Origin of the sequence: Citrobacter sp. wls615 (assembly GCF_005281355.1) — a bacterium.
Lineage (GTDB): Bacteria > Pseudomonadota > Gammaproteobacteria > Enterobacterales > Enterobacteriaceae > Citrobacter > Citrobacter werkmanii.
Genome location: NZ_SZXM01000084.1, coordinates 170,490 through 216,451 on the forward strand (window position 1 = coordinate 170,490; position 45,962 = coordinate 216,451).

A 45,962-nucleotide genomic window follows, 5' to 3' on the forward strand; every position below is an offset into this window, starting at 1 on the left:
TGTATTGGTGTCTGGACCAATAAAGGCGGAAAAAGCGTCTGCGCAAGCCGGGTAAAGTAGCCCGAACCCATCAGGCTGGCTACACATTTAACCTCGGGATAGCGGGCCATAATGCCCAGGGCCGTCATTCCCCCCATTGACGCCCCGCCTACGGCAAGCCGTTCATCTGACAACCAATTTTCTGCTACCAGCGCCGCACGTAACGTCGAAAACTCCTGCATGTTTTGCTGCAATATGTGCCAAAAGCGGTATATCCGCCCCTGTGCGTCACCCTTGAAGCGGGCACCATGGTCTGGCGCATCTGGCATCACTACCCGGAATCCGGTCTGAGCCAGAGCAACGGCAAAATAGCTGTAGACCAGGCTGGAAGATGTAAATCCGTGATAAAAAATAATACAGGGGAGTGAACAGTCGCGTTTGCCAGCCGGAACGGCGTGCAGAACAGGGATACCCGCCAACTGTCGTGTTTCAATTTCGATCATTTGTCGCCTCTTTCTTTCTGGTATGCCATGCAGCAATACTTAACGCAAGCGAATGTGTTCGACAATGATTCATAATGTTGAGAACTGGGTTACGCTTTCGCAACATTTTCATTCGAAAATCGCGTGAGAGATAACAATTCGGGAACATTCCCCTAAAGCGAAATTAATAAGGCACTACACTATGGCTATCAGGAAACGAGATAGAGTTATGCGTCGGTTTGCCTCTTTGTTGTTGGTTTTATTTTTAAGCGCCTGTAGCGTGCTACAGGGAACGCCGCAACCCGCACCGCCCGTTGCCGACCACCCGCAGGAGATCCGCCGTAACCAGAGTAATGGGTTACAGCGAATAGGGACGGTCAGCGCACTGGTAAGAGGCTCACCGGATGATGCGCTGGCTGAAATCCGCGACAAAGCCGTCGCGGCAAAAGCTGATTATTATGTGGTCTTATTAGTCGATGAGACCATTGTGACAGGCCAATGGTATTCACAAGCGATTTTGTATCGTAAATAACATTGGCTTGAAATTTAGTCAGCTTTACATTGCTTTGCGCCCCTATGCGTTTACCTGTGCACAATAAACCAACAGCAGGAAGCTTGAGGTTTATTATCGCGATGGAATGCCCTGCCGTGTGTAGGGGTACGAATAATGGAGCTGACGATGAAACAATCACTAGCCTTATCCTCACTGCTGCTTTCTACCGGACTGGTAGGTACTACGGCGCAGTCTGCCGAGTTCGCCAGTGCTGACTGTGTTACCGGCCTGAACGAAATAGGGCTGATATCCGTCAGTAACATTGCAGGAAATCCGCAGGATGTAGAACGTGTCGTGGCGTTAAAAGCGGATGAACAAGGCGCCTCATGGTATCGGATCATTCAAATGTATGAAGATCAGCACCCCGATAACTGGCGCGTCCAGGCCATACTCTATGCGTAACAGAATGCCGGATGGCGTAAACTTATCCGGCCTACGTTAACGTAGGCATCATGATAAGACGCGCCAGCGTCGCCATCAGGCATATTATTACCCTACTCCTCCCGTTGCCCGTAGCAACAGATCGTTCTGTACCTGTTCAGACACTCGTCGTCCACCACGCGTATCCAACATCATCTGACACCAGGCCTGCGCCACTGGCGGAGAGGCATAACGCAACATTTGCGCCCCGCAACCGAGCAGGAAAAGCTGCTGCGTAATCTCCCGGCCCAATTCTTCACTGGGTTTACGCAGGTGTTGCTGCAACTGACGAACCATCCGATCGTAATGACGATCCTGTCCTTTGACCTCGGCAAAGGCTTCGCTGAGCATATCGTAAATACCGGGTTGTTTTGTCAGCACCCGCAATACATCAAGGCACATAATGTTGCCGGAGCCTTCCCAGATACTGTTTACCGGCATCTCACGGTACAGACGCGGCAACTCACTCTCCTCGCAATAGCCAGCTCCACCCAATACTTCCATCGCCTCAGCGACAAACGGCATCCCGCTTTTGCAGACAGAATATTTCGCCGCTGGCGTAAACAACCGAGCCCACAGCGCTTCTTTGGCATCAGCGCGGCGGTCCCAGGCCCGTGCCAGCCGAAACAGTAACGCGGTCTGGCCTTCCAACTGGAGCGCCATTCGGCTTAAGACCTGGCGCATCATCGGCTGTTCAATCAATGGCTTGCCAAATACCTGTCGTTGGTGCGCATGATAAATCGCCACGGAAAAGGCACGTCGCATCATGCTATGGCTGCCGAGCGCGCAGTCAAAACGCGTCATACCGCCCATTTTCAGGATATGGCGTATACCTTCACCTTCTTCGCCCAGCAACCAGCCAATGGCATCCTGGAACTCAACCTCACAGCTGGCATTGGAGCGATTGCCTAACTTATCTTTCAGGCGTTCCAGACGGATGGCATTACGCCGTCCATCGGGTAAAAATCGCGGTACAAAAAAGCAGGATAATCCTCCTTTTGCCTGTGCCAGCACCAAATGAGCATCACTTTGCGGCACGGAGAAAAACCACTTATGTCCCACCAACCGATACGAGCCGTCTGCGAGGCGTTCCGCCTGGGTGGTATTGCTCAGCACATCTGAACCCCCCTGTTTCTCGGTCATTCCCATGCCAATCAGCAGCCCACGCTTTTGCCCACCCGGCAGTAAATGCGAGTCATAACGGTCGCTTAGCAACGGCGTAAACCAGTCGTGAAATTGTGAAGGTAGCATCTGCAGTAACAACGGCGTGGCGGCAAAGGTCATGGTCACCGGACACAAAGTGCCTGCCTCCACCTGCGCATGCAGCATGAAACGCGCCGCACGGGCAACAAATGTTCCCTGCCGCGCTTCGTCTTCCCAAGCAAGGTTATGCACGCGGTTGGCGCACAGTCCCTGCATCAGCAAATGCCAGGCAGGATGGAAACGCACATCGTCCAGTCGCTGCCCCTGCGGGTCGTAACGCAAAAGTTCAGGTGGAAAAGCATTCGCCAGGCGACCCAGTTCAAGCGATTCCGCGGTGCCTAACTGCTGGCCAATACTCGCCAACAGATCGCTATCCCAGCCCGCCCCTTCGCGGATAACCGCTTCACACAGGGCGCCATCAGACAGGTATAAGTTACTGTTATTGAGCGGTACAGGTTGGTTAAAAACGGTATGCGTTTGCCAGTACATTGTGTCTCCCTCCTTCAACGGCTGCGCCATTAAGTATGGCCAGCCAGACAAGAGAGTGCCTGGGATTCAGGTCACAAAAAAGCCATCCCGAGGGATGGCTTAAGAGACATAGAGAATGAATTAGCCGCGCTGGCGAACGGCCTCAAACAGGCAGATGCCGGTCGCGACTGAAACGTTTAGCGACGAAACGCTTCCAGCCATCGGGATACTGATCAGTTCGTCACAATGCTCACGAGTCAGACGACGCATACCTTCGCCTTCAGCCCCCATGACCAGCGCCATACGTCCGGTCATTTTGCTCTGATAGAGAGTATGGTCGGCTTCACCAGCGGTGCCCACAATCCAGATATTCTCTTCCTGCAGCATACGCATCGTGCGCGCCAGGTTAGTTACGCGGATAAGCGGTACGCTTTCAGCCGCGCCACAGGCCACTTTTTTCGCCGTCGCATTCAACTGTGCGGAGCGATCTTTCGGTACGATAACCGCATGTACACCAGCAGCATCCGCGCTACGCAGGCATGCGCCCAGGTTATGCGGATCGGTGACACCATCAAGGATCAAAAAGAACGGCTGATCGAGCGCGGCAATCAGATCCGGCAGATCGTTCTCCTGATACTGACGACCCGGCTTCACGCGCGCAATAATCCCCTGATGTACCGCACCCTCGCTTTTCTCATCCAGGAACTGGCGGTTAGCCAGCTGAATGACAACGCCCTGCGCTTCCAGGGCATGGATCAACGGCAGCAGGCGTTTATCTTCACGACCTTTGAGAATAAAGACGTCCTGGAAGCGCTCAGGCGCACGTTCCAGCAGAGCCTGCACCGCGTGGATGCCGTAAATCATTTCACTCATGAATGTACTCGTTAATAGTTTATGCGTAACGCCGGGCAACATGACAGTTGCCCGGCTTACAGTTTATGGCTGTTATTGTGCGACGTTCTTTTTCGCCGCGCGTTTAGCTTTGGTGGCGGCAGCGATTTTAAGCGTTTTTGCCGATGGCTTTTTCGCTTTTTTATCGCCTTTCTTCTCAGACGTTTTTTTATCCGCCTGAGGTTTGGCTCTGCCTTTCTTCTCGCCGCGGAAAGCGCTATCCGGCTCGAAATTCACCTTTTTCCCCATTTGACGACGTTTACCGGTATTTTTACCTGCATCGCCTTTTTTGGCTTTTTCACGTGCGGTTTTGCCCTCATTGCGCGGCGCACGTTCGCTGGAGATCAAACTGAAATCGATTTTACGCTCGTCCATGTTGACCGCTTCCACGCGAACTTCCACGCGATCGCCCAGGCGATACATCTGACCGCTTGATTCACCCGTCAGACGCTGCCCAACCTGGTCAAAGCGGTAGTAGTCGTTATCCAGGGAGGAGACATGCACCAGACCGTCGATAAACAGTTCGTCAAGACGGACAAAGAAGCCAAACCCGGTCACGCTGGCGATCACGCCTTTAAAGACGTTACCTACCTGATCCAACATGAAGTCACACTTCAGCCAGTCAGAGACGTCGCGCGTAGCTTCGTCAGCACGGCGTTCGGCCATCGAACAGTGCTGGCCCAGTTGCAGCATCTCTTCCATCGAATAATGATAACCACCGGTTTCCGTGGTGTTGCCTTTATGGCCCTGCTCCTGCGCCAACAAATATTTAATTGCACGATGCAAAGACAGATCCGGGTAACGACGGATCGGCGAGGTAAAGTGCGCATAAGATTGCAGCGCCAGGCCGAAGTGACCACGGTTTTCCGGATCGTAAATCGCCTGCTTCATCGAGCGCAGCAGCATAGTTTGCAGCATTTCCGCATCAGGACGGTCAGCAATCGACTCCAGCAGTTCAGCGTAATCGCGCGGCTCAGGTTTGTTGCCGCCAGGCAGCTCCAGCCCCAGCTCTGCCAGTACGGAACGGAAGGAGGTAATCGCTTCGGTCGTCGGCTTATCGTGAATACGGAACAACGCTGGCTCTTTGGCTTTCTCAACGAATCGCGCCGCTGAGATGTTCGCCATGATCATGCACTCTTCAATCAGCTTGTGCGCGTCGTTACGTTGCGTCTGCTCAATACGTTCGATACGACGTTCAGCGTTGAAGATAAACTTCGCTTCTTCACTTTCAAATGAGATACCGCCGCGCTCTTCACGGGCTTTATCCAGTACTTTGTAGAGGTTATGCAGCTCTTCAATGTGTTTAACCAACGGCGCGTACTGTTCACGCAGTTCCTGATCGCCTTGCAGCATATGCCAGACTTTGGTGTAAGTCAGACGCGCATGGGAGCTCATTACCGCTTCGTAGAATTTAAACCCGGTTAAGCGGCCTTTCGACGAAATGGTCATTTCACAGACCATACACAACCTGTCCACCTGCGGGTTCAGCGAACACAATCCGTTAGACAGCACTTCCGGTAGCATCGGGACAACCTGCGACGGGAAGTAGACAGACGTGCCACGGCTGCGCGCTTCCTGATCCAGCGGAGTCGGCGGACGAACGTAATAGCTTACGTCAGCAATCGCCACCCATAAACGCCAGCCACCGCCGCGTTTCTTCTCGCAGTAAACCGCATCGTCGAAGTCACGCGCATCTTCGCCATCAATAGTGACCAGCGGGAGATCGCGTAGATCGACACGTCCAACTTTCGCTTCTTCCGGCACTTCTTCTTTCAGTCCGGCGACCTGTTTTTCGACTGCCTGTGGCCAGATATACGGGATTTCGTGGGTACGCAGGGCCATATCAACAGCCATGCTGGTGCCCATGTTGTCGCCCAATACTTCAACGATTTTACCCACCGCTTTGGTGCGACGGGTTGGACGCTGGGTCAGCTCAACCACGACCACAAAGCCCATACGAGCCCCCATCACCTGTTCCGGCGGAATAAGGATATCGAAGCTCAGGCGGCTGTCGTCCGGGACGACAAACCCGACCCCAGCGTCGGTGAAGTAGCGGCCGACAATCTGGCTGGTTTTCGGCACCAGTACGCGCACAATACGCGCTTCGCGACGACCTTTACGGTCCGCGCCCAGCGGCTGCGCCAGCACCTGATCGCCATGAATGCAGGTTTTCATCTGCTCGCTGGACAGGTACAGGTCATCTTTGCGGCCTTCGACGCTCAGAAAGCCGTAGCCATCACGGTGGCCAATAACGGTACCTTTCAGCAGGTCAAGACGTTCCGGCAGCGCGTAGCACTGACGACGAGTGAAGACCAGTTGCCCGTCACGCTCCATCGCGCGCAGGCGACGACGCAGCGCTTCTTGCTGTTCTTCACCTTCAATGTTGAGTTCAGCGGCCAGCTCATCGCGGTTGGCCGGTTTTTCACGTTTAGTTAAATGTTCGAGGATAAATTCCCGGCTCGGGATAGGGTTCGCGTATTTTTCAGCTTCGCGTTCCTGGAAAGGATCTTGTGACATCTCGGTTCCTCCGTTGTCATCTCTGATGAAGATTTTCGTCACTCCACCAGCAATAATTTATAAAGCGGTTGATTTTCTTCAACCAAATCAGCAAGTGTGTAGTTGTCCAGTTCCGTGAGAAAACTTTGCACTGCTTTAGAAAGCGCCTGTTTGAGTCGGCAGGCAGGGGTTATGTGGCAAAACTCGCTGCTACAGTTGACCAGCGATAAGGGTTCCAGCTCGCGAACCACATCACCAATACAAATATCCTTAGCGGGTTTACCCAGGCGGATACCGCCATTTTTTCCTCGAATAGCAGTAACAAAGCCCGCCCGGCTAAGTTGATTGATTATTTTGACCATATGATTACGGGACACGCCGTAGACTTCTGTCACCTCAGAAATACTGGTCATACGTCCTTCGGGAAGTGACGCCATGTAGATTAGCGCACGTAATCCGTAATCGGTGAAACTTGTTAACTGCACATCAACCTCAGGAAAAGGGATAAAACGGATAAACCTGGTGGTATTAATTATATTGATGATAAACCAGCCACCAGCCAGGTCGCTAATTTATTTCAGTTCGGGAAGGAAAAAAGCGAGGAACTTACGTGATTTTAAGCCGGATTCTGATGCAAAACGCCTCATCCGGCCTAAGAGAGTGCAAGCGCAGCGCCATCCGACGCTACGCCATAACCAGAATTATGCGTCGAACGGGTCGCGCAGGATCATGGTTTCAGTACGGTCTGGGCCAGTTGAGATAATATCAATCGGCACACCGGTCAGTTCTTCAATACGCTTGATGTAGTTCAGTGCTGCCTGCGGCAGACCGCTACGTTCCTTCACGCCAAAGGTGGATTCAGACCAGCCTGGCATGGTTTCGTAAATCGGCTCGATACCTTTCCAGTCGTCAGCCGCCAGCGGAGTCGTTGTAACTTCACGGCCATCCGGCATACGGTAAGCGACACAGATTTTCACCTCTTTCAAACCGTCCAGCACGTCCAGTTTGGTCAGGCAGAAGCCAGACAGGGAGTTAATCTGTACTGCACGACGTACGGCAACGGAGTCCAGCCAACCGGTACGACGACGACGGCCGGTGGTTGCGCCATACTCGTTACCTTGTTTGCACAGGAACTCACCAACGTCATCAAACAGCTCAGTCGGGAACGGACCTGCGCCGACACGAGTAGAGTAAGCTTTGATGATGCCCAGAACGTAATCCACATAACGTGGACCCAGGCCGGAGCCGGTCGCCACGCCACCCGCAGTGGTGTTGGAGGAGGTTACGTACGGATAGGTACCGTGATCGATATCCAGCAGCGTACCCTGCGCGCCTTCGAACATGACGAAATCGCCACGCTTACGCGCCTGGTCCAGCAGATCGGAAACATCAACAACCATAGAGGTCAGGATGTCGGCAATCGCCATCACATCATCCAGCACTTTCTGGTAGTCAACGGCTTCGACTTTATAAAAATTCACCAACTGGAAGTTGTGATATTCCATCACTTCTTTCAGTTTTTCAGCGAAGGTTGCTTTATCAAACAGATCGCCAACGCGCAGACCGCGACGAGCCACTTTGTCTTCATAAGCCGGACCGATACCACGACCGGTAGTACCGATCGCTTTCTCGCCACGCGCTTTCTCACGAGCGTTATCCAACGCAACGTGATAATCAAGGATCAGCGGACACGCTTCAGACAGCAGCAGGCGCTCGCGAACCGGGATACCACGATCTTCCAGCCCTTTCATTTCTTTCATCAGCGCGGACGGAGACAGTACAACACCGTTACCGATGATGCTGATGACATTCTCGCGAAGAATACCTGATGGAATAAGATGGAGGACGGTTTTTTCACCGTTGATTACGAGAGTATGGCCTGCGTTGTGACCACCCTGGTAGCGCACAACATATTTAGCCCGTTCAGTCAGAAGATCGACGATCTTCCCTTTACCTTCGTCACCCCATTGGGTGCCCAGTACGACGACGTTGTTACCCATTTTTCAAAATCACCGTTTGCTTAAAAATGGATTCTACCACCGCTTTTTCAGATATACAGCACTTTTTGCATGCTAAAATCCGCAAATTAGGCTACTTATTGATCAGCCAATCGTTTTCCTCAACATGTAGTAGACCACAACGCCCGCGACCACAAGACCTCCACCAAAACGACGCAAAGTATTTTCGGGAAGTTGCGCCATCGCGGAGATCATTTTCTTCCATGCGCTGGGATAAAGCATAGGACCCAGGCCTTCCAGCACCAAAACCAAGGCGAGAGCCAGCAAAATTGTGGAATTCATTGCGAGTCCTTATTGTTAGAAACCTGCCTGGTACCAGGCAGGCCTGGCAATCTACACGCTCATTCCACCATCAACCACTAAACATTGGCCGGTAATCCATTGACTCTCTTCATTCAAGAAAAATCGCACAGACGATACTACATCAGCTGGTTGACCAATACGTCTTAACGGGATTTGACGGGAAAGGGCTTTAAGCTTATCTGTTGGAATAGCGTTAAGCAATTCACTGTCAATAATCCCCGGTGCGATACAGTTAACCCGAATGCCAAACCGCCCGACTTCAAGCGCCAACGATCGGCACAATCCTACCATTGCCGCTTTGCTGGCACTGTATGCCGTTTGCCCCGAATTTCCTCTAACAGCGCCAGACACCGAGGTAATGAATACTATAGACCCCGAATTCATCTCAAACATGGCTGGCAGCAGCTTCTGATGCCAATAAAAAAGCGCATTCAGATTCGTATCCATAACCTTTCGCCAGCGCTCTGCCGTTTGATGAATGTGTAAAGCATCCATCGGAACACCCGCATTATGCACAATGCCATAAGGGGCGCCGTATTGTTCAAGTAACCGCGTTGCCGTTTGGTGAACCTGTTCCTCATTGGTGCCATCACACTGAATCGCCTCAACCAGTCGCCCTTGCCTGCGGCAGTGATCCACGACTTCTGAGGCAGCAATTTCGTTATTTCTCCAGGTGAAAACCACGCGCCAACGCTCGGATAGCGATAGCACCAGCGCTTTGCCAATGCCCCTGCTACCGCCAGTAACCAAAATCCATGGCTGACTCATACTTACCCCAGTTGCTCACAAATATGCTGACACAGCGCAGCGAGAGTAATATCGGGATTATTAATAAACAGCTCGGCTTCCAGCGTAATACCATAGTTACGTTTAATGGCGACCATCATCTCAACATAATCGAGACTATCCAGCTCCAGAGTTCGCAACATCGTTTCTGCAGACAGATCATCCACAGCAACATCCTTCACATCGGCAATTAAATTAACAATATTTGTCCAGACATCCTGAAAATTGCTCATTTATGTTCCCTCATCCGTTTCTATTTACTAAAGGCCAAATTTTTAATGTCACCGTCGTCGACATGATTAATTTTTGCTGCTGTAAGCACGCAGCGCTCATTTGTAAAATAAACCCGCTCTGGCGATCGCCCATGACCAGCGAAGGCAGGATCGCGCCTTCGATATCTTGCTCACCCCAGGTTTGACGCAATAAATATTCCGGCAACCAAACATCGTGATGTGTTTGCACGATCGGCAATTGAACAAAAACGTCGCCTAACGTTTTTGCGGGGAGTTCAGGTAAAACTCTATGCACGACTTCCATGGATTCAGGGGCATCAACAATCATCCTGAATAAAAGCGCATCCAGAAAACACCAGTCATAACCAGGAAGTGGATAAGAGCTTTTTTGTAAACGCCCGAGGATCAGACGGGGAGCTAACCCTGCTTCATCAAACACGGGTCGCGGGCTTTTTGATAATTTTCCCGAAAAGCAAACAGCAGAGCTGTTGGCGTCAATAATCTCGCCACGCGCGCAGTCAGCCCCCGACTTCATCTTCAAACAATAATCACGTTCAATAAGGATTGGACTACGCAACCGAATTGCGCAATGTACACCTTCTTCTTCTGAAGAAAGTGGCGACATTTCGGCAAGGGCTTGTTTGAGATGCCACATCGACCTCATCCCATGTACCGTAATGCCATTCGCGCCAGTCGTTATTGCGGCATCGTTGTCAAAATGTATCGGGTTTTCATCCCCTGAAAAGATGGCCCACTGGCGGGCATCCTCAGCGCTCCATCGCAGCATCAGACTTCTCCACGAGAAATAACCAACGCCGCATTCGCGCCACCGAAGCCAAAACTTAAATTCAACGCATGGTGAATATCTGCCTGTCGGTGTCCCTGAGCGACAAAATCTAAATCGCAGTCGGGATCGGGGTTATAAAGATGATGCGTGGCTGGAATCCTGTGATGATGCATTGCCTGTAGGCAAATAATGGTCTCAAAACTACCTGCTGCGGCGATTAAATGACCAGAATAAGATTTGGTACTGGAAACAGGAATAGAAAGTGCCGTGTCACCCAGAGCGATTTTAATGGCTTCGCATTCATTTTTATCATTGAGCGGTGTAGAGGTGCCATGCGCGTTAATATAATCCAGCATGGAAGCCTCAATTCCTGCCTGACGGAGCGCATAGTCAATAGTTTTAACCCGCGCGATTTTATCCTCTGCCGGAGCCGTAAAATCAGTGGCATCCGAGAAATTGCCGTAACCGGTAATTTCTCCCAATATTGTAGCTCCTCTGGCAATCGCAGATTCACGCTCTTCAAGGCAAAGGACCGCGGCACCTTCTGATAATACAAAGCCGTTGCGATCTTTACTAAATGGGCAGCAAGCTTTTGTAATATCATCCTGCTCACGCGTCAGGGCACGTAATACATCAATATTCCAGATTGAGGTATGACTGCGTAATGACTCTCCGCTGCCCGCCAGCATCATATCCGCCCGCCCGCAACGAATAGCCTCGAAAGCATCACCAATAGCTATCGTACCCGTTGCACAAGCAGCGATTGGTGTATTTTGATACCCACGCAGGCCCCAAAATTGACTACAGGCAGCCGTAGCAACATTTGGCATAGAAAAAATACAGCCAAAGGTTGAACCCAAGCCTGTATCACGATATTGGTCATGATTTTGAATCGATTCATCCTGGCCGGCCCAACCGGTGCCAATAATCACCCCGCAGCGACAGGGATCATAACAATCCTTGATAGCCCGATCACCATATGCCTGTTCAATAGCTTCTTTAGCAGCAAACATCGCTAAACGCGCAAAGCGCGGTAACCGTCTGCGGATACCCGGCGGCACAAATCGAATACTGGGCTCGTCTTCTATTTCACCGTAAAACGCCGATTTGATCCCAGCGCATTCCAGCGAGCGGTGTTTGTATCCCAGCCGATAATCCATGATGGCTTGCCAGCACTCATCAACGCTTTTCCCCAGGCTGGTGATCGCACCCTGTCCTGTTATGACAACTCTACGATATTGTGTCTTCATGTTCCCTCACTTTTTTGCGGTACCGGCACGCCGGTTTTATTACTATCAAACGTGAGCCACAGCTTCATAATCCCTGAAAGATAGTCGTAGTTCACATTCTGAATATCATTCTCAGCCTGAAGCCAGCTGCTTTCTGCATCCAAAACATCCTTGAGGCTTGAATCGCCTTGTATAAAGCGGATTTTTTCCTGCTGCCACAATGCCTGGCTTAACCGGAGGTTATGGCTGTGCATCTCATATTGCGCTAAAGCATGTTGGCTCTCGGTGAGAGCATCCTCTGTTTCAGAGAGCGCTTTCCAGACCTTCGTGCGAAAATCAGCCTCTGCCGCTTTTACATCCAGATCAGCGTGCTCAATGGTCAGCATGATGGCATCCCATTGCAGAAAAGGGAGCGCCAGGTTTGCCGACACGCTACGAGACGGATGAGCAAACCATTGTGAAAACACCGCGTTTGCCGCTCCGACAGTGCCACTCACGGAGAGGGTGGGATAAAAATTGAGTCTGGCGACATCAGAACCTGCCAGCGCCGCCCGCAGTTGCATCTCTGCGCTGCGCACATCTGGTCGTTCAGATAATGCGCTTACAGGAATTGCTTTTGGTCCGGGCGTGGTGCCGGCATTGGGTAAATAAAGTTTTTCCGGGCGTTGTTTGCGCGGACTGCTGTCAAATAAAATAGCCAACGCATGCCTGTCTTTGTCGCGTTTTGCCACCAGCGCGTCATAAGAAAGCCTCATCTGTAAAATGCTCTGTTCCGCGCGAAAACGATCGCTCGCCGAAACTGCACCTGCCTGATACTGACTTTCCACCAGCTGTTTCAATTGCTCACTGATAACCAGTTGCGACTCATAGTTTTTCAATTGCGCATTACTTAATGCAATCGACCAGTACAGTTCCGCTGTGGTCTTGATTAATGACAGCGCTGTCGCCAAACGATCCGAATCGCTGGCCTGCGCCTGCCAGATGCTTTGATCATGCTGGCGAGCAACCTTACCCCACAAATCAACCTCCCAGCTCAGCGAGGCGTCACTTTGCCAACTTTCCGTGGAAGGTTGTTTGGGCTTGAGCTGTTGACTATTCGTAGCGCCACTTGAGGCGGACAGGCCAGGAAAGCGTGTTTCATCAATTAACCCAGCAGCCAGCCACGCCTGCTGTAGATGGAATCCAGCCACGGCCAGATCATTATTGTTAACCAGCACATCACTAACCAATTGCGTCAATTGTGGATCGTTAAAATGATCCGTGACGCGCGTTGCACGCGCCATTACGCTTCTGCCGCTTATCGTGCTTAACCATTCCCCTTTAGCGTTATTTAATGACGACGATTCAGGTTGGGTGCAGCCAGTCAGTAAAAACACGAGAATCAAGAAACAAAATTTCATTCTCTTGCTATCGCCTCTACAGGATTTAGCTTGGCAGCATTACGGGCGGGGAAAAATCCGAATACCAATCCGGTTAAGGTCGAGATCGCAAATGCGCCCAGAACCGGTGTCACTCCGATCTTCATGACGATAGTGGTGGCAAACATCCCAATCACCAGTGACGTCAATAACGACAGGAGTACTCCCAGTGACCCGCCAAGCAGGCAAATAACCACCGACTCGGTGAGAAACTGGCGCAGAATATCGTGTCGGGTGGCTCCGACAGCCAGACGTATACCAATTTCACGGGTACGCTCAGAAACAGAGACCAACATAACGTTCATTACACCTATACCGCCAACGAACAGAGAGATACAGGCAATCGCGGTGATTAACAGATTAAGAGACTGCGAGGCGTTGCTTACCGCTTTCAACACTTGCTGATTGGTTTTCACTTGAACACTACCGGCACCATGTCGGGCCTTCATCGCCACAGAGATTTGTCTGGCGGCATCCGTTTCATCAACGTTTTCAGCTATGCGAACATCTATCTGGCTTACTGTAGCGGATGGAGAGATACGCTCCATAAATGAGGTAAACGGGACATAAAGTTGTCCTTCTCCCGTGAAAAGACCATTACTCACCAGACCAGTGACACGCCACAGCGAGCCACCGATATTAACGAGCTGCCCTATAACGTCCCCCGATGCCTCGGGGAAGAGTTTCTGGCGGGCGATCTCATCAATAATGACAGTCTGTGCGGCAGACGATTGCTCACGCAGAGAAAAAAGATTTCCACTAAGAATATGTTGGTTATTCAGCGCGAACCACTCCCGGCCAACACCACGAATGCCCATCACTCCTGTTTTTTTCTGACTGGCTACGGCCATATGTTGGTTGACAAAAGCCGAAACCTCTGTCACGAATGGCAAACTTTTGAGATAGCGCAAGTCGTCAGCGCTCAGTACTCCATAAAGCGGATTGCCGCGAACATCAACGCCTGGCTGAATCTCAATTTTATGCGCCCCCAGACGCGCAATATCATTAAGGACTTTTTGCCGGGCCCCCTCACCGATGGCAACCGTATTAACGACTGACATAATGCCGATAATAATGCCAAGCATAGAAAGGAAAGCGCGAACGCGATGCCCCATCAAGGCAAGCCAGGCGGTATAGATAGCGTCACGTAAGCGGAAACGGGCGCACTGCACCTGCGTTAGAAGCGTGGGCAAACAGACATCAGGCATGTCTGCTGTATGCTGGTAAACGATTTTGCCATCTTCCAGATGGATCTGACGCTGGGTCTGGGCGGCAATTTCCGCATCGTGAGTCACTATCACGATAGTATGGCCCTCACGGTGCAGCTCTTTTAGTAAGGCCATCACCTCCTGGCCATTTTGTCGGTCCAGAGCTCCGGTAGGCTCATCCGCCAGAATAATCGGCGCGCCGTTCATCAACGCACGGGCAATCCCTGTACGCTGCTGCTGCCCCCCGGATAACTGGTTAGGCAAATAGCTAAGCTTGTCAGCCATACCCAGACGAGCCATTAGCGTGCGCGCTCGAATCAGCGCCTGCTGATGTGTTTGTGTAGTATAACGAGCGGGCATCATCACGTTATCTATGACACTAAGCCAGGGCAACAACTGATAACGTTGAAAAATAAAACCGATATATTTTTGACGACACTCAGCGAGACGATCATGACTAATTTCAGCGGTATCCCTGTCAAATAAAGTCAACTGGCCCGCGTCAGGTTTATCCAGGCAGCCAATAATATTCATCAACGTGGATTTACCTGAACCTGACGGACCAACAATTGCCACCATTTCGCCCTGATGAATGGTTAAATTAATATCTGCCAGTACCGTATTAGCAACATTATTAATAATGTACTCTTTGCGGATGTTTTTAAGACAGATAGCGGCAGGTAAATCATTAATCATCACCGTCTTTCCCTGACCTTTTAACAATTACCAGATCCTTCTCCGAAAGTCCGGACGTTATTTCTGCGTAGCTCTCATTTTGCAGCCCCACCGTTACTGGGGTGTCTATAATCTGGTCGTTGACCTTTTTTCTGACATAATCTTTTCCAGATGATTCGATTGTTGAAAGAGCAGACAGTGGCACCAGCAATACATTTTTCGCCTCCGCGCTGGTGACAAAAACGTTAGCCGTCATTGAGGTTTTAAAGCACCGACACGCATTATCGACTTCAAATGTGCCCGTGTAATAAACTGGATTATTTTTCCCAGACGAGCTTGCAGATGGATCGTCCTCTTTATTTATATCATCGGGAGAACTTTGAATTTTCCCCATTTTTCCCTGCCACTCTTTTTTGGCATCAGCAAGAGTATAAAACGAGAGTGGTTGTCCTGTGTGGATCTTTAAAATATCCACTTCGGGAATATTCACACCCACGCTAACTTTACTCAAATCAGCAAGAATAAGAATGGTGGTTGCTGTTTGAGAAGAAACGATGGTTTGCCCCTCTTCTGTTACAATAGCCAGCACTTCACCATCCATCGGTGCATGAATTTTTGTATAGCTGAGATTGGTTTTAGCGCTTTCAACTTCCATTTGCGCCTGAACCACGCTAGCTTCTTCAATTCGTGTCTGCTGGATCTGCGATTCATACTGGCTTTTTGCCTGTTCAAGCGTTTTCTCAGGCGTTGCGTTATCGCGTTTCATGTTTTGCTGGCGGCTATATTCCGCCTGATACTGCCAAAGCAATACCTTTGCCGCCTCCTGCTGTGCCAGAGCACGAGATAAACTCGCTTCGGCTTTTTTAAGATCGGCTTCCTGAATAGAAGGATCGATCTCCGCTAACAATTCGCCCTGTTTAACATGCTGCCCGTCCTGCACATAGAGCCGCTTTAACTGCCCGGTGACTTGCGCTCCCACTTTCACTTTGCGAAAGGGTTTAACTATGCCGGTTAGCATCACTGTTTCTTTAATATCGCCGCGAATAACCGGCTGCGCCGCAAAATCCTGAACAGGAACCTCGTGGCTGTTCATCACAGTAAGATAGACGCCAAAGCCAACGACAATCAGTACTGCGCTAAGGCAGAGTGCTTTCACCTTACTGCTCATGAGCGTAGCCTTCTCTCGATAAACGCCCATGGGAGAATTGATAAACCGCGTCAAATGCGCCAAGTAAAGCAGGATTATGCGTTACGGTAATAAGCGTTTTATTATACTGCCTGCAGTGTTCAACGATCGCCGTCATCGTTTGCTGCGCCGCAGCCGCATCCAGATTGGCAGTTGGTTCATCAAGGATAACCAGTTCATGGTTACAATAGAGAGCCCGCGCAAGCAGCAATCGCTGGTGTTGCCCAGCCGACAGTCCGCTATTGCCCTCCCGGATCCGTGCATTGAGTCCGCCGGGAAGATGTTCAATCACATCGGCAATACCCAGCGCATCGAGTATATGCCGAATCTGACGATCTTCATTAATGGTGTAATCGCTCCTGAATAGTGTAATGTTGTCCCGCACACTACCTTGCAAAAGAATATGATCGGTGCTGTTCATAAAGGCCATGCTCGCCCATTGACCCGGTGATTGCACCACATCGTCAATAGCGATCTCCCCACTGTCTGCCATCAGCAACCCAGCAGCAATTGACAGAAAGGTGGTCTTACCCTCTCCGGACTCACCAATAATAGCCACGCATTCCCCTTTACGGAGCGTTAATGTAAGCCCATTGATCACATTACACTCTGGAGTCCAGGCAAAACGTAAATTGTCGAAACGAATACTTCGTTGGAAATGCTCAGTTGTATCTGTACTGTCTGACGAAGCCTCTTCGCTAAATAAAAAATCTTGTGCTCGCTTATCAATAACGCCAATTTCATTTTTCTGTAATACGGTAAAAAAAAGTTTTGACATATAGTTACCGTATATCTGCTTGATCAGACCGTATGAAACAAAAGTACCAAAGTGCATCTCGCCAGTTTGTAACAACGGCAGTGATATAGCAATATAGAGAATGGTTTCGCCATTACTGGTCAGTTGGTAAAGATTACTTTTTATTTTATTATATACTGCATAGTTACGTAATGCCTGAACCATTCTTTTATTTTGCTCTGCAAAAGCAATCTGACGATATTCATGCAGCCCGGCAGATTTTATTGTATGAATACCACTCACCGTTTCCATAATAAAATCATTCTGCTCGGCACTCAGCATTTCAATTTTCTGGGTATAGATTCTGTCTTTCCAGGCTGCCCATAAACTGATTAAGCCCATCAGTGTGATGTTGAACAATGACACTAAAGACAGAACAGGGTTAATCCAAAACATCACGCCGAAGGAGAGTAAGGCAATGAGCCAATCGATGCGTAACGTATTATCCAGCGCTATTTTACCTCTTAACGCCCCACACCAATGGCTAAAACGACTGTAAATATCACCCGCATTACGTTTCTGAAAGTAACGTAACGGTTGATGTATCAAGCGCCTGAACCCTGAGGTATTGCTGATATGAGAAAACCGTTTCACAACATTTGCAGAAAAAATGCCGTTTAGCAGATCTATCCCTGCAATCCCGATAAAAGCAATAATATAGAGCCACCATGATACCTCAACCTGCTTCTGACTGTATAAGGCATTCAGTGAGGAACTCATCATGACAGGAATGATAAACACTGCCATTGAGATAACAAAAGTTGTTATCATTAATATATAGATATAGGGTACGTTTGACGTTGCCTTAACGCTTAGCCAGGAAGGGAGCCAGCCTTTATTTCTTTTTGCTTTTGCGCCATCAAAAAGCACGCATTTTTCTTGTTCATCAATAATTAAGGCAAAGCCACTTATTTCTCGTTTTAAGGCATCGAAAGTCAGGAGCTGTTTACCCAAGGAAGGGTTCAGAACGCAAACATTTTTGCCGCTACGCCAGGCTAAAACCACATAATGCCCGGCGCCATAATGCAAAATAGCCGGTAACGGAAGCGTATCTAATTCATCATAATCAAACTGTACGGGTACGCCTGGAAGCCCCATCTCGCTTAGAATTGTGCTCAAACGAGCCAATGTGAATCCATGCAAAGAAGTGGGGTATTTAAGACGCAACTTTTCTAATGGAGCCTCAATACCATAGTAATCCGCGAGCATAGAAATGCAGGCCAGACCACATTCACTGACTTCATTTTGCATGACCATCGCTGGGATTGCATTTTTCACAGCATCTACCTTTTATCAATACCTCAGATATAACGAAAAAGTTACAAAAACGATCATTTAAAAATTCTTAATACCCCTAAACATAGTTTTATGCACCCTGAACAGATAGGTTTTAACAAAATAGGGTATTAATTACACTAATTAAAACACTACTGAAATGCACCAAGATTATATATTCCAGAAAAATATATCTGCAGACAGTAAAATCATAGCATTTATAATTCCAGTAACATATCTCTTTATCAGAACATAATAACTGCACAACATATGCTGTGCAGTTATTATTAAGATTACCAGGCACTGAGTACTAAGGCATTAGTAGCAAAAATTGTTCTCTACGCATACTCATCTGATTGCCGCGTGTATCAGTAAAACATGATTTTCTGTACACACTTTCGTACCATTAGTGCTAATGACAACCGCAAAAATGCCGATTATTACCAAGCATCTCCGCAGTAGTAGTAACCCATATCCTCCTGGCGCGCACTAGTCTGTTCACCGTGTTTATCATAACAAACATAGGTTGCAACACACGCTTTCGTACCATTCGATCTATGCTCAATATGAGCATCTACATACTTACAATCATCACCACCAACAATTCCTGCCGCCTGTTCAATTGTAATTCGTTTCATAAAATATCCTTACTTTAAGTTATAACACACGTTTTGAATTGAACATATTCACTGATCTCAACCAAGAAATATGTTCTTTTAGCCCATAACAAACATGTTATGAATTATCCGATAAACAATGACTGCAAATAATATATGCAGTGATTATTATTCATTAATAAAATAGAGGCAATGTTGATGCCATAATAACCAATCTTGCGAAAACTGAGTGATTGCCTGTTCAATCACTCCAGGCAATTCATTTTTTACATTCTTGTAGCTTATGGCAGGCAACACTCTTATTTTTATTTGTTGGTCATAATAAAGATGAAAAAATATAACATCGGCTTTCGTCACTTTTGAAAGACGTATTAATCCATTGTGTAAATAGGCTGGGCGATCAAACATCCGGCACAGAAACGTGTCCTGAGTCTTATCGATGTTGCGCATTGAGTAATCAGGCACCATATCGGCAAACACGATCAATCCCCGCGTCCCCTCGCTCACATCAAGGCATGCCGTAGCAAGACTCAAACCTATACCGTGTGTATTCTGCTCTACAGAGCAATAGTCCACGTCAATATTTCCCTGTGCCCTTGCTCGCGCATTCCACTGATTGGCGTTGGAAGAAACAACTACCGTTGACTTTCTGGGATTCGCTTTGCTCGCCACTATCACGGCCGCAACATCGGACATCATATGCAAAGGGGCCAGTATTAATGGCGTACCCGCATCAACTACTTCGTTGACAGCTCTACGGAGTTCCTCTGCACAGCAATCAATTTGTTGGAGAATTTGAGTATCCTGCCCCCAGGTTGAATAGAACTCAATAATCTCACGCCTGTTTGCCGTCAAAGTGTAATTTAGCGACGATTGCGGCAATAAGCAGCGCTGATTCGCGTTTGCAACACATGCCCTTAATCGATATCCCTTTGCATAAAATCCTGTTGACCTCTTAATGTATGCCCATGCAAACACATAGCGAACAGGTATTCGTAGAACCATACGGAATTTTATAACGCTGTATTTCCTGTATGCTCTCTGCACCAGAGCGTTGAACTTATTTAATGCATGATTATATAAGGCCCATACTCGCAGGATTAAAATATCCATTATTTTTCAAGCGGTTTATCATTCATCAGTAATGACATGAGCTGTTTACCCATAGCAGGCCATTCTCTGTCTGTAAACGTTACCCACTTCTTGCCAACGATATATTCCGGCGTGCCATTAATACCGTAAACTTCGGTTAGCTGTTTAGAAAGCTGTAGCAGTGCTTTAACCTGCTCTGATTTCTCGGTTTTTTCATACTCGGCAACGTCTACGTCATTAGCAATAAGCCACTGATTACGTATGGTCGGGTCGGCAAGATCTTTTCTCTCTTGCATCACGGCATGAAAAGCTGCTCCACGTAATTTAGGCTCCAGCCCCATGACGGTAAGCGTTGCATAAAGCGGTGCAAAACGCCCCAACCCACCATTGTTACTCACATGCATTCGTATAAGTTTCTTCGACGCCGGGAGCGTTTTCTCAAATTTATCAAGTTCCGGCTCTGACTTTTCACAGTAACCACAGCCATAAGAAAACATCTCAATAATCGTATCAGGGGAAATTTTTGTTATCTTTGCAACCTGTTTATCGTCAATACGACGCACCACATCCTGATTAGAAGACAAAACAACTTTAAATATATACTGGGTTGTAATAATCGATGATAACAATATAATTAACAATGTATATATTATCAAAAATAAATAAAACTTCCTTTTGTTCACAGTCAACATTTCGTACATCCATATAATAAGAGAAATACTACCATTTGGTTGTTTTATATGATTAAAGAAACATTGATCTTACTGAATCCAAAACAACCCAATATGTTTTAGTACTATCGGTACCGATAATATACACACAGATTGATACAAAAACGATTCATTAAACATGAATTTTATTAAATACGAAATTAAGCATGAATTTATTGATAAGAAAAACCTTAATATTTTAGATTAATCTAAAGCATTCGATAATCTATGATAATAAATAAAAATAAATCATAATTAAAATATAATAATTAGAAGCTATTTTCTGTTTAACGAAACCTTTATGACAAAAAATATTTTAACTATTAAAAGGGTAAATGTTTCTGAAGACGCAGTGATTGGTAGAAAGACAGGGAGAAGTGCACTACTACTATTGGATTTTTCGTATTGAAACTACGCTATGATAAACGTCTTATAGAAGTGATTTACTTGCAGGCAAAAAAAAGCCAGCTCTACTAAAGAGCTGGCTTTTTCTTTCCAGTGATACGTTAACGCGTCGTCGAACTCGGTGTCTTCATGTAGCGGAAGAAATCGCTGTCCGGGCTCATGACCATCACGTCCTGGTTACCTTCGAAGCTCTTCTCGTAAGCGCGCAGGCTACGGATGAAAGCGTAGAAGTCAGGATCCTGGCTGAACGCATCGGCAAACAGCTTAGCCGCTTCCGCATCGCCTTCACCACGCATAATGCGGCCCTGACGTTCAGCTTCTGCCAGCGTTTTCGTTACTTCATAATCCGCCGTTGCACGCAGTTTTTCCGCTTCTTCCTGACCTTGTGAACGATGGCGACGAGCTACCGCTTCACGCTCAGCGCGCATACGGTTGTAGATAGCCTCAGACACTTCAGCAGGCAGGTTGATTTGCTTAATACGCACGTCAACCACTTCAATGCCCAATGCCGCCATACTGTTCGGGTTGATGACCGGTACTTTACCGTTCGTTTCAGCCTGAACACGTTCAGCCGCTTCGGCAATCGCGCTATCCGCCGCCGGTGTAGCGACTTCATCTTCCGTGCCAGCAGAACCGGAGTTCAGCGCGTCACGGACTTCCAGAGTCAGGCGACCACGGGAATCGGTAACGATGTCTTTCACGTCGAGACGACCAATTTCAGAACGCAGACGGTCAGAGAACTTACGTTTCAGCAGAACTTCCGCCTGAGAAACGTCGCCACCGCCCGTTGCCAGGTAGTAACGGCTAAAGTCACTGATGCGCCACTTAATGTAAGAGTCAACGATCAGGTCTTTCTTCTCTTTGGTGACAAAGCGATCGGCCTGGTTGTCCATGGTCTGGATACGCGCATCCAGCATCTTCACTGATTCAATAAATGGAATCTTGAAGTGCAGGCCTGGTGCAACGACCAGCGGCTTGTTGTCATCGTCACGCAGAACTTTACCAAAGCGCAGCGTAATACCGCGCTCGCCTTCTTTGACCACAAAGACAGACATGAACAGAACTACCAGAACGATGATGATAATCGCAATAACTGACTTACGCATCGTTATTCCCCCTGACGCTGGTAGTCGTTACGCTGCGCGTTGGCGCGGCGTTGGTCCATAATATCGCCCTGACTGGTGGACGAGGTATTGCTTGCTCCAGTGCTGGAGGTCGTCGCTGGCGGCAGACGCAGCAGGTTTGAACTGCTGTCACTCTTGGCTGCTGGCGCACTACCGCCTTTCAGCATTTGATCCAGCGGCAGAACCATCAGATTGCTGCCCTTATCGTTAACCAGAACTTTGCGAGTATGACTCAGCACTTTTTCCATGGTCTCGATATACAGACGCTCGCGAGTAATTTGCGGTGCGGCTTTATATTCCGGCAGAATTTTAGCGAAGCGAGCCACTTCACCCTGTGCTTCCAGGATGGTTTGCGTTTTGTAAGCACGCGCTTCTTCCAGAATACGCTGCGCCTGACCGTTCGCACGCGGCTGAACTTCGTTGGTATACGCTTCCGCTTCACGGATGTACTGCTGTTCGTTTTCTCGCGCGGCAATCGCATCGTCAAACGCGGCTTTTACCGCTTCCGGCGGACGCGCAGCCTGGAAGTTGACGTCCAGCAGGGTGATACCCATGTTGTACGGACGGATCGTTTCTTCCAGTTCACGCTGGGTATCGCTACGAATAACAGTACGCCCTTCGGTCAGGATTCGGTCCATAGTGTATTTACCGATAACGCCACGCAGTGCGCTGTCGGTTGCCTGACGCAGACTGTCATCCGCGCTGGTTACGCTAAACAGGTAACGCTGCGGATCGGTCACGCGGTATTGCACGTTCATTTCAACGCGCACGACGTTTTCGTCAGATGTCAGCATGACGCCGGATGCGGCAAGTTCACGCACGGCTTCAACGTTGACCGGGGTCACTTCGTCGATAAAGGTCGGTTTCCAGTTCAGACCCGGCTCAACCAAATGGCTGAATTTACCGAAGCGTGTCACCACGCCGCGTTCCGCTTCTTTAATGGTGTAGAAACCGCTGGCCGCCCAGATAATGACGATAGCGGCCGCTGCGATAGTAAAGACCCGACCGCCCAGTTGCGGACGCGGACCTTGCGATGAACTACCGCCGCCAGAACCAGTACCTTTACCACCGCCCAGACCACCGAGCTTTTTGCTCAGTTTGCGGAAGATATCATCCAGATCGGGAGGTCCCTGATCGCGACCACCTTTGTTTCCATTTCCCTCAGGGTTGCCGCCAGGTTTGCTGCTTCCCCACGGGTCGCGGTCTTGTCCGTTATTACCGGGCTGATTCCACGCCATGTTTGTGCTCCATATTTGTTATGCGGTGATATACCCCGTTTTTTGCACTACAGGGGCGTTACCGCCGACCTGCAACCCAAAATTCGATGAGTATTGGGCAAAAAATCCCCAGGCATTTCCTCCCGGTCAGATAATGTAATCTGCCAGGGTCGGTTCTTGTTTACAGAGGCGACGCCAGTCTACGATCGGCATACGAACCTGCAGACCTACGCTGCCGTCCTCCTCCATCCACTCTTTTTCTATTGCCTGAAGTTGGTAAAACCGGCTTCTCAGACGCCCTTCCTGCGGCGGCAAACGCAACGTATGCTGCGCTACCTCACCGGAAAGCCGCTCAGTCAAAGCCTGAAAAAGCTGTGGTATTCCTATTCCCGTTTGCGCTGAAACCCAAACGCGAATGGGTTTATTCTCTTCATCTCTGTCGATACGCGGTTCAAAGTCATCCAGCATATCGATTTTATTCATCACCAGCAGGGTCGGGATCTCATGCGCATCGATCTCCTCAAGCACCGTATCAACGGCCTCGATGTTTTCTTGCACACGAAAATCTGCTGCATCAATAACGTGCAGCAGCAATGTCGCCTGACGTGTTTCCTGCAAGGTGGCTTTAAACGCCGCCACCAGGTCGTGCGGTAAGTGACGGATAAACCCTACGGTATCCGCCAGCACGGTTTCACCGACATCCGCAACGTCGATCCGGCGCAGGGTCGGGTCCAGGGTCGCAAACAGCTGATCCGCTGCGTAGACCCGGGCTTCAGTTATCTGATTGAACAGGGTGGATTTTCCGGCGTTGGTATATCCCACCAGTGATACGGTCGGGACATCCGCTTTCTTACGCGACTGTCGCCCCTGCTCACGTTGCTTTTCAACTTTTTCCAGGCGCGACTGTATCTGCAAAATGCGATTACGCAGCAAACGACGGTCGGTTTCGAGCTGGGTTTCACCCGGACCGCGCAAACCAATCCCGCCCTTTTGTCTTTCAAGGTGGGTCCAGCCACGGACCAGACGCGTAGCCATATGGCGCAGCTGCGCCAGCTCAACCTGCAACTTACCCTCATGGGTTCGCGCACGCTGGGCAAAAATATCCAGAATAAGACCAGTCCTGTCGATAACCAGACACTGGCACAATTGTTCCAGGTTACGTTCCTGGGCAGGGCTTAGAGCATGATCAAAAATCACCACCGCAGCGCCAGTCGCTTTTACGGCTTCGGCAATTTCGATTGCCTTACCTTCACCAACAAAATACTTCGGGTGCGGTGCTTTACGGCTCCCGGTAATCACCTGCATTGCTTCGACACCGGCGGAAGAAACCAGAGATTCAAACTCCTGGAGGTCTTCCATATCTTTGTCTTGCGAAAAATAGATGTGTACCAGTACCGCCTGCTCACCGGCATCATAACGGTCAAACAAGCGTCAACCCCTTAATATGTATCAACGGGGAACGCAGGTTCGCTGGCTCCCCGTATGTAAAACAGCGATCGACCTTATTCGGTTTCTTCGCTGTCCTGTTGCGCAGATGAACCTTGCGCGTTGCTACCGTGATGGTAGTTGCTGCCAGTGCCGCCGGTGGCATTATTGCTGTGATGAGAAACCGGGCGAGACGGGACAACAGTAGAAATCGCGTGCTTATAAACCATCTGGCTGACCGTGTTCTTCAACAGGATCACGAACTGATCAAAAGACTCGATTTGACCTTGCAGCTTAATACCATTCACCAAATAAATAGAAACTGGAACACGTTCCCGACGCAGTGCGTTCAGGAACGGATCTTGTAAAGATTGCCCCTTAGCCATTCTCTCTTTTCCTTATATGCTTATTTGTACTTTGAACCTTTCGATTCTGAAAAATTGCGCACGATACGTTTCAATTGTACACATTCAGTTCGCGATAGCACCAACAACCTGTAATACTTCGTTTCGCGCCTGGTCAGGCTTTTCACTGTCAAGCCAGTGCACCCCTTCCCAACCACGCAACCAGGTTACCTGCCGCTTCGCCAACTGCCTCGTGGCGCAAACACCTCTATAAACCATTTCATCGTATGAAATTTCGCCTTCAATGTATGACCACATCTGGCGATACCCCACACAACGAATGGAAGGCAAATCCGTATGCAAATCTCCACGGGCAAAAAGCGCCCGGACTTCTGCTTCAAAACCTGAAGCTAACATCTGATGAAAACGCTGCTCAATTCGCTGATGGAGCAGTTCACGGCTCGCCGGGGCGATTGCAAACTGATGCACCTCATACGGCAAAGCATCTCCTGACGTTTGCGTCAGCTCCGTTAAAGTTTTACCCGAAATGAAAAAAACTTCCAGTGCCCGGGAAAGTCTTTGCGGATCATTTGGATGAATACGCGCGGCAGCCACGGGATCGATCTCCTGAAGCTGTCGGTGCAATGCGTCCCACCCGTGCTCTGCCGCCTGCTGCTCAATTCTGGCCCTGACGTCCGGGTCTGCCGACGGTAACGGCGACAGCCCTTCAAGCAAGGCTTTGAAATATAACATTGTGCCGCCCACCAGCAGCGGGATACGCCCCGCGGCGGTGATATCGGCCATCTCGGCTAACGCATCGCGGCGAAAATCAGCGGCGGAGTACGCTTGCGACGGATCGCGGATATCCAGCAATCGGTGCGGCGCGGCCTGTAATTCATCTGCATCAGGCTTGGCTGTACCGATATCCATCCCTTTGTAAATAAGGGCGGAATCAACGCTTATCAACTCTACAGGCAAAACTTTACGCAATTCAATTGCTAATGCCGTTTTACCGGAGGCCGTTGGCCCCATTAAAAAAATCGCCTTTGGCAGGCTCGCCTTACGGGTATCACTCATGTTTCAGGGCATTCATTACCGAATGTAAATCAACAGGTTGTAACAGACCACCCGGCGGTGCCTTCACGAGTTGTGGGCAAAGCCGCTCAACATCCGCTAGCAGCGTAATCGCCTGGGCCATGCTCCACTGCGGATGCTCGCTCATCAGGTTACGTGCAATCCACTGTGCAATATTGCCCGGTTCAAATACGGACTGCTGCGCCAAGTAGCCTATCAGTTCAGGAATCAAGATTTGTAAATTTTGTTGGCGTAAGGGTAAAGGCACTGCCCGGATGGTCACATGCTGCGCATCCAGTTGAAATTCAATGCCCAGATCGGCCAGTTGGCTCTGCCCTTTCTGCAGCGCCGCTTTTTCATCGGCGGTCACTTTTAGACGTAAAGGAATCAGCAACGGCTGGGCGCAAACAGTACCCTCTCCCGGCGTTAACTGCGCCTGACGCAGCCAACGTTCCGCCACCGGTAATGCCAGTAACCGAATATGACCATCACATTCGAGTAAGGCACAGTCCGCACCGACAATCGTTAGCACCCGACCAAAACCTTGACTATTGCCGGTCAGCGGTGCTGATGGCGCTTCAGATTCCGGCGCTTTACGCGTTGGAACTGGCGTCTGCAGCAGTTGCTGATAAATCTCACCCTGCTGCTTTTGATATCCAGGCTGGGCATGAGGCCAGCTGGCGCCCGCCTGACGACCACCACCGCCAGCGGGGGCAGAGTAGCGAGGTGCAGCAGCTTCACGCGCCGGAGCGGGCTCAGCAAAATGGTTACGTCCGGCTGCAATGCGGTTTTCCGGGATGTGCCGGGGGGCGGGCTCGTCGTCATCAGCCAACGGCAGCGGCGTTTCAAGCTGCTGTTGCAGGACGCTCAATACGCCCTGGTAGATAAAATCATGCACCAGACGCGACTGATGGAAACGGACCTCATGTTTGGCGGGATGCACGTTGACATCCACCTGATGCGGATCGATTTCCAGGTATAAAACAAATGCAGGCTGCTGATCGGCGCCCAGCTTATCTTCACAGGCCTGGCGGATAGCGTGGTTGATCAGGCGGTCACGCATCATCCGGCCATTCACGTAGCAGTACTGGATTTCCGCCAGCGCCGTCGTCGTGTGGTGCGGATCGGCTACCCAGCCCCGCAGCGTCAAATCGCCATGCTGCCATTCAATCGCCAGCGCATGTTCCAGAAACGGCATACCGCAAATCGCGCCCAGTCGGCGCTCTTTTTGCCCATCTGCTGCCACTGCACGGTACTGACGCACCACTTTGCCGTTGTGCGACAGATTAATCGTCACATCGAACCGCGCCAGCGCAATGCGGCGGATAATCTCGTCGATATGATTAAATTCGGTTTTCTCGGTGCGCATAAACTTGCGCCGCGCCGGGGTGTTGTAGAACAGATCCAACACCTCCAGCGTGGTGCCCACCGGATGCGCGGCGGGTTTCACTGTGACATCCATGTCGCGCCCTTCGGCATAGGCTTGCCAGGCTTCAGATTGCTCTTGCGTGCGCGACGTCAGGGTTAAACGAGAGACTGAGCTAATGCTGGCTAACGCTTCGCCGCGAAACCCGAGGCTCACGATGGCTTCGAGATCGTCAAGCGAGGCAATTTTACTGGTGGCGTGACGCGCCAGCGCCAGCGCCAGCTCGTCTTTTTTAATCCCGCAGCCGTTGTCACGAATACGGATAAGCTTCGCGCCACCACGCTCAATATCAATATCAATGCGCGTCGCACCGGCATCGATACTGTTTTCCACCAGCTCTTTCACCACTGACGCAGGCCGTTCTACCACCTCGCCCGCGGCAATCTGGTTCGCCAACTGTGGCGGTAGAACCTGAATCGGCATGGCTAATCCTTAATTTGTTAACGTGTTGCCAGGCGACACGGCACTGGCGGTTTGCGCCGGTGCGCCCTGCGGCCCGGTTTGCATCGGGTGCGCCTGGAAATAGTTACGCAATCCTTTGTAAATCGCCTCGGCCAGTTGCTGCTGGTAATCATCGCTCGCCAACAGACGCTCTTCGCTGTTGTTACTGATAAAGCCGGTTTCAACCAACACTGACGGGATATCAGGCGAACGTAATACGCCCAGGCTGGCATGTTCCGGCCGACGTTTATGCATTGAGCCAATACGTTCTAACTGACCAATCATGCTGGTCGCCACATCATACCCGACGCGTTGCGAATGACCGAACTGCAGATCCAGCACGGCCTGACTGAGGTAAGGATCGGCCTGGCTGTTGGCCAGCACATCACCCGCACCGCCTAACAGTTCCGATTGCTTCTCGTGCTGCTCCAACCAGCCTGCCATTTCACTGTTCGCCCGGCGGTTTGACAGTACCCAGACGGAAGCGCCAGTGGCATCCCGGTTTGGCGCGGCATCCGCATGAATCGAAACCAGGAAGTTGGCGTTTTGTTTACGCGCAACGTCGGAACGCCCCATCACCGAGATGAAGTAATCGCCATCGCGGGTGAGAACACCTTTAAACATCGGGTCATCATTCAGCAAACTGCGCAGTTTACGCGCCACGGCAATCGTGACATTTTTCTCACGCGTACCGCCGGGACCAATTGCGCCGGGATCCTGTCCACCGTGCCCGGCATCAATGGCGATAACCACTTTGTCGCCGCTGTTGGTGCTGGCGCGCGCCGCAGGTCGCGTGGACGTATTACTGCTGGTAACCGCCGTGGTGCGGTCGTTTTCCGCTTTAAACGGGTTACGTGCAGGCTCGACAGGACGCGGGGCGACAACCGGCGCCTCGACACGCTTCGCGACCACCGGAGGCGGTGGCGGCGGCGTATCCGCTTTGATGGTAAACACGACGGTATAATTGCCGCCGTTTTGTCGTTTAACGGCTTCTGCTTTACCGTTCTCGGTTAAATCCACCAGCAGGCGCAGAGACTGCGCGTCTTTTGGCGTACCGGAACGAATAGATTTGACCAGATTATTACCGCTAAACAGCAGCGGTAATCCCTGAATCACACCGGTTTGTTTAATATCCAGCGCGACGGTTCGTTTCCCATCCTGCGAAACGGCGTATTCAGGATCGCCAATAAAGCTCAGCGTAATCCGCGCCTGTTGATCACCATTGGAAACCTGAAGATCGGAGAGGCTGGCGGCCCCTGCCTGCGCGCACAGCAGGACCAGGGTTGCCATCAGCCAGTTTCTGATGCGATAAATCATCCCGCCACCCTTAAGGTTAATCGGCTAAACGCGCCAGCAATAAATCACCCGATGAGGAGACTGCGCTTACGCGCGCCTCTCGACCTTGTGCCTGGTATTCAATGTGTATTTCGACGTCCGGGTCTGGCAGTACACCTTTACCTTGTTGCGGCCATTCCACCAGGCAGATGGCATCATTGGCAAAATAATCACGGATCCCCATAAATTCCAGCTCCTCCGGGTCCGCAAGTCGATACAGATCGAAGTGATAAACCATCAAATTATCGAGCGAATAGGGCTCAACCAGCGTGTAAGTCGGGCTTTTTACATTACCTTTGTGACCTAACGCCTGCAGGAATCCACGGCTGAAAGTGGTTTTGCCCGCTCCCAGGTCGCCGTACAAATAAATTACCGTCGCGCCGTCACAGGCTTTGGCTACCCGCAATCCCAGGTCTAAAGTCGCCTGTTCATCAGGTAGTGGAATTACTCGATTCATCATGATAAACGTCAATCACATCAGGGTTAACAATACGCTGTAGCGTAGTAAAGAGATCGGTCGCCAGCATGCCGCGCGTACCAAAACGCGCCGCCAGCACATCCGCCGCCGCACCGTGCGCAACACATCCCGCACATGCTGCATCATACGGGGTAAGCTTCTGTCCGAGCAATGCGCCAATAATACCGGAAAGCACATCACCCATTCCTCCGCTGGCCATGCCTGCATTGCCGGTATCAATAATACCCAACTCAGCCTGTTCAGCAGCAACAACCGTACCCGCGCCTTTCAGCACAACCACGCCTCCGTACCGTTTTACCAGACGTTGTGCGCAAAGTAAGCGATCGTCTTCAATTTCTGCAATGGAACAGCCCAGCAGTCGCGCGGCTTCTCCCGGATGCGGCGTGATCACGCGATTGTGACGTTTATCGGGGTTGATTGCCAGCAGGTTCAGTGCATCGGCATCCCAGAGCATCGGTTTGCGAAAATTCTCGACCTTTTGCAGCGCTTTTTTGCCCCACTCCTGCTGACCAAGCCCAGGGCCAATCACAACAACATCCGCCCACGCCAGGCTTTCATCCAGAGTCTGCGGCGTTAGCGTATCAACCATCAGTTCCGGCCTGGCGGTCAGAATCGGCGCGATGTTTTCACTGCGGGTCAGCACTTTGACCAGCCCGCCGCCTGCACGCAGCGCCGCTTCACCGGCCATACGTATTGCGCCTGCCGTCCCGTGGTCACCGCCAATAATCACCAGCCGACCGTGGGAACCTTTGTGCGAGGTAGGTCGGCGTGGCGTTAGCCAGTGCGCAAGCTGTTGAGCATCAAAACGTTGAATTGGCGCATTCTGCCCAGCCAGCCAGTCGTCCAACCCAAGCGCGTTAACATGCAGGCGTCCGGTGACATCGCGCGCTTTACCCGTTAACAGGCCTGGTTTGAGTGCAATAAAGGTGACGGTATGCGCCGCATTGATGACCGATCCCGGTGTCGCTCCTGTTTGTGCCAGCAGGCCGGAAGGAATATCGATCGCCACGATGGGAGCTGGGTAAGTATTGGCACGTTCAATCAATACCGAGAGAGAGTCACGCGGCGCGTACTTTAAGCCAGTCCCTGACAGCGCGTCGATGATGACGTCCACGCTACCAGGCCAGGTGATATCCGCAGCATGAATGACGCCACCGGCATTAAGCCAGGCGTCGCGTGCATGCTGTGCTTCCTCCGGGAGCGATTTGTCACTCTCTTGCGCCAGTAGCGTGACCTCAAGCCCTTGCGCTTTGGCGAGCCTTGCCACCACGTAGCCATCGCCGCCATTGTTACCATGGCCGCACAGCACCAGCCAGTGCTGGGCATGCGGATAGGCTTCGCGCGAGACCTGAAACGCAGCCTCTCCCGCCCGTTGCATCAGTTCGTATAACGTCAGCCCTAAACTGTCTGCTGCCTCTCGCTCCATCCGCCTGATGTCATCGGCGTGCCAGATGGAGTGTGGTATACTTGCGGGGTTTTTCTTCATTGTATGGTCCATCATGTCAGAGCCCCTCGATCTCAATCAGTTAGCGCAAAATATTAAGCAGTGGGGGCTGGAGCTTGGCTTTCAGCAGGTCGGTATTGCCGATACCGACCTCAGCGAAGCGGAGCCCAAACTGCAGGCCTGGCTGGATCAACACTATCACGGCGAGATGGACTGGATGGCCCGTCACGGCATGATGCGCGCCCGACCTCACGAATTATTGCCCGGTACGCTACGTGTCATCAGCGTACGTATGAACTATCTCCCAGCCAACGCGGCCTTTGCCAGTACGTTGAAAAATCCCTCTCTGGGTTACGTCAGTCGCTACGCACTGGGGCGCGACTACCATAAGCTGCTGCGTAACCGCTTAAAAAAGCTGGGCGAGATGATTCAACAACACTGCGTTTCGCTGAATTTTAGACCTTTTGTCGATTCCGCGCCCATTCTTGAGCGTCCGCTGGCGGAAAAAGCCGGGCTTGGCTGGACAGGTAAGCACTCACTTATCCTCAATCGCGAAGCCGGTTCATTTTTCTTCCTCGGTGAATTGCTGGTCAACCTGCCCTTGCCGGTCGATAAGCCAGTAGAAGAAGGATGCGGGAAATGCGTCGCCTGTATGACCATCTGTCCTACCGGGGCCATCGTTGAACCCTACACCGTAGATGCGCGCCGTTGTATCTCTTATCTCACTATCGAACTGGAAGGCGCTATCCCGGAAGCGTTTCGTCCCTTGCTGGGGAATCGAATTTACGGCTGCGATGATTGTCAGCTCATTTGTCCCTGGAACCGCTATTCGCAACTGACGGTAGAGGATGACTTTAGCCCACGTAAGCAGCTGCATGCTCCGGAGTTAATAGAGCTGTTTAGCTGGAGCGAAGCGTGGTTTTTAAAAGTCACGGAGGGGTCTGCCATTCGTCGTATTGGCCATCTGCGCTGGCTGCGAAATATCGCTGTTGCGTTGGGTAATGCACCCTGGGATAAAGCCGTAATTAACGCACTGGAAAAGCGCAGAGGTGAGCACCCACTTCTCGACGAACACATAGAGTGGGCGGTCGCTCAGCAAATTGAGAAGCGAAATGCCTGCGTAGTTGAGGTGCAGTTGCCGAAGAAACAACGTTTAGTCAGGGTCATCGAAAAGGGTCTACCGCGCGACGCTTAAGTCATCCACAGCTTGTGTATAAAAATAGAAACACATTGATATTCAAGAGGGAAAAAATCGTCAAGTGATCGCATTAACAATCTGAAATGATAATTATCTCAATAATTTCAATGCATTAAAATGATACTATTAACCAGGCGAAGTTTTTTGCATTCCAGGAATAATACCCGGACCTGTGGATAAGTCTGTTTACAAGAGTATGTCAACGACGAAACAAAACGTCCCCAACGCGATTCTTCGTTGTGGATATTTTTTTGAGGTAAGAATTTGGAGCGGGAAACGAGACTCGAACTCGCGACCCCGACCTTGGCAAGGTCGTGCTCTACCAACTGAGCTATTCCCGCTTGGGTGCGTCTGTGCTTAACAAGCACTTTCAAATTTTGGAGCGGGAAACGAGACTCGAACTCGCGACCCCGACCTTGGCAAGGTCGTGCTCTACCAACTGAGCTATTCCCGCAAATTTGTTGCTGTCGTAATTCGCATTTCTGCGTCGTTACGGGAGGCGCATTATACGAGAAATCCGTTTAGCTGCAACCCCCCTAAAAGCGATTTTCTTGTTTTTTCGTTTAAGTGCTGAATTTATCGGCAAGTCGTTTAATTTAGCGACAATCCTGACTTAGTGCAAGCTCGCAGGAACGATTTTCGTAGGCCGGGTAAGGCGCAGCCGCCACCCGGCAATCCACAAAATCAAAGCTTAATAAAATGTTCGCGGTAGTAAGCCAGCTCAGCAACCGACTCACGAATATCATCCATCGCCTGATGCGTTCCCTGCTTGGTGAAGCCAGCAAGGATCTCCGGCTTCCAACGACGCGCCAGCTCTTTCAGCGTGCTGACGTCGAGATAGCGGTAATGGAAATACGCCTCCAGCTCCGGCATGTATTTAAACAGGAAACGACGATCCTGGCCGATGCTGTTGCCGCAGATAGGTGATTTTCCTGCCGGAACCCATTCTTGCAAAAAGGCCAGCGTGGCCAGTTCTGCTTCGCGATCGCCCATGGTGCTCGCCTTCACACGCTCCACCAACCCGCTACCGGTATGCGTACGTACGTTCCAGTCATCCATTAATGCCAGTTGTTTGTCGGACTGGTGCACCGCAATCGTCGGTCCTTCAGCCAGAATATTTAAGTTGGCATCCGTCACCAGCGTGGCGATCTCAATAATGCGATCGCGCTCGGGATCCAGACCTGTCATCTCCAGATCGATCCAAATCAGGTTGTTTTCATTGGCACTCATGCTATTTTCCACCCTTCAGCGTCACATTCAGTGTGACTATATTCATCTAAAATTGCGTGTATCATAAATGTTTTGCCCATCATGGGCGACCAGGAGCCAGTCCGATTGAGTAAGAATAAACTCTCCAAAGGCCAACAGCGCCGTGTGAACGCCAATCACCAGCGTCGTCTTAAAACGTCCGCGGAGAAGCCCGACTATGACGACAACCTGTTTGGCGAAACTGCTGAAGGCATCGTGATCAGCCGTTTTGGCATGCATGCCGACGTGGAATCTGCTGACGGCGACATTCACCGCTGCAACATCCGCCGCACAATTCGTTCGCTGGTTACCGGCGATCGCGTCGTCTGGCGTCCAGGTAAAGCGGCCGCAGAAGGCGTAAATGTCAAAGGCATCGTAGAGGCGGTACACGAGCGCACCTCGGTACTGACACGTCCCGACTTTTACGACGGGGTAAAGCCGATTGCTGCCAACATCGACCAGATTGTTATTGTCTCAGCCATCTTACCCGAGCTGTCACTCAATATTATCGACCGCTATCTGGTTGCCTGCGAAACGCTACACGTCGAACCGATTATCGTACTGAATAAGATCGATCTGCTGGATGCCGAGGGCATGGCCTTTGTTAACGAACAGATGGATATCTATCGCAACATTGGTTATCGCGTGTTGATGGTATCAAGCCGCACTAAAGACGGTCTGAAACCGCTTGAAGAAGCATTAACCGATCGCATCAGCATTTTTGCTGGCCAGTCGGGTGTAGGTAAATCCAGCCTGCTCAATAATCTTCTCGGCCTGCAGGAAGCGATCCTGACCAACGATGTCTCCGATAACTCCGGTCTTGGGCAGCACACCACTACCGCTTCTCGCCTGTATCACTTCCCACATGGCGGCGACGTTATCGACTCCCCGGGCGTACGCGAGTTCGGACTGTGGCATCTGGAACCGGAACAAATCACCCATGGTTTTGTCGAATTCCATGACTACCTGGGTCATTGTAAATACCGCGACTGCAAGCATGATACCGATCCAGGCTGTGCTATCCGTGAGGCTGTAGAAAAAGGGGAAATAGCCGAAACTCGGTTTGAAAATTATCACCGCATCCTGGAAAGCATGGCGCAGGTAAAAACGCGTAAAAACTTTTCTGATACAGACAACTGACAACTAAGCTAAGCATCGCTAGAATCGTCCCCCTTTTTCAGGATCCGGCCCGTATGCCGGATCGGGAACAAATTATGGCCTGGAGGCTACCTTGTTAAACTCATTTAAGCTTTCGCTACAATACATTCTGCCGAAACTATGGCTCACTCGCCTGGCGGGTTGGGGTGCGAGCAAACGAGCGGGATGGCTGACCAAACTGGTGATCGATCTGTTCGTGAAATATTACAAGGTCGATATGAAAGAGGCGCAAAAGCCGGATACAGCCAGCTATCGCACCTTTAACGACTTCTTTGTTCGTCCCCTGCGCGACGAAGCTCGTCCAATTAACACCGATCCTAATGTACTGGTGATGCCTGCTGACGGTGTGATTAACCAATTAGGTAACATCGAAGAAGACAAGCTGTTACAGGCCAAAGGGCACAGCTATACGCTTGAAGCGCTGTTGGCCGGCAACTACCAGATGGCGGACAAATTCCGCAACGGTACGTTTGTGACCACGTACTTATCACCACGCGATTACCACCGCGTACATATGCCCTGTAACGGTATCCTGCGCGAAATGATGTACGTGCCGGGTGACCTCTTCTCTGTAAACATCCTGACGGCGCAAAACGTACCGAACCTGTTTGCCCGTAACGAACGCGTTATTTGCCTGTTTGATACCGAGTTTGGCCCGATGGTGCAAATTCTGGTCGGGGCAACTATCGTTGGCAGCATTGAAACCGTCTGGGCTGGCACCATTACCCCGCCGCGTGAAGGCGTAATTAAACGCTGGACCTGGCCGGAAGGCGAAAGCGAAGGGTCAGTGGCACTGCTCAAAGGTCAGGAAATGGGCCGCTTTAAGCTCGGTTCTACCGTCATCAACCTGTTTGCACCGGGCAAAGTTAACCTGGTTGAGCAATTGCAGGACCTCTCAGTCACGAAAATCGGTCAGCCAATGGCCATCTCAACAGAGACTTTCGTGACGCCAGAGGCAGAACCTGCCCCACTGCCGAAAGAAGAGATCGAAGCAGAACACGATGCCAGCCCGCTGGTTGACGACAAAAAAGACGAAACTTAAACATAGGAATCGCTGCTGTGCGCCTGATTATCACTTTTCTGATGGCCTGGTGCCTCAGCCTGGGGGCGTACGCTGCGACGGCCCCCGACGCCAAACAACTCACCCAGGAACTGGAGCAGGCCAAGGCGGCGAAACCCGCTCAGCCAGAAACCGTTGAGGCGCTCCAGTCCGCACTGAATGCCCTTGAGGAGCGTAAAGGCTCTCTTGAGCGCGCTGCGCAATATCAGCAGGTTATTGATAACTTCCCCAAGCTCTCCGCAACGCTACGCGCACAGCTTAGCAATCTGCGTGACGAACCGCGCAACGTACCAAGCGGACTGACAACTGATGCGTTAAACCAGGAGATCCTCCAGGTCAGCAGTCAGTTGCTGGAAAAGAGTCGTCAGGCCCAGCAGGAGCAGGATCGCGCCCGGGAAATCGCCGACTCGTTAAGCCAGCTCCCTCAACAGCAAACCGATGCCCGCCGCCAGCTAAATGAGCTTGAGCGGCGTATTGGTACCGCCAACGCCAATCCCGCGCAGAATCAGGCGATGCAGGCTGAATCAGCCAAACTCAAAGCCCTGGTCGATGAACTGGAGCTGGCGCAGCTTTCCGCCAACAACCGTCAGGAACTGGCGCGTATGCGCTCAGAACTGGCAGAAAAACAGAGCCAGCAGCTCGACGCCTATCTGCAGGCATTACGTAATCAACTCAACAGTCAGCGGCAGCGTGAAGCTGAGCGAGCGCTGGAGAGCACCGAACTGCTGGCGGAAAACAGTGCGGGATTGCCCGAAGGCATTGTTGACCAGTTCAAGGTTAACCGCGAACTGTCCCAGGCCTTAAACCAACAGGCACAGCGAATGGACCTGGTCGCATCGCAACAGCGTCAGGCCACCAGCCAAACGCTGCAGGTGCGTCAGGCGTTGAATACGCTGCGCGAACAATCCCAGTGGCTTGGGGTCTCGAATATGCTGGGAGAAGCACTACGCGCACAGGTATCTCGTCTGCCCGAAATGCCCAAACCTCAGCAGTTAGATACTGAAATGGCGCAGCTTCGCGTACACCGCATGCGCTATGAGGATCTCCTCAACAAACAGCCGCAACTGCGCCAGATCCATCAGGCCGATGGGCAACCGCTGACCGCGGAACAGAGCAGCATCCTCAACGCCCAGTTGCGCACTCAGCGTGAATTGCTGAACTCACTGTTACAGGGTGGCGATACGCTGATCCTTGAACTGACCAAGCTAAAAGTCTCCAATAGCCAACTGGAAGATGCGCTAAAAGAGGTCAACGAAGCGACACACCGCTATCTGTTCTGGACGTCTGACGTCAGCCCTATCTCCCTCTCATGGCCTGTCGACATTGTTCAGGATCTGCGGCGTCTTATCTCATTAGATACCTTTAATCAGTTAGGTAAAGCCAGCATCATGATGCTGACCAGCAAGGAAACGCTGCTACCGCTTTTCGGTGCGCTGGTGCTGGTTGGATTTAGCCTTTCTTCCCGCAAACACTTCACCCGCTTTCTTGAACGCTCGTCCGCACGGGTGGGTAAAGTGACCCAGGACCACTTCTGGCTGACGATACGCACGGTATTCTGGTCGATACTCGTCGCCTCACCGCTACCGGTACTGTGGGCCACCCTGGGTTACGGCTTGCAGGAAGCCTGGCCTTATCCGTTGGCCGTCGCTATCGGCGATGGCGTAACCGCCACGGTGCCCATGCTGTGGGCGGTGATGATTTGCGCCACCTTTGCACGCCCTAACGGTCTGTTCATTGCCCACTTTGGCTGGCCGCGTAATCGCGTCGCGAAGGCCATGCACTATTACCTGATGAGTATCGGGCTGATTGTCCCGCTGATCATGGCGGTAATCATGTTTGATAACCTCAATGACCGGGAATTCTCCGCCTCATTGGGACGCTTGTGCTTTATCTTGATTTGCGGCGCACTGGCGGTCGTGACTCTGAGCCTGAAGCGCGCCGGGATACCGCTGTACCTCGATAAAGAGGGCAACAGCGATAACATGGTCAACAGCATGCTGTGGAATATGTTGATGGGTGCTCCGCTGATTGCCATCCTCGCGGCCGCAGTCGGCTATCTCGCCACATCACAAGCTCTACTGGCACGTCTGGAAACGTCCGTGGCTATCTGGTTCTTGTTACTGGTGGTGTATCACGTTATTCGCCGTTGGATGCTGATCCAGCGCCGCCGCCTGGCGTTCGACCGCGCCAAGCATCGACGCGCCGAAATGCTGGCGCAGCGTGCACGAGGTGAAGAAGAACCGCCGCACTCCACCAGTCTTGAAGGCGCAATTGACGTTGATGAAAGCGAAGTGGATCTCGACGCGATCAGCGCACAATCGCTACGTCTGGTGCGCTCAATTCTGATGCTTATCGCCCTGCTTTCAGTCATTGTGCTGTGGTCAGAAATTCATTCCGCATTTGGCTTCCTGGAAAACATCTCGTTGTGGGATGTCACCTCTACGGTTCAGGGCGTGGAAAGCTTAGAGCCAATCACGCTGGGCGCGGTGCTCATCGCAATACTGGTATTTATCATCACCACCCAGTTAGTGCGCAACCTGCCCGCGCTGCTGGAGCTGGCGCTGCTGCAACATCTGGATTTAACCCCTGGCACCGGTTACGCCATTACCACCATTACCAAGTATTTGCTGATGCTGATTGGCGGTCTGGTTGGCTTCTCGATGATCGGCATTGAGTGGTCCAAACTGCAATGGCTGGTGGCTGCTCTCGGTGTTGGTCTGGGCTTTGGTTTGCAGGAGATCTTCGCCAACTTTATTTCCGGCCTGATTATCCTGTTTGAGAAACCGATTCGCATTGGCGACACGGTGACCATTCGCGATCTAACCGGTAGTGTGACAAAAATTAATACTCGCGCCACCACCATCAGCGACTGGGATCGCAAAGAGATCATCGTGCCCAATAAGGCCTTTATCACCGAGCAGTTTATCAACTGGTCGTTGTCAGATTCCGTCACCCGTGTGGTGTTAACTATCCCGGCGCCGTCAGAGGCTAACAGCGAGGAGGTTACGCAGATTCTGCTGACTGCCGCACAGCGCTGTTCGCTGGTTATCGATAACCCGGCGCCAGAAGTATTTCTGGTAGACCTGCAGCAAGGGATTCAAATCTTCGAACTGCGTATTTATGCCGCAGAGATGGGACACCGCATGCCGCTGCGTCATGAGATCCACCAGCTGATTCTGGCAGGCTTCCGCGAACACGGTATTGATATGCCATTCCCACCGTTCCAGATGCGTCTGGAGAGCCTTGGCGGTAAACAAACGGGGAGAACGTTAAGTTCTGCGGGCAGAGGCAACCGCCCGGCGGGAAGTTTGTAGCGCATGATTCAGGCAAGAAATGCCGGATGGTCTTATCCGGCCTACGAAGATGCTTCTTTGTAGGCCGGAGACGCCAGGACGGTTACTCCACCGCCCACTCAGGTTCGTTGGCCATGCGACGGCTATAGTTCTGATAAATCGCCATCGCCAGCAGCGAGAAGAAGATCGGGCCGCCGGTCATCCACAATGCGCTGTTCCAGTCCCCGGCTTCAATCACCGGCTGGATGATGGTGAACACGTTGGCAAACGTCACCACCAATACCACCACGCCTGTTGTCAATAACGTCGCCGCCCGCGTTTTAAAAATCACAAACGGCCTTTCCAGATCCGTACGCGCTTTAAAGAATGGGAAAGCCAGTGCAAGGAACAGATACGGCAGTGTCATTGAGACGTTCGCCATCAGGGTCAGTTTGTTATAAAACGCGGAAGCCGTGTCGCCGCCAAACGAAACCAGCAGGATAAACAGGCTCACCAGTAAACACTGCAACCACATTGCCGTCGTCGGCATCCCCACCGCATTCAGCCTGGTCATCGGCGCGGGCCACAATGCCTTCGGCGTTCCCTGAATAATCGCTTTCAGCGGCGAGTAGCTGAGCGTGAAAAAAGCGCCAGTATAGGCGAGGAACATAGAAAGACCGGTGATACGCGCGAACCATACGCCCAACGCCATCGCGCTTTCCGGGGAAAGGTGCAGCGCATTACCCAACGTCATCCCGAGGCTTTTCATCAGGATATAAGTAATGTTGCCGAGGTTGACCGAGCCATCACTTAATACCTGTTGCCAGTTGGTGCTAACGCCCCATAAAAATATCGCCAGTGAATAACCGACAGAAATGACAATAGCGGCAAAGACAATCCCTTTCGCGAAGTTCTTTTCTGGCTTTTCTGTTTTATCTACCAGTCCACCCACGGCCTCAATTCCGCCGTAAGCAAAAATAGCAAATACAACAAATGACAACATTGCCAGACCGGACTGATATCCCGGATTAGGCGAGGAGATAAAATTAATATCCTGCGCAAAGTGGCCACCCGTTAATAACAAAATAGCGACACTCACTAACAACAAAACTAAATTAAGACACATTACGGCAATTCCGCCTACAGCCGTAATACGGGCAATCTTATTAATCCCCCGTGAGGCCACGCAGGTCACCAGAATCATCCAGCCGACGGCGAGCAGACCGACAACCTGCGTAGGCTCAAGCCCCGCAATACGCCAGTGCTGCGTCATGTCTGCGCCAAATAAGAAGGTCGAAAAAGGTACCCAGACTTTTGCCGCCGTGCTTACCATCCATATCACATAGGAAGAAAACCACATAAACGTGCCGATAAACGCATAGCGTGGGCCAACGCTATTATTCATCCACGAATAGATTCCCCCCTCTTCTTTCCGATAGGCAGAACCCATTTCCGCCATCATTAAAGCAAATGGAATAAAAAATAATAATGCGGAAAATATATACCATGGAATCGCGCTATACCCCATTAAATAGAACGCGGAGGGGCTGTTAGCAAAACCAAAAACAGACGTAAATATCATAAGGATGAGACCAATCAGGCTCATCTTTTTTATTGTTTGGGTCATTAAACCATCCCTTACTCTGGCAAGCGTTTAACAAACGCCGCTCACCGATTGGCACTGCTCTCATTGCGGAGTTCAGCGATAAAAAATTAACACAGAATTGATACCTGAAAGATACCAAACATCCAGATGTAAATTGTGGCTATTAGAGGGTAATTGAAAAAATATGCTACAAAGTGGCGGTTTCTCCGCCACTTTGTATTGAGAGAGCGTGAATTACGCGCGATCGACGGTAAATGCGATAACCTCAGCCAGGCTTTCCGCGCCCAACGCCAGCATCACCAGACGGTCAACGCCGAGCGCCACGCCAGAGCAATCCGGCATGCCCACTTTTAACGCTTCAAGCAGGTTGGTATCGATAGGTTGCTGTGGCAGGCCGCGTGCGGCACGTTTGCGGTTATCCTGTTCAAACCGTTGCTGCTGCTCGCGCGCGTCAGTCAACTCATGGAAACCATTCGCCAGTTCAATACCTTTGTAATACACCTCGAAACGCTCAGCCACGCGGTGATCTTCGGTACTGATTTGCGCCAATGATGCCTGGCTGGCGGGGAAATGATAAACAAACGTCGGTTTGTCTTTGCCGATATGCGGCTCAACGCCCATCGTGAACAGCAGTTGCAGTAAGGTGTCCCGGTCTTCTTCGGTATCGGCGATATTGCTGAGATCCAGCTTAGCCGCCACTTCCCGCAGTTGGGTTTTGTCTGCAGACAGTGGATCTATCTCCAGATGACGCTGGAAGGCCTGCTGATAAGAAAGGCTTTCCGCCGGAGAGCAGTCCAGCACCTGCTGGAGCAAATCATCCACTTCATTCATCAGGCGATACATATCGTAGTGGGGACGATACCACTCGAGCATGGTGAACTCAGGGTTATGATGACGCCCCATCTCTTCATTACGAAAGCTGCGACACAGTTGATATACCGGGCCACATCCTGCCACCAGCAGGCGCTTCATATGATATTCCGGACTGGTCATTAAATAGAGATTCATTCCCTGGGAATGTCCAGGGCCGACGAAACGTGTTTCGAACGGGAACAGATGGATGTCCGTTACCGTTGCCTGACTCATACAAGGGGTCTCAACCTCAAGCACGCCACGATCGGCAAAAAAGCGGCGAATCTCCGCTATAATTGCTGCACGTTTTAACAGATTGGGGATGGACGCGCTCGGCTGCCAGGTTGCCGTTTCGCTCATGGTTGTTTCTCCGATTTAAGACAAGGGCACGAAGTCTACTCGTATCGCGCTAACGAGACAAATTTCACGCGGTAGTAATCAGCACAGGCAATCGGGTAAAAAAAGCGACATGGGGTGGTTTAGTAATTAAATTAATCAAATTCAATGATAATTCCCCCCTTTGACACGCTAAAAAAATCGAACACGTCAAATTTCCCGCACATCCCTAAGACTATACTATTGTACCTATAAAGGAGCAGTGGAAACGCGTTCATAACCTGTTTGAAGCCGATGAAGCATCTGAGTTCAGGCGGGGATGAAATAACAACAATCTGGAGGAATGTCGTGCAAACCTTTCAAGCCGATCTTGCCATTATAGGCGCCGGTGGCGCGGGATTACGTGCTGCAATTGCTGCCGCACAAGCAAATCCCAACGCTAAAATCGCACTGATCTCAAAAGTGTACCCAATGCGCAGCCATACCGTTGCTGCCGAAGGCGGCTCTGCTGCTGTCGCGCAGGATCATGACAGCTTTGACTACCATTTTCACGATACGGTAGCAGGCGGAGACTGGCTGTGTGAGCAGGATGTCGTGGATTACTTTGTCCACCACTGCCCAACTGAAATGACGCAACTGGAACAATGGGGCTGCCCATGGAGCCGTCGTGAAGACGGTAGCGTCAACGTACGTCGCTTCGGCGGCATGAAAATCGAGCGTACCTGGTTTGCCGCGGATAAAACCGGCTTCCACATGCTGCATACGCTGTTCCAAACGTCTTTACAGTTCCCACAGATTCAACGCTTTGACGAACACTTCGTTCTGGATATCCTGGTTGACGATGGTCATGCTCGCGGCGTCGTCGCGATGAACATGATGGAAGGCACGCTGGTGCAGATCCGTGCTAACGCAGTCGTGATGGCAACGGGCGGCGCAGGTCGCGTTTACCGTTACAACACCAACGGCGGCATCGTAACCGGCGACGGTATGGGCATGGCGCTGAGCCACGGCGTTCCGCTGCGTGATATGGAATTCGTTCAGTATCACCCGACGGGTCTGCCAGGCTCCGGTATCCTGATGACTGAAGGCTGCCGTGGTGAAGGCGGTATTCTGGTCAACAAAAATGGTTACCGTTATCTGCAAGACTACGGCATGGGTCCGGAAACCCCACTGGGCGAGCCGAAAAACAAATATATGGAACTCGGTCCGCGCGACAAAGTTTCTCAGGCTTTCTGGCACGAATGGCGCAAAGGCAACACCATTTCCACTCCGCGTGGCGATGTGGTTCACCTCGACCTACGTCACCTCGGTGAGAAAAAACTGCTCGAACGTTTACCGTTCATTTGCGAGCTGGCGAAAGCCTACGTGGGTGTCGATCCGGTTAAAGAGCCGATCCCGGTACGTCCGACCGCACACTACACCATGGGCGGTATCGAAACCGATCAGCACTGTGAAACCCGCATTAAAGGTCTGTTCGCTGTCGGCGAATGTTCCTCTGTTGGTCTGCATGGCGCTAACCGTCTGGGCTCTAACTCCCTGGCGGAACTGGTGGTCTTCGGTCGTATGGCCGGCGAGCAGGCTGCGGAACGTGCTGCAACGGCTGGCGCTGCAAACAGTGCCGCGCTTGATGCACAGGTTGCCGGTATTGAAAAACGTCTGAAAGATCTGGTTAACCAGGAAGGTAACGAAAACTGGTCTAAGATCCGTGACGAAATGGGGATCTCCATGGAAGAAGGTTGCGGTATCTACCGTACGCCGGAACTCATGCAGAAAACCGTTGATAAGCTGGCTGAGCTGCAGGAGCGCTTCAAGCGCGTGCGTATCACTGATACCTCCAGCGTCTTCAACACCGACCTGCTGTACACCATCGAACTGGGTCACGGTCTGAACGTTGCTGAATGTATGGCGCACTCCGCTCTGGCGCGTAAAGAATCCCGCGGCGCGCATCAGCGTCTGGATGAAGGCTGCACCGAGCGTGACGACGTGAACTTCCTCAAACACACCCTCGCCTTCCGCGATGCTGACGGCACGACTCGCCTGGAATACAGCGACGTGAAAATCACCACTCTGCCACCGGCTAAACGTGTTTACGGTGGCGAAGCGGAAGCAGCCGATAAGAAGGAGAAGGCGAATGGCTGAGATGAAAAACCTGAAAGTTGAGGTGGTGCGCTATAACCCGGAAACCGATACCGCGCCACACAGTGCTTTCTACGAAGTTCCTTACGATGAAACCACGTCTCTGCTCGATGCGTTGGGCTACATCAAGGATAACCTGGCGCCGGACCTGAGCTATCGCTGGTCCTGCCGTATGGCAATCTGCGGCTCCTGCGGCATGATGGTCAACAACGTGCCGAAGCTGGCGTGCAAAACCTTCCTGCGTGATTACACCAACGGTATGAAGGTTGAAGCGCTGGGCAACTTCCCGATTGAGCGCGATCTGGTCGTCGACATGACGCACTTTATCGAAAGCCTGGAAGCGATCAAACCGTACATCATCGGTAACCCGCGTACACCGGATCAGGGCCCAAACACCCAGACTCCGGCGCAGATGGCGAAGTATCATCAGTTCTCCGGTTGCATCAACTGTGGTCTGTGCTATGCCGCGTGCCCGCAGTTCGGCCTGAACCCTGAGTTCATTGGACCGGCTGCGATTACGCTGGCGCATCGTTACAACGAAGATAGCCGCGACCACGGTAAGAAAGAGCGTATGGCTCAATTGAACAGCCCGAACGGCGTCTGGAGTTGTACTTTCGTGGGCTACTGCTCCGAAGTCTGCCCGAAACACGTCGATCCGGCTGCGGCCATTCAGCAGGGTAAAGTTGAAAGTTCAAAAGACTTTCTTATCGCAACCCTGAAACCACGCTAAGGAGTGCAACATGACGACTAAACGCAACGCCTATGTGCGGCCAATGACGTCCACCTGGTGGAAAAAACTGCCGTTTTATCGCTTTTACATGCTGCGTGAAGGCACAGCCGTTCCGGCTGTCTGGTTCAGTATTGAACTGATCTTCGGCCTGTTTGCGCTTAAGCACGGTGTGGAATCCTGGGCTGGCTTTGTCGGGTTCCTGCAGAACCCGGTGGTGGTGATCCTTAACATCATCGCCCTGGCAGCCGCGCTGCTGCATACCAAGACCTGGTTTGAGCTGGCGCCGAAAGCGGCCAACATCATCGTAAAAGACGAAAAAATGGGGCCAGAGCCAATCATCAAAGGGCTTTGGGCGGTTACTGTGGTTGCGACAGTAGTAATACTGTTTGTTGCCCTGTTCTGGTAAGGAGTCCGGAATGATTAATCCAAATCCAAAACGCTCTGACGAACCCGTATTCTGGGGCCTGTTTGGTGCAGGCGGTATGTGGAGCGCAATCATTGCGCCGGTAATGATCCTGCTGGTAGGCATTATGCTGCCGCTGGGCTTTGTTCCTGATGCCTTCAGCTATGAACGCGTCCTGGCATTCGCGCAGAGCTTTATCGGTCGCGCATTCCTGTTCCTGATGATTGTCCTGCCGCTGTGGTGCGGTTTACACCGTATGCACCACGCGATGCATGACCTGAAAATCCACGTGCCTGCTGGCAAATGGGTATTCTATGGACTGGCAGCTATCCTGACCGTTGTAACGGCCATTGGTATCCTGACCATCTAATCGCATGCGTTAACTATCAGGCCCGCCATTGGCGCAATACCGATCAGTTAAGGAT

The 45,962-nt window shown here is 51.2% G+C and carries 40 protein-coding genes and 2 tRNA genes (1 of these 42 only partly in view); 10 read left to right on the plus strand and 32 right to left on the minus strand.

Going from position 1 to position 45,962, the window contains the following annotated elements; genetic code table 11:
* On the minus strand, positions 1-482 hold the 5' portion of the coding sequence (yjfP, locus tag FDX04_RS21480) for an esterase (protein ID WP_137361583.1). The gene continues 268 nt to the left of window position 1, outside the view; 482 of the gene's 750 nt are visible here — the first part of the coding sequence; its start codon is at positions 480-482; the stop codon falls past the left edge of the window.
* A 181-nt stretch (positions 483-663) separates the two neighbouring features.
* On the opposite strand from yjfP, the gene bsmA reads away from it, so the two are divergent.
* Both bsmA and yjfN read left to right on the plus strand, forming a co-directional pair.
* Positions 664-993 (plus strand): biofilm peroxide resistance protein BsmA, encoded by a 330-nt coding sequence (bsmA, locus tag FDX04_RS21485; protein WP_038636544.1) that lies wholly within the window; start codon positions 664-666, stop codon positions 991-993.
* 147 nt (positions 994-1,140) lie between these two features.
* A complete protein-coding gene (gene yjfN / locus FDX04_RS21490; protein WP_077223936.1) occupies positions 1,141-1,416 on the plus strand; it encodes a DUF1471 family protease activator YjfN in 276 nt (91 codons plus the stop codon).
* A gap of 87 nt (positions 1,417-1,503) precedes the next feature.
* Here yjfN and FDX04_RS21495 read toward each other — a convergent pair whose 3' ends face one another.
* From FDX04_RS21495 to nnr, 26 genes are all read right to left on the minus strand, one after another.
* Positions 1,504-3,126 carry an isovaleryl-CoA dehydrogenase gene (locus FDX04_RS21495; protein WP_137361584.1) on the minus strand — a complete coding sequence of 541 codons (1,623 nt, stop codon included), beginning with the start codon at positions 3,124-3,126 and terminating at the stop codon, positions 1,504-1,506.
* Positions 3,127-3,246: 120 nt separating this feature from the next.
* Complete coding sequence (gene rlmB, locus FDX04_RS21500; RefSeq protein ID WP_038636534.1) at positions 3,247-3,978, minus strand: 23S rRNA (guanosine(2251)-2'-O)-methyltransferase RlmB; 732 nt, start codon at positions 3,976-3,978, stop codon at positions 3,247-3,249.
* A 72-nt stretch (positions 3,979-4,050) separates the two neighbouring features.
* Entirely contained in the window at positions 4,051-6,513 is a 2,463-nt protein-coding gene (rnr, locus tag FDX04_RS21505; protein ID WP_137371458.1) for a ribonuclease R, read from the minus strand.
* Between the two features lie 38 nt (positions 6,514-6,551).
* Entirely contained in the window at positions 6,552-6,977 is a 426-nt protein-coding gene (gene nsrR, locus FDX04_RS21510) for a nitric oxide-sensing transcriptional repressor NsrR (RefSeq protein WP_038636528.1), read from the minus strand.
* 216 nt (positions 6,978-7,193) lie between these two features.
* Entirely contained in the window at positions 7,194-8,492 is a 1,299-nt protein-coding gene (gene purA / locus FDX04_RS21515) for an adenylosuccinate synthase (protein WP_003025606.1), read from the minus strand.
* A gap of 102 nt (positions 8,493-8,594) precedes the next feature.
* Positions 8,595-8,792: a DUF2065 family protein gene (locus tag FDX04_RS21520; protein WP_042312802.1), complete on the minus strand. Its 198-nt coding sequence runs from the start codon at positions 8,790-8,792 to the stop codon at positions 8,595-8,597.
* Positions 8,793-8,843: 51 nt separating this feature from the next.
* The gene (locus tag FDX04_RS21525) at positions 8,844-9,581 is read right to left on the minus strand and encodes an SDR family NAD(P)-dependent oxidoreductase (RefSeq protein ID WP_137361586.1); all 738 of its coding nucleotides are present in this window, start codon (positions 9,579-9,581) and stop codon (positions 8,844-8,846) included.
* 2 nt (positions 9,582-9,583) lie between these two features.
* Positions 9,584-9,832 carry an acyl carrier protein gene (locus tag FDX04_RS21530; protein ID WP_137361587.1) on the minus strand — a complete coding sequence of 83 codons (249 nt, stop codon included), beginning with the start codon at positions 9,830-9,832 and terminating at the stop codon, positions 9,584-9,586.
* 10 nt (positions 9,833-9,842) lie between these two features.
* Positions 9,843-10,619: a MaoC/PaaZ C-terminal domain-containing protein gene (locus FDX04_RS21535; RefSeq protein ID WP_137361588.1), complete on the minus strand. Its 777-nt coding sequence runs from the start codon at positions 10,617-10,619 to the stop codon at positions 9,843-9,845.
* Positions 10,619-11,869 (minus strand): beta-ketoacyl synthase, encoded by a 1,251-nt coding sequence (locus tag FDX04_RS21540; protein WP_137361589.1) that lies wholly within the window; start codon positions 11,867-11,869, stop codon positions 10,619-10,621. Before FDX04_RS21540 ends, FDX04_RS21535 begins: the two co-directional genes overlap by 1 nt.
* On the minus strand, positions 11,866-13,131 hold the full coding sequence (locus tag FDX04_RS21545) for a TolC family protein (RefSeq protein WP_249935552.1): 1,266 nt from the start codon (positions 13,129-13,131) through the stop codon (positions 11,866-11,868). Before FDX04_RS21545 ends, FDX04_RS21540 begins: the two co-directional genes overlap by 4 nt.
* Positions 13,132-13,244: 113 nt before the next feature.
* Positions 13,245-15,170 carry an ATP-binding cassette domain-containing protein gene (locus tag FDX04_RS21550; RefSeq protein ID WP_137361607.1) on the minus strand — a complete coding sequence of 642 codons (1,926 nt, stop codon included), beginning with the start codon at positions 15,168-15,170 and terminating at the stop codon, positions 13,245-13,247.
* Positions 15,163-16,317, minus strand: a complete 1,155-nt coding sequence (locus tag FDX04_RS21555; protein ID WP_137361591.1) for an efflux RND transporter periplasmic adaptor subunit — start codon at positions 16,315-16,317, stop codon at positions 15,163-15,165. The genes FDX04_RS21550 and FDX04_RS21555 overlap by 8 nt, the downstream gene beginning before the upstream one ends.
* Positions 16,307-18,409 (minus strand): peptidase domain-containing ABC transporter, encoded by a 2,103-nt coding sequence (locus tag FDX04_RS21560; protein ID WP_137371459.1) that lies wholly within the window; start codon positions 18,407-18,409, stop codon positions 16,307-16,309. Before FDX04_RS21560 ends, FDX04_RS21555 begins: the two co-directional genes overlap by 11 nt.
* A 437-nt stretch (positions 18,410-18,846) precedes the next feature.
* Positions 18,847-19,044, minus strand: coding sequence for a DUF4762 family protein (locus FDX04_RS21565; protein WP_137361593.1), 198 nt, complete (start codon positions 19,042-19,044; stop codon positions 18,847-18,849).
* A gap of 147 nt (positions 19,045-19,191) precedes the next feature.
* Positions 19,192-20,136 carry a hypothetical protein gene (locus FDX04_RS21570; RefSeq protein WP_137361594.1) on the minus strand — a complete coding sequence of 315 codons (945 nt, stop codon included), beginning with the start codon at positions 20,134-20,136 and terminating at the stop codon, positions 19,192-19,194.
* Positions 20,136-20,807, minus strand: coding sequence for a DsbA family protein (locus FDX04_RS21575; RefSeq protein ID WP_137361595.1), 672 nt, complete (start codon positions 20,805-20,807; stop codon positions 20,136-20,138). The genes FDX04_RS21570 and FDX04_RS21575 overlap by 1 nt, the downstream gene beginning before the upstream one ends.
* A 524-nt stretch (positions 20,808-21,331) precedes the next feature.
* A complete protein-coding gene (gene hflC, locus FDX04_RS21580; protein WP_137361596.1) occupies positions 21,332-22,336 on the minus strand; it encodes a protease modulator HflC in 1,005 nt (334 codons plus the stop codon).
* A 2-nt stretch (positions 22,337-22,338) separates the two neighbouring features.
* Positions 22,339-23,592: an FtsH protease activity modulator HflK gene (hflK, locus tag FDX04_RS21585; RefSeq protein ID WP_137371460.1), complete on the minus strand. Its 1,254-nt coding sequence runs from the start codon at positions 23,590-23,592 to the stop codon at positions 22,339-22,341.
* Between the two features lie 126 nt (positions 23,593-23,718).
* A complete protein-coding gene (gene hflX / locus FDX04_RS21590; RefSeq protein WP_042312807.1) occupies positions 23,719-24,999 on the minus strand; it encodes a ribosome rescue GTPase HflX in 1,281 nt (426 codons plus the stop codon).
* Between the two features lie 74 nt (positions 25,000-25,073).
* Complete coding sequence (gene hfq / locus FDX04_RS21595; RefSeq protein WP_003025584.1) at positions 25,074-25,382, minus strand: RNA chaperone Hfq; 309 nt, start codon at positions 25,380-25,382, stop codon at positions 25,074-25,076.
* 84 nt (positions 25,383-25,466) lie between these two features.
* Positions 25,467-26,417 carry a tRNA (adenosine(37)-N6)-dimethylallyltransferase MiaA gene (gene miaA / locus FDX04_RS21600; RefSeq protein WP_038636521.1) on the minus strand — a complete coding sequence of 317 codons (951 nt, stop codon included), beginning with the start codon at positions 26,415-26,417 and terminating at the stop codon, positions 25,467-25,469.
* Positions 26,410-28,263, minus strand: coding sequence for a DNA mismatch repair endonuclease MutL (gene mutL, locus FDX04_RS21605; protein WP_042312809.1), 1,854 nt, complete (start codon positions 28,261-28,263; stop codon positions 26,410-26,412). The genes miaA and mutL overlap by 8 nt, the downstream gene beginning before the upstream one ends.
* Before the next feature lie 9 nt (positions 28,264-28,272).
* Complete coding sequence (amiB, locus tag FDX04_RS21610) at positions 28,273-29,598, minus strand: N-acetylmuramoyl-L-alanine amidase AmiB (RefSeq protein WP_042312814.1); 1,326 nt, start codon at positions 29,596-29,598, stop codon at positions 28,273-28,275.
* A 16-nt stretch (positions 29,599-29,614) separates the two neighbouring features.
* Complete coding sequence (gene tsaE, locus FDX04_RS21615; protein WP_008786002.1) at positions 29,615-30,076, minus strand: tRNA (adenosine(37)-N6)-threonylcarbamoyltransferase complex ATPase subunit type 1 TsaE; 462 nt, start codon at positions 30,074-30,076, stop codon at positions 29,615-29,617.
* The gene (nnr, locus tag FDX04_RS21620) at positions 30,048-31,595 is read right to left on the minus strand and encodes a bifunctional ADP-dependent NAD(P)H-hydrate dehydratase/NAD(P)H-hydrate epimerase (protein ID WP_137361599.1); all 1,548 of its coding nucleotides are present in this window, start codon (positions 31,593-31,595) and stop codon (positions 30,048-30,050) included. Before nnr ends, tsaE begins: the two co-directional genes overlap by 29 nt.
* Here nnr and queG point away from each other — a divergent pair.
* Positions 31,594-32,733, plus strand: coding sequence for a tRNA epoxyqueuosine(34) reductase QueG (gene queG, locus FDX04_RS21625; RefSeq protein ID WP_137361600.1), 1,140 nt, complete (start codon positions 31,594-31,596; stop codon positions 32,731-32,733). The two genes, nnr and queG, sit on opposite strands and share 2 nt — an antisense overlap.
* 268 nt (positions 32,734-33,001) lie before the next feature.
* On the opposite strand, the gene FDX04_RS21630 is transcribed toward queG, so the two are convergent.
* The 3 genes from FDX04_RS21630 to orn form a co-directional block, all read right to left on the minus strand.
* Positions 33,002-33,077 (minus strand) — tRNA-Gly (locus FDX04_RS21630).
* Between the two features lie 37 nt (positions 33,078-33,114).
* Positions 33,115-33,190, minus strand: a tRNA-Gly gene (locus FDX04_RS21635).
* 230 nt (positions 33,191-33,420) lie between these two features.
* Positions 33,421-33,966, minus strand: coding sequence for an oligoribonuclease (orn, locus tag FDX04_RS21640; protein WP_137361601.1), 546 nt, complete (start codon positions 33,964-33,966; stop codon positions 33,421-33,423).
* 105 nt (positions 33,967-34,071) lie between these two features.
* Between orn and rsgA the strand changes: the two genes are divergently transcribed.
* The 3 genes from rsgA (at position 34,072) to mscM (ending at position 39,516) form a co-directional block, all read left to right on the plus strand.
* Positions 34,072-35,124, plus strand: a complete 1,053-nt coding sequence (gene rsgA / locus FDX04_RS21645) for a small ribosomal subunit biogenesis GTPase RsgA (RefSeq protein ID WP_170972957.1) — start codon at positions 34,072-34,074, stop codon at positions 35,122-35,124.
* Positions 35,125-35,215: 91 nt separating this feature from the next.
* Entirely contained in the window at positions 35,216-36,184 is a 969-nt protein-coding gene (gene asd / locus FDX04_RS21650) for an archaetidylserine decarboxylase (RefSeq protein WP_061382723.1), read from the plus strand.
* A gap of 17 nt (positions 36,185-36,201) precedes the next feature.
* Positions 36,202-39,516: a miniconductance mechanosensitive channel MscM gene (gene mscM / locus FDX04_RS21655; protein ID WP_137361602.1), complete on the plus strand. Its 3,315-nt coding sequence runs from the start codon at positions 36,202-36,204 to the stop codon at positions 39,514-39,516.
* 82 nt (positions 39,517-39,598) lie between these two features.
* On the opposite strand, the gene yjeM is transcribed toward mscM, so the two are convergent.
* Together yjeM and epmA are read right to left on the minus strand one after the other, a co-directional pair.
* Positions 39,599-41,101 carry a glutamate/gamma-aminobutyrate family transporter YjeM gene (gene yjeM, locus FDX04_RS21660; RefSeq protein ID WP_137361603.1) on the minus strand — a complete coding sequence of 501 codons (1,503 nt, stop codon included), beginning with the start codon at positions 41,099-41,101 and terminating at the stop codon, positions 39,599-39,601.
* A 213-nt stretch (positions 41,102-41,314) separates the two neighbouring features.
* A complete protein-coding gene (gene epmA / locus FDX04_RS21665) occupies positions 41,315-42,292 on the minus strand; it encodes an elongation factor P--(R)-beta-lysine ligase (RefSeq protein ID WP_003830517.1) in 978 nt (325 codons plus the stop codon).
* Positions 42,293-42,616: 324 nt separating this feature from the next.
* On the opposite strand from epmA, the gene frdA reads away from it, so the two are divergent.
* From frdA to frdD, 4 genes are read left to right on the plus strand one after another with little or no spacing between them, the layout of a single operon-like run.
* Positions 42,617-44,407 (plus strand): fumarate reductase (quinol) flavoprotein subunit, encoded by a 1,791-nt coding sequence (gene frdA, locus FDX04_RS21670; protein WP_038636496.1) that lies wholly within the window; start codon positions 42,617-42,619, stop codon positions 44,405-44,407.
* A complete protein-coding gene (gene frdB, locus FDX04_RS21675; RefSeq protein ID WP_006686291.1) occupies positions 44,400-45,134 on the plus strand; it encodes a fumarate reductase iron-sulfur protein in 735 nt (244 codons plus the stop codon). Before frdA ends, frdB begins: the two co-directional genes overlap by 8 nt.
* A gap of 10 nt (positions 45,135-45,144) precedes the next feature.
* On the plus strand, positions 45,145-45,540 hold the full coding sequence (frdC, locus tag FDX04_RS21680; RefSeq protein WP_006686290.1) for a fumarate reductase subunit FrdC: 396 nt from the start codon (positions 45,145-45,147) through the stop codon (positions 45,538-45,540).
* A 10-nt stretch (positions 45,541-45,550) separates the two neighbouring features.
* Positions 45,551-45,907, plus strand: a complete 357-nt coding sequence (gene frdD / locus FDX04_RS21685; protein ID WP_003025535.1) for a fumarate reductase subunit FrdD — start codon at positions 45,551-45,553, stop codon at positions 45,905-45,907.
* Positions 45,908-45,962: the final 55 nt, after the last annotated feature.

Coding starts and splice junctions, on each gene's coding strand:
- bsmA (WP_038636544.1), top strand. CDS start 664: ATGGCTATCAGGAAACGAGATAGAGTTATGCGTCGGTTTGCCTCTTTG.
- yjfN (WP_077223936.1), top strand. CDS start 1,141: ATGAAACAATCACTAGCCTTATCCTCACTGCTGCTTTCTACCGGACTG.
- FDX04_RS21495 (WP_137361584.1), bottom strand. CDS start 3,126: ATGTACTGGCAAACGCATACCGTTTTTAACCAACCTGTACCGCTCAAT.
- rlmB (WP_038636534.1), bottom strand. CDS start 3,978: ATGAGTGAAATGATTTACGGCATCCACGCGGTGCAGGCTCTGCTGGAA.
- rnr (WP_137371458.1), bottom strand. CDS start 6,513: ATGTCACAAGATCCTTTCCAGGAACGCGAAGCTGAAAAATACGCGAAC.
- purA (WP_003025606.1), bottom strand. CDS start 8,492: ATGGGTAACAACGTCGTCGTACTGGGCACCCAATGGGGTGACGAAGGT.
- FDX04_RS21520 (WP_042312802.1), bottom strand. CDS start 8,792: ATGAATTCCACAATTTTGCTGGCTCTCGCCTTGGTTTTGGTGCTGGAA.
- FDX04_RS21525 (WP_137361586.1), bottom strand. CDS start 9,581: ATGAGTCAGCCATGGATTTTGGTTACTGGCGGTAGCAGGGGCATTGGC.
- FDX04_RS21530 (WP_137361587.1), bottom strand. CDS start 9,832: ATGAGCAATTTTCAGGATGTCTGGACAAATATTGTTAATTTAATTGCC.
- FDX04_RS21535 (WP_137361588.1), bottom strand. CDS start 10,619: ATGCTGCGATGGAGCGCTGAGGATGCCCGCCAGTGGGCCATCTTTTCA.
- FDX04_RS21540 (WP_137361589.1), bottom strand. CDS start 11,869: ATGAAGACACAATATCGTAGAGTTGTCATAACAGGACAGGGTGCGATC.
- FDX04_RS21545 (WP_249935552.1), bottom strand. CDS start 13,131: ATGGCGCGTGCAACGCGCGTCACGGATCATTTTAACGATCCACAATTG.
- FDX04_RS21550 (WP_137361607.1), bottom strand. CDS start 15,170: ATGATTAATGATTTACCTGCCGCTATCTGTCTTAAAAACATCCGCAAA.
- FDX04_RS21555 (WP_137361591.1), bottom strand. CDS start 16,317: ATGAGCAGTAAGGTGAAAGCACTCTGCCTTAGCGCAGTACTGATTGTC.
- FDX04_RS21565 (WP_137361593.1), bottom strand. CDS start 19,044: ATGAAACGAATTACAATTGAACAGGCGGCAGGAATTGTTGGTGGTGAT.
- FDX04_RS21570 (WP_137361594.1), bottom strand. CDS start 20,136: ATGGATATTTTAATCCTGCGAGTATGGGCCTTATATAATCATGCATTA.
- FDX04_RS21575 (WP_137361595.1), bottom strand. CDS start 20,807: ATGTTGACTGTGAACAAAAGGAAGTTTTATTTATTTTTGATAATATAT.
- hflC (WP_137361596.1), bottom strand. CDS start 22,336: ATGCGTAAGTCAGTTATTGCGATTATCATCATCGTTCTGGTAGTTCTG.
- hflK (WP_137371460.1), bottom strand. CDS start 23,592: ATGGCGTGGAATCAGCCCGGTAATAACGGACAAGACCGCGACCCGTGG.
- hfq (WP_003025584.1), bottom strand. CDS start 25,382: ATGGCTAAGGGGCAATCTTTACAAGATCCGTTCCTGAACGCACTGCGT.
- miaA (WP_038636521.1), bottom strand. CDS start 26,417: ATGAGTGATACCCGTAAGGCGAGCCTGCCAAAGGCGATTTTTTTAATG.
- mutL (WP_042312809.1), bottom strand. CDS start 28,263: ATGCCGATTCAGGTTCTACCGCCACAGTTGGCGAACCAGATTGCCGCG.
- amiB (WP_042312814.1), bottom strand. CDS start 29,598: ATGATTTATCGCATCAGAAACTGGCTGATGGCAACCCTGGTCCTGCTG.
- tsaE (WP_008786002.1), bottom strand. CDS start 30,076: ATGATGAATCGAGTAATTCCACTACCTGATGAACAGGCGACTTTAGAC.
- queG (WP_137361600.1), top strand. CDS start 31,594: ATGTCAGAGCCCCTCGATCTCAATCAGTTAGCGCAAAATATTAAGCAG.
- nnr (WP_137361599.1), bottom strand. CDS start 31,595: ATGATGGACCATACAATGAAGAAAAACCCCGCAAGTATACCACACTCC.
- orn (WP_137361601.1), bottom strand. CDS start 33,966: ATGAGTGCCAATGAAAACAACCTGATTTGGATCGATCTGGAGATGACA.
- yjeM (WP_137361603.1), bottom strand. CDS start 41,101: ATGACCCAAACAATAAAAAAGATGAGCCTGATTGGTCTCATCCTTATG.
- epmA (WP_003830517.1), bottom strand. CDS start 42,292: ATGAGCGAAACGGCAACCTGGCAGCCGAGCGCGTCCATCCCCAATCTG.
- frdB (WP_006686291.1), top strand. CDS start 44,400: ATGGCTGAGATGAAAAACCTGAAAGTTGAGGTGGTGCGCTATAACCCG.
- frdC (WP_006686290.1), top strand. CDS start 45,145: ATGACGACTAAACGCAACGCCTATGTGCGGCCAATGACGTCCACCTGG.
- frdD (WP_003025535.1), top strand. CDS start 45,551: ATGATTAATCCAAATCCAAAACGCTCTGACGAACCCGTATTCTGGGGC.